This is a genomic window from Komagataeibacter xylinus (genome assembly GCF_009834365.1).
Classification (GTDB): Bacteria; Pseudomonadota; Alphaproteobacteria; order Acetobacterales; family Acetobacteraceae; genus Komagataeibacter; species Komagataeibacter xylinus_D.
Map to the genome: position 1 here is coordinate 2232631 of NZ_CP041348.1, position 56255 is coordinate 2288885.

General features: G+C 64.4%; 56 protein-coding genes, 2 tRNA genes and 1 pseudogene (2 of these 59 only partly in view). 43 read left to right on the forward strand and 16 right to left on the reverse strand.

Going from position 1 to position 56255, the window contains the following annotated elements:
• The 3 genes in view from FMA36_RS10610 to FMA36_RS10620 are tightly spaced (at most 51 nt apart) and all read right to left on the reverse strand, a layout consistent with a single transcriptional unit that may run on beyond the window.
• On the reverse strand, positions 1–362 hold the 5' portion of the coding sequence (locus FMA36_RS10610; protein WP_159262277.1) for a M3 family oligoendopeptidase. 1312 nt of this gene lie to the left of the window's left edge; the window shows 362 of its 1674 coding nt (coding positions 1–362); its start codon is at positions 360–362; the stop codon falls past the left edge of the window.
• A gap of 51 nt (positions 363–413) precedes the next feature.
• Positions 414–2333 (reverse strand): OPT family oligopeptide transporter, encoded by a 1920-nt coding sequence (locus FMA36_RS10615; protein ID WP_159263862.1) that lies wholly within the window; start codon positions 2331–2333, stop codon positions 414–416.
• Between the two features lie 30 nt (positions 2334–2363).
• Positions 2364–2942, reverse strand: a complete 579-nt coding sequence (locus FMA36_RS10620) for a hypothetical protein (protein ID WP_159262278.1) — start codon at positions 2940–2942, stop codon at positions 2364–2366.
• A 251-nt stretch (positions 2943–3193) separates the two neighbouring features.
• Between FMA36_RS10620 and ispH the strand changes: the two genes are divergently transcribed.
• From ispH to leuB, 18 genes are all read left to right on the forward strand, one after another.
• Positions 3194–4192 (forward strand): 4-hydroxy-3-methylbut-2-enyl diphosphate reductase, encoded by a 999-nt coding sequence (gene ispH / locus FMA36_RS10625; RefSeq protein WP_078524456.1) that lies wholly within the window; start codon positions 3194–3196, stop codon positions 4190–4192.
• 13 nt (positions 4193–4205) lie between these two features.
• Complete coding sequence (locus FMA36_RS10630; protein WP_159262279.1) at positions 4206–5177, forward strand: homoserine kinase; 972 nt, start codon at positions 4206–4208, stop codon at positions 5175–5177.
• Positions 5174–5674, forward strand: a complete 501-nt coding sequence (gene rnhA / locus FMA36_RS10635) for a ribonuclease HI (RefSeq protein WP_159262280.1) — start codon at positions 5174–5176, stop codon at positions 5672–5674. Before FMA36_RS10630 ends, rnhA begins: the two co-directional genes overlap by 4 nt.
• A complete protein-coding gene (locus FMA36_RS10640; protein ID WP_159262281.1) occupies positions 5671–6393 on the forward strand; it encodes an ABC transporter ATP-binding protein in 723 nt (240 codons plus the stop codon). Before rnhA ends, FMA36_RS10640 begins: the two co-directional genes overlap by 4 nt.
• Before the next feature lie 160 nt (positions 6394–6553).
• Positions 6554–7333, forward strand: a complete 780-nt coding sequence (locus FMA36_RS10645; RefSeq protein ID WP_159262282.1) for an ABC transporter permease — start codon at positions 6554–6556, stop codon at positions 7331–7333.
• Between the two features lie 204 nt (positions 7334–7537).
• Positions 7538–8446 (forward strand): nucleoside hydrolase, encoded by a 909-nt coding sequence (locus FMA36_RS10650; RefSeq protein WP_159262283.1) that lies wholly within the window; start codon positions 7538–7540, stop codon positions 8444–8446.
• Between the two features lie 182 nt (positions 8447–8628).
• Positions 8629–9591 (forward strand): phosphate ABC transporter permease subunit PstC, encoded by a 963-nt coding sequence (pstC, locus tag FMA36_RS10655; RefSeq protein ID WP_078527685.1) that lies wholly within the window; start codon positions 8629–8631, stop codon positions 9589–9591.
• A 1-nt stretch (position 9592) separates the two neighbouring features.
• The gene (pstA, locus tag FMA36_RS10660) at positions 9593–10501 is read left to right on the forward strand and encodes a phosphate ABC transporter permease PstA (RefSeq protein WP_159262284.1); all 909 of its coding nucleotides are present in this window, start codon (positions 9593–9595) and stop codon (positions 10499–10501) included.
• A complete protein-coding gene (pstB, locus tag FMA36_RS10665) occupies positions 10498–11283 on the forward strand; it encodes a phosphate ABC transporter ATP-binding protein PstB (RefSeq protein ID WP_159262285.1) in 786 nt (261 codons plus the stop codon). Before pstA ends, pstB begins: the two co-directional genes overlap by 4 nt.
• 147 nt (positions 11284–11430) lie before the next feature.
• Positions 11431–11964, forward strand: coding sequence for a Spy/CpxP family protein refolding chaperone (locus tag FMA36_RS10670; RefSeq protein WP_159262286.1), 534 nt, complete (start codon positions 11431–11433; stop codon positions 11962–11964).
• A 198-nt stretch (positions 11965–12162) separates the two neighbouring features.
• Positions 12163–13557 carry a signal recognition particle protein gene (ffh, locus tag FMA36_RS10675; RefSeq protein ID WP_078524448.1) on the forward strand — a complete coding sequence of 465 codons (1395 nt, stop codon included), beginning with the start codon at positions 12163–12165 and terminating at the stop codon, positions 13555–13557.
• A gap of 58 nt (positions 13558–13615) precedes the next feature.
• A complete protein-coding gene (rpsP, locus tag FMA36_RS10680) occupies positions 13616–13960 on the forward strand; it encodes a 30S ribosomal protein S16 (RefSeq protein WP_010506467.1) in 345 nt (114 codons plus the stop codon).
• Positions 13961–14000: 40 nt separating this feature from the next.
• Positions 14001–14552 carry a ribosome maturation factor RimM gene (rimM, locus tag FMA36_RS10685; protein ID WP_159262287.1) on the forward strand — a complete coding sequence of 184 codons (552 nt, stop codon included), beginning with the start codon at positions 14001–14003 and terminating at the stop codon, positions 14550–14552.
• A complete protein-coding gene (gene trmD / locus FMA36_RS10690; RefSeq protein WP_159262288.1) occupies positions 14549–15295 on the forward strand; it encodes a tRNA (guanosine(37)-N1)-methyltransferase TrmD in 747 nt (248 codons plus the stop codon). The genes rimM and trmD overlap by 4 nt, the downstream gene beginning before the upstream one ends.
• Before the next feature lie 31 nt (positions 15296–15326).
• Positions 15327–15722: a 50S ribosomal protein L19 gene (gene rplS, locus FMA36_RS10695; RefSeq protein ID WP_130730553.1), complete on the forward strand. Its 396-nt coding sequence runs from the start codon at positions 15327–15329 to the stop codon at positions 15720–15722.
• Between the two features lie 138 nt (positions 15723–15860).
• Positions 15861–17264, forward strand: a complete 1404-nt coding sequence (gene leuC, locus FMA36_RS10700; RefSeq protein ID WP_159262289.1) for a 3-isopropylmalate dehydratase large subunit — start codon at positions 15861–15863, stop codon at positions 17262–17264.
• Positions 17265–17266: 2 nt separating this feature from the next.
• Positions 17267–17890 carry a 3-isopropylmalate dehydratase small subunit gene (leuD, locus tag FMA36_RS10705; RefSeq protein ID WP_159262290.1) on the forward strand — a complete coding sequence of 208 codons (624 nt, stop codon included), beginning with the start codon at positions 17267–17269 and terminating at the stop codon, positions 17888–17890.
• A 71-nt stretch (positions 17891–17961) separates the two neighbouring features.
• Positions 17962–19080, forward strand: coding sequence for a 3-isopropylmalate dehydrogenase (gene leuB / locus FMA36_RS10710; RefSeq protein ID WP_159262291.1), 1119 nt, complete (start codon positions 17962–17964; stop codon positions 19078–19080).
• Between the two features lie 166 nt (positions 19081–19246).
• Here the strand turns inward: leuB and FMA36_RS10715 are convergent, their stop codons facing one another.
• The 4 genes from FMA36_RS10715 to def are packed head-to-tail and all read right to left on the reverse strand — an operon-like array spanning position 19247 to position 21696.
• Entirely contained in the window at positions 19247–19984 is a 738-nt protein-coding gene (locus FMA36_RS10715; RefSeq protein WP_159262292.1) for a response regulator, read from the reverse strand.
• Positions 19981–20529: a MarR family winged helix-turn-helix transcriptional regulator gene (locus FMA36_RS10720; RefSeq protein ID WP_240906331.1), complete on the reverse strand. Its 549-nt coding sequence runs from the start codon at positions 20527–20529 to the stop codon at positions 19981–19983. The genes FMA36_RS10715 and FMA36_RS10720 overlap by 4 nt, the downstream gene beginning before the upstream one ends.
• A gap of 16 nt (positions 20530–20545) precedes the next feature.
• Positions 20546–21169, reverse strand: coding sequence for a COQ9 family protein (locus FMA36_RS10725; RefSeq protein ID WP_159262293.1), 624 nt, complete (start codon positions 21167–21169; stop codon positions 20546–20548).
• Positions 21166–21696, reverse strand: coding sequence for a peptide deformylase (gene def / locus FMA36_RS10730; protein WP_159262294.1), 531 nt, complete (start codon positions 21694–21696; stop codon positions 21166–21168). The genes FMA36_RS10725 and def overlap by 4 nt, the downstream gene beginning before the upstream one ends.
• Before the next feature lie 239 nt (positions 21697–21935).
• Between def and rpsU the strand changes: the two genes are divergently transcribed.
• Together rpsU and FMA36_RS10740 are read left to right on the forward strand one after the other, a co-directional pair.
• Complete coding sequence (gene rpsU / locus FMA36_RS10735) at positions 21936–22139, forward strand: 30S ribosomal protein S21 (protein WP_010506446.1); 204 nt, start codon at positions 21936–21938, stop codon at positions 22137–22139.
• Positions 22140–22228: 89 nt separating this feature from the next.
• Positions 22229–23608, forward strand: a complete 1380-nt coding sequence (locus FMA36_RS10740) for a sensor histidine kinase (RefSeq protein ID WP_159262295.1) — start codon at positions 22229–22231, stop codon at positions 23606–23608.
• A 23-nt stretch (positions 23609–23631) separates the two neighbouring features.
• Here the strand turns inward: FMA36_RS10740 and FMA36_RS10745 are convergent, their stop codons facing one another.
• On the reverse strand, positions 23632–24201 hold the full coding sequence (locus FMA36_RS10745) for an outer membrane protein assembly factor BamE (RefSeq protein ID WP_159262296.1): 570 nt from the start codon (positions 24199–24201) through the stop codon (positions 23632–23634).
• Between the two features lie 184 nt (positions 24202–24385).
• On the opposite strand from FMA36_RS10745, the gene FMA36_RS10750 reads away from it, so the two are divergent.
• From FMA36_RS10750 to FMA36_RS10780, 7 genes are all read left to right on the forward strand, one after another.
• Positions 24386–24916 (forward strand): YceD family protein, encoded by a 531-nt coding sequence (locus FMA36_RS10750; protein ID WP_159262297.1) that lies wholly within the window; start codon positions 24386–24388, stop codon positions 24914–24916.
• Positions 24917–25086: 170 nt separating this feature from the next.
• Entirely contained in the window at positions 25087–25290 is a 204-nt protein-coding gene (gene rpmF, locus FMA36_RS10755; RefSeq protein ID WP_010506434.1) for a 50S ribosomal protein L32, read from the forward strand.
• A 166-nt stretch (positions 25291–25456) separates the two neighbouring features.
• Positions 25457–26545, forward strand: coding sequence for a phosphate acyltransferase PlsX (gene plsX, locus FMA36_RS10760; protein ID WP_159262298.1), 1089 nt, complete (start codon positions 25457–25459; stop codon positions 26543–26545).
• Between the two features lie 89 nt (positions 26546–26634).
• Positions 26635–27606 carry a beta-ketoacyl-ACP synthase III gene (locus tag FMA36_RS10765; RefSeq protein ID WP_159262299.1) on the forward strand — a complete coding sequence of 324 codons (972 nt, stop codon included), beginning with the start codon at positions 26635–26637 and terminating at the stop codon, positions 27604–27606.
• 99 nt (positions 27607–27705) lie between these two features.
• Positions 27706–28029: an integration host factor subunit alpha gene (locus FMA36_RS10770; RefSeq protein ID WP_159262300.1), complete on the forward strand. Its 324-nt coding sequence runs from the start codon at positions 27706–27708 to the stop codon at positions 28027–28029.
• Entirely contained in the window at positions 28026–28721 is a 696-nt protein-coding gene (locus FMA36_RS10775) for a MerR family transcriptional regulator (protein ID WP_159262301.1), read from the forward strand. The genes FMA36_RS10770 and FMA36_RS10775 overlap by 4 nt, the downstream gene beginning before the upstream one ends.
• A gap of 84 nt (positions 28722–28805) precedes the next feature.
• Positions 28806–28879: transfer RNA gene (locus FMA36_RS10780), tRNA-Pro, on the forward strand.
• Positions 28880–28974: 95 nt separating this feature from the next.
• Here FMA36_RS10780 and FMA36_RS10785 read toward each other — a convergent pair.
• The 3 genes from FMA36_RS10785 to FMA36_RS10795 form a co-directional block, all read right to left on the reverse strand.
• On the reverse strand, positions 28975–30120 hold the full coding sequence (locus FMA36_RS10785; protein WP_159262302.1) for an AI-2E family transporter: 1146 nt from the start codon (positions 30118–30120) through the stop codon (positions 28975–28977).
• 73 nt (positions 30121–30193) lie between these two features.
• On the reverse strand, positions 30194–32278 hold the full coding sequence (locus FMA36_RS10790; protein WP_159262303.1) for a S9 family peptidase: 2085 nt from the start codon (positions 32276–32278) through the stop codon (positions 30194–30196).
• A 25-nt stretch (positions 32279–32303) separates the two neighbouring features.
• Positions 32304–33155: an NUDIX hydrolase gene (locus tag FMA36_RS10795; RefSeq protein WP_159262304.1), complete on the reverse strand. Its 852-nt coding sequence runs from the start codon at positions 33153–33155 to the stop codon at positions 32304–32306.
• Between the two features lie 129 nt (positions 33156–33284).
• Here FMA36_RS10795 and FMA36_RS10800 point away from each other — a divergent pair, with 129 nt between their 5' ends.
• The 4 genes from FMA36_RS10800 (at position 33285) to fusA (ending at position 38250) form a co-directional block, all read left to right on the forward strand.
• On the forward strand, positions 33285–35108 hold the full coding sequence (locus tag FMA36_RS10800) for an ABCB family ABC transporter ATP-binding protein/permease (protein WP_206065081.1): 1824 nt from the start codon (positions 33285–33287) through the stop codon (positions 35106–35108).
• A 100-nt stretch (positions 35109–35208) separates the two neighbouring features.
• A complete protein-coding gene (locus FMA36_RS10805) occupies positions 35209–35475 on the forward strand; it encodes a hypothetical protein (RefSeq protein ID WP_110568853.1) in 267 nt (88 codons plus the stop codon).
• A gap of 181 nt (positions 35476–35656) precedes the next feature.
• Positions 35657–35956 (forward strand): 50S ribosomal protein L28, encoded by a 300-nt coding sequence (gene rpmB, locus FMA36_RS10810; protein WP_061272153.1) that lies wholly within the window; start codon positions 35657–35659, stop codon positions 35954–35956.
• A 206-nt stretch (positions 35957–36162) separates the two neighbouring features.
• Complete coding sequence (gene fusA / locus FMA36_RS10815) at positions 36163–38250, forward strand: elongation factor G (RefSeq protein WP_159262305.1); 2088 nt, start codon at positions 36163–36165, stop codon at positions 38248–38250.
• A 172-nt stretch (positions 38251–38422) separates the two neighbouring features.
• Here the strand turns inward: fusA and FMA36_RS10820 are convergent, their stop codons facing one another.
• On the reverse strand, positions 38423–39289 hold the full coding sequence (locus FMA36_RS10820) for an MBL fold metallo-hydrolase (protein WP_159262306.1): 867 nt from the start codon (positions 39287–39289) through the stop codon (positions 38423–38425).
• Entirely contained in the window at positions 39270–42074 is a 2805-nt protein-coding gene (locus tag FMA36_RS10825; RefSeq protein WP_159262307.1) for a phosphoenolpyruvate carboxylase, read from the reverse strand. Before FMA36_RS10825 ends, FMA36_RS10820 begins: the two co-directional genes overlap by 20 nt.
• A 157-nt stretch (positions 42075–42231) precedes the next feature.
• On the opposite strand from FMA36_RS10825, the gene FMA36_RS10830 reads away from it, so the two are divergent.
• The 9 genes and pseudogenes from FMA36_RS10830 (at position 42232) to FMA36_RS10870 (ending at position 50245) form a co-directional block, all read left to right on the forward strand.
• Positions 42232–43527 carry a DUF445 domain-containing protein gene (locus FMA36_RS10830; RefSeq protein ID WP_159262308.1) on the forward strand — a complete coding sequence of 432 codons (1296 nt, stop codon included), beginning with the start codon at positions 42232–42234 and terminating at the stop codon, positions 43525–43527.
• A gap of 121 nt (positions 43528–43648) precedes the next feature.
• Positions 43649–44117: pseudogene (locus FMA36_RS10835) on the forward strand (SUF system Fe-S cluster assembly regulator).
• A 19-nt stretch (positions 44118–44136) separates the two neighbouring features.
• A complete protein-coding gene (gene sufB, locus FMA36_RS10840) occupies positions 44137–45627 on the forward strand; it encodes a Fe-S cluster assembly protein SufB (protein ID WP_159262309.1) in 1491 nt (496 codons plus the stop codon).
• A 15-nt stretch (positions 45628–45642) separates the two neighbouring features.
• On the forward strand, positions 45643–46416 hold the full coding sequence (gene sufC / locus FMA36_RS10845) for a Fe-S cluster assembly ATPase SufC (RefSeq protein WP_159262310.1): 774 nt from the start codon (positions 45643–45645) through the stop codon (positions 46414–46416).
• Complete coding sequence (gene sufD / locus FMA36_RS10850; protein WP_159262311.1) at positions 46413–47687, forward strand: Fe-S cluster assembly protein SufD; 1275 nt, start codon at positions 46413–46415, stop codon at positions 47685–47687. The genes sufC and sufD overlap by 4 nt, the downstream gene beginning before the upstream one ends.
• Positions 47687–48937, forward strand: coding sequence for an aminotransferase class V-fold PLP-dependent enzyme (locus FMA36_RS10855; RefSeq protein WP_159262312.1), 1251 nt, complete (start codon positions 47687–47689; stop codon positions 48935–48937). The genes sufD and FMA36_RS10855 overlap by 1 nt, the downstream gene beginning before the upstream one ends.
• Before the next feature lie 9 nt (positions 48938–48946).
• Positions 48947–49375 (forward strand): Fe-S cluster assembly sulfur transfer protein SufU, encoded by a 429-nt coding sequence (sufU, locus tag FMA36_RS10860; RefSeq protein ID WP_159263868.1) that lies wholly within the window; start codon positions 48947–48949, stop codon positions 49373–49375.
• Positions 49376–49382: 7 nt separating this feature from the next.
• A complete protein-coding gene (locus tag FMA36_RS10865; protein ID WP_159262313.1) occupies positions 49383–49844 on the forward strand; it encodes an SUF system Fe-S cluster assembly protein in 462 nt (153 codons plus the stop codon).
• Positions 49845–49864: 20 nt separating this feature from the next.
• A complete protein-coding gene (locus tag FMA36_RS10870; protein WP_159262314.1) occupies positions 49865–50245 on the forward strand; it encodes a HesB/IscA family protein in 381 nt (126 codons plus the stop codon).
• A gap of 98 nt (positions 50246–50343) precedes the next feature.
• On the opposite strand, the gene FMA36_RS10875 is transcribed toward FMA36_RS10870, so the two are convergent.
• From FMA36_RS10875 to FMA36_RS10885, 3 genes are all read right to left on the reverse strand, one after another.
• Positions 50344–51618 (reverse strand): class I SAM-dependent RNA methyltransferase, encoded by a 1275-nt coding sequence (locus FMA36_RS10875; protein WP_159262315.1) that lies wholly within the window; start codon positions 51616–51618, stop codon positions 50344–50346.
• 11 nt (positions 51619–51629) lie between these two features.
• On the reverse strand, positions 51630–53198 hold the full coding sequence (locus tag FMA36_RS10880; RefSeq protein ID WP_159262316.1) for a DEAD/DEAH box helicase: 1569 nt from the start codon (positions 53196–53198) through the stop codon (positions 51630–51632).
• A 213-nt stretch (positions 53199–53411) separates the two neighbouring features.
• Positions 53412–53864 carry a CopD family protein gene (locus FMA36_RS10885; protein ID WP_159262317.1) on the reverse strand — a complete coding sequence of 151 codons (453 nt, stop codon included), beginning with the start codon at positions 53862–53864 and terminating at the stop codon, positions 53412–53414.
• Between the two features lie 155 nt (positions 53865–54019).
• On the opposite strand from FMA36_RS10885, the gene FMA36_RS10890 reads away from it, so the two are divergent.
• The 3 genes from FMA36_RS10890 to tig all read left to right on the forward strand — a co-directional run.
• A complete protein-coding gene (locus FMA36_RS10890) occupies positions 54020–55465 on the forward strand; it encodes an NAD(P)H-hydrate dehydratase (RefSeq protein WP_159263870.1) in 1446 nt (481 codons plus the stop codon).
• Between the two features lie 81 nt (positions 55466–55546).
• Positions 55547–55631 (forward strand) — tRNA-Leu (locus tag FMA36_RS10895).
• 97 nt (positions 55632–55728) lie between these two features.
• Positions 55729–56255 carry the beginning of a trigger factor gene (gene tig / locus FMA36_RS10900; RefSeq protein ID WP_159262318.1) on the forward strand. It continues 811 nt past the right edge of the window, so only the first 527 of its 1338 coding nucleotides appear in the window; its start codon is at positions 55729–55731; its stop codon lies off the right edge, out of view.

The window sequence follows — 56255 nt, forward strand, 5'->3', positions numbered from 1 at the left end:
AAGGTGGTGATGTCCGTGCGCCACAGTTCCAGCGTGTGGGGGGTAACGACCTGGGCCACCGCCGTAGGGTCGGGATATTCGAGCAGCCTGCGCTTGAGGGTGACTTCATGCGCGGTGACATACGGGCCCAGCCCATCGGCGTAGTCACGGTCGGCCTTGGCGCCGGGGCTGGTGGTGTCCTGTGCGAAGCGCAGGTCGACCAGGGCGGACCAGCTTTCATAATCGCGGCGGATCGTATCGAACAGGCCAGCAGCATCGGCCACGCGGTTCTGCTCAAGCAGGGTCGAGACCTGACCAAAGCGCAGGGCCAGCGCATCACGCGCGGGGCGGGGAAAGGCGAGGCTGTCAAAAGGGCGGGACATGCAGGCAGGGTGCCATGGAAAGCGGGCCTGCGTCCATGCCCCCTGATCCGGTTATCCGCCCGTGCCGCCCCGTTGTGCGCGACAGAACCACAGGCATAAGGCGCAGAAGGCCACAAGTCCCGCAAGTTCGGGCAGCGTGCCGCCCATGCCCGCGGGCAGCAGCGAAAGCGGCGCGTCACGCCCGCTTGCGGCGGACAGGCAGGCCAGCACCACCCCGGTCAGGCTCTCGCCCACGATCAGCCCCGAGGCAACCATTGTACCCTGATGGCGGCCAGTTCCCCTGGTCAGCCGGGCCATGACATGACCAAGCAGGGCGCCCACGGCCAGTGTCATGGAAATGCTCATGGGCAGGTAAATGCCAATGCCCACGGCCAGCGGCGGCAGCGCGCCGCGCCCGCTGCGGCGCAGGGCGCCATCAAGCGCAATCAGCCCGCACCCCGCAGCAACGCCCAGCCCCAGCATGCTCCAGTCAAGCTGATGGAGGAAAATGCCTGATGTAATCATGAGCAGCAGCGCAGGCTGCGGGGCGGCCAGCGCCTGCGTGGGGTCCATGCCTGCATGCGGCATGGACCCCACGAAGCCATAGGTCTGGTACAGCACGTTGAGCACCGGCGGAATGACCAGCGCTCCGGTCACGCAGCCGATCAGCAGCGCAATTTCCTGCCGCCATGGCGTGGCATTTACCATGCAGCCGGTTTTCAGGTCCTGCAGGTTGTCATTGGCAATGGCGGCGGAGGCGGTGATGGCGGTCAGCGCATACAGGCAGAACCCGATTGCGAAATGCTGCCCCTCCGCGCCTGCAAACAGCCCCACCGCGCGCAGCGCCACGAATACGCAGGCCAGGCACATCGCGGCAAGGATGATCACGCCCGATAGCGGCGAGGAGGATGACCCCACCAGTCCCGCCATGTAGCCGCACGCCGCCGCCACGAACAGCCCCACCCCCAGGCAGCATACAAGCCCGGCCAGCGCCGCCACCAGCGCCGATGCCAGCCCGACGGAGGTGGAAAAGACCACGAACATGCCGCCAATCGTCATGACCACAAGGGTGGCAATGCCCAGCATGGCGCGGGGTGAGAGGTCGGTATCGGTGCGCGCGGGCTGCCCCGCCGTGGCAGGCGGGCGCACCAGCAGTCCGCGCATGCTGCCCAGCAGCGGGCGCCCCATGCGCAGCACGGTCCAGATGGCGGCGACGCCAATTAGCCCCACGCCGATGAAACGGGCCTTGTCCTTCCATATCTGCGTGGCGAAATCACCCGCACTCAGCCCCGGAGGGTGCGGCAGCAGGTGCGCCATGACGGGAATGGCGATTTCCCACGTCAGCAGTGCGCCAAGCAGCATGGCAAGCCCGCCTTCCAGCCCCACGAGATAACCCGCGCCAAGAAGCGCTGGCGAAAAGCCGAGCGAGAACCGGAAGGCCGAAAGCCCGTAGGTGAGCGAGGCCGTAACCCCATCGCCAAGCAGCCGCAGCCCCGCCGAGGCGAAGGTGAAGCCGCTGGCAAGGATGCCGCCATGCACCAGCGCACGCAGGCCGCCGGGGCTTTCGCCATGGTTGCCCGCGCGCAGGATCTCGGCTGCCGCCACTCCTTCGGGGAAGGGCAGGGCAGGGTCGGCCAGCATGACCCGGCGCAGCGGGATGGTGAACAGCACGCCCGTCATGCCGCCTGCCGCCGTGAGCACGGCGGTCTGCAGAAAGGGGAAACGCTGCCAGAACCCGGCCATGACCAGCGCGGGCAGGCTTGCAAACACGCATGACAGCGTGCCCGCCGCCGAGGCCTGGGTCTGGACGAGATTGTTCTCGAGGATGGTACCCCCGCCCAGCACGCGCAGCACCGCCATGGAAATGACGGCGGCGGGGATGGAGGTCGCTACCGTCAGCCCCACCCGCAGGCCCAGATAGACATTGGACGCGGTGAAGACGACCGTGATCAGCGCGCCGATCACCACGCCGCGCCAGGTCAGTTCCTTCATGTCTGCTGCGCGGTCGGGCACGGGCTCGCCTTACATCTTGTGGAAGGTGGGCATGACAAGGTGCGCTCGGTTGAAGTCAAGCTGCGCCTTGGTGAGTTGGAAGCCGATCTCGATATGGTACTGGTCGCTGTGGATATGGCGCGACACCGGCAGCGTGATGGGAATGTTGCGGGTGTGGGTCAGGTCCTGCATGCGCCCGTCATCAAACGAGACATGGGCCACGAATTCCTTCTTGCTCTTGATCTCGCCATTGAACACCACCGCCACGAAATACGGGATGTTGACGAAATTGACGCTCGAGGCCGGGCCGCGCTCGACATGCAGGCCGATCTTCATGTTGGTCATGACCGTGCGGTGCTGGCCTTCCTCGCACGAGCCGACCACGCGCGTCAGGCTGGCGCGCGCCACGAGGTGGGTAATGTCGTGGTCATTGCCGGTGTACTGATAGTAATCCGCCGCCTCGCCCGGAATTTCCACCACCGGGCAGGCCGGGGCGAAATCGATCGAATCGGATTCGCCCTCGCACGCGCCCAGCAGGGACAGGCCCGCGACCGTGCAGATTTTCAGGGCATTGCGCCACAGGCGGGGCGACACAGGGGCAGGGATCATGCGGGTGTTCCGGCTAGGTCAGGTGTGGATGAAGCCCCACGGCGCGGGCATGGCGCGGGGCGCGATGTGCAGGTGGCTGGGCGAGGGGGGAGGACAGGCATGGCAGAATACGTTAGGATGAACGGGAAAATGGCTTGCGCCATTGCCGTGGTTTGCGTAGGGCCGGGTCCATCGCTCGGGATGCCGGCGCCGCAACTGTAGCAGATCGCGGCCCGTATCCTATACCGCCCGCCGGATGTTTGGGGAACACCATGCCCGACCAGATGATTCATACGCCCGATAATACCGCCGCCGATGCCCCGCCCCGCGTGCTCAAGGTGCTGCTCGCAGGGCCGCGCGGCTTCTGCGCCGGTGTCGATCGTGCCATCCGCGTGGTGGAGGAAGCGATCCGCCGTTATGGCGCGCCGGTCTATGTCCGCCACGAGATCGTGCATAACCGCACCGTGGTCGAGGCCCTCGAGGCCCAGGGCGCGATCTTTGTCGAGGAACTCGATGAAGTCCCCGCCGATGGCCAGGTCGTATTCTCGGCCCATGGCGTGCCCAAGACCGTGCCGGCCGAGGCCATGCGCCGCAACCTGCTCTACCTTGATGCCACCTGCCCGCTGGTCTCGAAAGTGCATCGCGAGGCCGAGCGCCACTTTGCCGATGGCGGGCCGGAAAGCCGCCATATTCTGATGATCGGCCACGCCGGTCACCCCGAAGTGGTGGGCACCATGGGCCAGCTGCCCGTGGGTGCTGTCACGCTGATCAACGATGCGGAGGAAGCCCGCACCGTCCAGCCTGCCGATCCCTCACGGCTGGCCTTCATTACCCAGACCACGCTCTCGGTTGATGATACGGCGGAGATCGTGGACATCCTGCGCGACCGCTTTCCGCTGATCGAAGGCCCCCGGCGCGAGGATATCTGCTACGCCACCACCAACCGGCAGGAAGCGGTCAAGGCCATTGCGCCGGGCTGTGACCTGGTGATCGTGATCGGCTCGCCCAACTCCTCGAACTCGCAGCGCCTGCGCGAGGTAGCCGAGCGCTCCGGCGCGCCGCGCGCCCTGCTGGTGCCGCGCCTGAACGCGCTGGACTGGTCAGCACTTGATGGTGTGTCCACGCTGGGCATCACCGCTGGTGCCTCCGCCCCGGAATCGCTGGTGCAGGAAATGGTCGCGGCCCTTGCCAAGCGTTTCACGCTCGAGATCGAGGAAATTACCGTGAAGGAAGAAAACGTGGCCTTCCGTCTGCCTGCGCCGCTGGGCTGATCCGTACCGTCACATGGCAGTCTATACCGAAGTGCCGGACGATGCGCTGGCTGCGTTTCTCGAAGGCTATGACATCGGCAGGTCCATCGCCTGCCACGGCATTGCGGAAGGGGTGGAGAACAGCAATTTCCTGCTGAAAACCACCAAGGACACCTTTATCCTGACGCTCTACGAGCGCCGGGTGAACCCCGAGGAACTGCCCTGGTTCCTCGGGCTGATGCAGTACCTCGCCGCACGCGGGCTGTCCTGCCCGCTGCCCGTGGCCGACCGCCAGGGCCGCACGTTGCGTGAGCTGTGCGGCAGGTTTGCTGCCATCACCACCTTCCTGCCCGGCAAGGGTGTTGCGGAGGTGGATGTGGATATGTGCGCGCAGGTGGGCACCGCCATGGCGCGGCTGCACCTCCTTGGCGAGGGGTTCGTGGCCGAGCGCCCCAACTCCATGGGGCCGCAGGCCTGGACCGGGCTGCTTGAGGCCTGCCGGGCGCGCGGTAATGAACTGCGCCCCGGTCTTGTGCGTGACATCGAGGCGGTTCTGGCCCGCGTGCTGCCCGCATGGCCGGGCACGGGGAATAACCCGAGCCTGCCGCGTGGGCAGATCCATGCCGACCTGTTCCCCGATAACGTGTTTTTTCGCGATGGCGCGCTCTCGGGCATCATCGACTTCTATTTCGCCTGCACCGACTGGTATGCCTACGATCTGGCCATTACCATCAATGCCTGGTGCTTTGATGCCAACCACCGCTTCGTGCCCGCGCGGGCGGCGGCCATGATCGCGGCCTACCGGCATGTGCGCCCGCTGGAAGAGGCGGAAGACACGGCCCTGATCACGCTGGCCACGGGGGCGGCCATCCGGTTTACGCTCACCCGGCTGTATGACTGGATCAACACCCCGCCCGATGCGCTGGTCACGCGCAAGAACCCGCTTGATTATCTGGCGCGCATGGAATTCTTTGCCGCCCATCTGGGTCAGGAATTCCCCGCATGAGTGAAGATACAGCCCCGGCTGAAGCAGCCCGGTCCGCAACCGACCTTGTGGAAATATGGACCGATGGCGGCTGCAAGCCCAATCCCGGCCCCGGTGGCTGGGGGGCGCTCCTGTGCTTTCGCGGGCAGGAGCGTGAACTTTCAGGCGGCGAGGCGGAGACCACCAACAACCGCATGGAACTTACCGCCGCCGCCGAGGCGCTCGAGGCCCTCACGCGCCCCTGCCGCGTCGTGCTGCATACCGATAGCGAATACGTGCGTAACGGCATAACCCGCTGGAGCACCGGCTGGGTGCGGCGCAAGTGGCGCAATGCGGCGGGCGACCCGGTCGCCAACATGGATCTGTGGCGGCGGTTGCTCGACATCAGCGCAAAGCATGAGATCGAGTGGAAATGGGTGCGCGGCCATTCGGGCGATGTGAATAACGAGCGCGTGGACCAGATGGCCACCGCCGCGCGTGACGCGCTGGGCATCGCCTACCCCAAACGTAAAAAATGACGCCGCCCCCCGGCATCCGGCTTGAAGGCGTCGGGCTGGACTATGGCAATGCGCCGCTGTTCCGCGGGCTGGACCTGCTTCTGGCCGCCGGGCACATGACCGTGCTGCTTGGCGCAAGCGGGGTGGGCAAGACCTCGCTGCTGCGCATGATCGGTGGCCTCGCCGCGCCGGATTACGGGCGCATCGTGGCCGATGATGGCTTGCCCCTTGCAGGCAGGGTGGCGTGGATGGGCCAGCAGGATCTGCTGCTGCCCTGGGCCAGTGTGCTTGATAACGTGACACTGGGCGCACGACTGCGTGGCGAGCGGCCTGACCTTGACCGCGCGCGCCTTCTGCTAGGCTGCGTGGGGCTGGCCGATCAGGCGGGAGTACTGCCTGCGGCCCTGTCGGGTGGCATGCGTCAGCGCGCGGCCCTTGCGCGGGTCCTGTATGAAGACCGCCCGGTGGTGCTGATGGATGAACCCTTTTCCGCGCTCGACAGCATTACGCGTGCCCGCATGCAGGATCTGGCCGGGGGCATGCTGGCTGAGCGCACCGTGGTGCTGATTACCCATGACCCGCTCGAGGCCTGCCGCCTGGCCGATACCATGCTGCTCATGGCAGGCAATCCCGTCACCCTTGCGCATCTGGACGTGCCCGAGGGGGCTGCGCCGCGCCCGGTCGATGCCCCGGCGGTGCTGCGCGCGCAGGCCAGCCTGCTGCGGCGGATGATGCAATGACACGGCGTATTTTCTGTTCGGTGGGGGCTGCAGGTGCAGTCACATCGACGGTGAGGGCAATGACAGGGGGCATCTCTCCTTGCGCCATGCGGGCATGGCACCCGGTTGCTGATGCGTCGGTGCCGCACGTGCCGTCATGCTGGTGGCGGGAGAGGGTATAATGACACGACCGACCTCCCGTAGCGGCATGGCGACGCTGCGCCCGGTGGTGACCTGTGCCGGGCTGGTGGTCCTGTGGGCGGCGATTGCGCGGTGGGGGCATGTGCCGCCCTATATGCTGCCCGCCCCCGATGCGGTGGCACGGGCATTGTGGTCGGGCCGTGCCCAGCTTGGGGCGGCGGCCGTGACCACGCTGGAGGAAACGCTGCTTGGCCTTGGCCTCGGCATCGGGGCAGGCAGCGCGCTTGCTATCGCCATGGCGCTGTGGGCGCCCCTGCGGCGGTGGGTCATGCCGATGGTGCTGCTCAGCCAGGCCGTGCCGGTTTTCGCGCTCGCGCCGCTGCTGGTGCTGTGGTTCGGATTCGGCATGGCGTCCAAGGTGGTGATGGCGGTGCTGGTCATCTTCTTTCCCGTCACATCGGCACTTGGCGATGGCCTGCGCCAGACCGGGGCGGGATGGATGGATCTGGCCCGCACCATGGGAGCCACGCGCTGGCGCGTGCTGGTGCATATACGCCTGCCTGCCGCCATGCCCGCCTTTGCCACCGGCGTACGCATGGCCACGGCCATCGCGCCCATCGGGGCGGTGGTGGGGGAGTGGGTGGGGGCCTCCTCCGGTCTCGGCTTTCTCATGCAGACGGCGAATACCCGCTTCCAGACCGACCTCATGTTTGCGGCCCTCGCGGTGCTGGCGGTCATGACCGTGCTGCTGTGGTGGGGCGTGGACAGGCTTCTGGCGCGGGCGCTGTACTGGCAACCACCCCATGCGGATATTGATTAAGTAACTGCGGGTGCCGGCTTTTTGCAAAAAAAAGCGGCGTTCTTTGAAGCTTTTTGAAAAAAGCTTCACCAAAAACTTCTTTATGTCTGCCGCATGTCTGCCGCACCGGCTTTTTACCCCGTCCGGCAGGCCATGGTTGACGGAACTGTTGTAACAGGCCACCACCATCCCCACACCGCGCAACCCATGCAGGACAGGATGCCCATGACACGCCCCATCATTCTTGATCTGACACCCGGCGCGCAGGCAGCGGCAACCCTGCTGGCCGCCCTCCAGCTTTCCGCGCATGTGCGGCTGGCAGGCGTGCTGTTCAGCGGTGCGGGCACGGAGGTCGGGGTCGCCATGGCCCATGCGCGCGACATGCTGGACCAGTACGGCCTGGTGGATGTGGGCGTTTACGCCGGCGCCCCCGGCCCGATGGTGCCGCTGCCCCATGGCGCGGGGCGCAGCCTGCCCGCGGGCAATGACGGGCTGGGGGTGGCCCATCTGGTGCAGGCCATACGCGCCTGCCCGCCCGATAGCGTGACGGTGTGCTGCAGCGGCCAGCTGAGCACGCTGGCCCTCGCCCTGGTGCAGGCCCCAGATATGGCTGGACATTTGCATGGCGTGGTCATGGCAGGCGGCGCCTTTCATGTGCCGGGCAATGTGACGACGGTGGCTGAGCGCAATATCGCAACTGACCCCGAGGCCGCATCCGTCGTGCTGGGGATGGACGTGCCGGTCACGCTTGTGCCGCTCGACTGCACGTCCCGTTTCGTGGCTGATGCGGTGTGGATGGAACAGCTTGCGGCCATGGGCCAGGATCCGGCCTCGGTCGCGGGCCGGGTGCATGCCGATCTGGTAGCCGCCCGCATGGGCCGGGGCGGCGGTAACGGGGTCGACCTTGCGCTGGCGGCGGCGGCCCCCCTGCTGGCGCTGGTGGCGCCCGCCCTGTTCAGCGGCCATCTGGCTCATGTGGCGGTGGAATGCTGCGGCACGTTCACCCGTGGCATGACCGTGATCCAGCTTCCCCAACTTTCAGGCGGGCAGCCCAATGCGCTTGTGCTCGAGCGCATGTCGGTTGATGCAGCGCGCGGCGTGCTGCGTGACCTGCTGCTGGCCGCGGTGAAATGACGCGGGACAAACGCCGCCGGAATTGCACAAAAATACAACGATCTGGCGCAAACTTCACCCTTGGGCGATCATGACGGTTGCAGAACCGCCTTCCGGTCCAGTATTGGTCCCGGCATTCCGGTGTGCCTGCGGGCGCGAATGTTGAGAACTTTGATGCGTGTGGCGGCACGGAGGTCTTCTGTATGGAGCGGTCTGCAACATCCCCTTCGGCCCTGACCGGGGCGGCAAAGGGAAACGGGGATGCCGTATTCGCCGCCATTGTCCGCTTTAGCGCAGCCCTGATCCTGCTGGGGCTGGGCGGCATGGTCGCCGTCATGGCCTGGGGCGCGCGCGGCGCGTTTGCCAGATTCGGGCCGGGCTTCGTGTTCGACAAGGCGTGGAATCCCGTCACCCAGCATTTCGGGGCAGCCGCCCCCATGTTCGGCACGGTCATTACCGCACTGCTGGCCATCCTCCTTGCCGTGCCGCTGGCCTTCGGCATTGCGGTGTGGCTGACCGAGATCGCCTCGGCGCGGATCGCGGGCGTGATCGGAACCCTCATTCAGCTTCTGGCTGCCGTGCCGTCCATCATCTTCGGCATGTGGGGCTTTGCGGTGCTGGTGCCGTTCATGGCGCATTATGTCGAGCCGCTGGCCAGCCACACGCTGGGCCGGGTGCCGGGCATCGGCACGCTGTTCCGTGGCGCGCCATACGGCACCGGCTTCCTGACCGGCGGCATGATCCTTGCGGTCATGATCACGCCCTTCATCTGTGCGGTGATGCGCGATGTGTTCCTGTCCATACCTGCCGTGCTGAAGGAAAGCGCCTACGGGCTGGGCATGACCCGGTGGGAGGTGGTGCGCCGCATCATCCTGCCGTGGTCGCGCTCCTCGGTGGTGGGGGGCGTGATGCTGGGGCTGGGCCGCGCGCTGGGCGAGACGATGGCCATCACCTTCGTTATCGGCAACGCCAACCATATTGGCTGGTCGCTGTTCTCGCCGGGCAATACCATCGCCTCGCTCATCGCCCTCGAATTTCCCGAAAGTGCCGTGGGCAGCCTCAAATTTTCCTCCCTCATGGCGGCAGGGTTCCTGCTCATGCTCATCTCCCTTGGCACGCTGGTCTGTTCGCGGCTTCTGCTGCGCACCAAAGCGGCGGGCCGGTAACATGACCACGCATCCGACTGCTCCCGCCGTGCAGGCAGCCCCCTGTATGAGCGCGCGCTGGCAGGGCAACAGCGTGTCCGACATCCGCCGCCGCATGGTGGACCGCGTGGCCACCGGCCTGTGCTGGGCGGCGACCGTGCTGGTGCTGCTCATGCTGTTTTCCATCCTGTTCGTGCTGGTACGCAACGGGGTGGGCGGCCTGCGCTGGGTCACGTTCGTGCATGTGACCCTGCCGCCGGGGCAGGCGGGGGGGCTTGCCAATGCCATTATGGGTAGCCTGATCCAGACCGGACTGGCCGTGCTGATCGGGGCGCCCGTGGGGCTGCTGGTGGGTATCTACCTTGCCGAGTTCACGGCCACCGACGGGAAGCTGATCAATTTTGTCCGCTTCGTATCCGACCTGCTGCTTTCGGCCCCGTCCATTCTGGTGGGGCTGTTCATCTACATGATCGTGGTGGTGCCGAGCGGGCATTTTTCCGGCATCGCGGGGGCGCTGGCGCTGTCCATGCTGGTGGTGCCCGTGGTGGTGCGCACCACCGAGGACATGCTGCGCCTCGTGCCGCTCGCCATGCGCGAGGCGGCGATTGCGCTGGGCGCGCCAAGGTGGCGGATGATCCTGTTCGTGTGCCTGCGCGCTGCGCGCGAGGGGGTGGCGACGGGCATCCTGCTGGCGCTGGCCCGCGTATCGGGCGAGACGGCGCCGCTTTTGTTCACCTCGCTGGGTAACATGAACTGGTCGGTCGCCCCCGGCAAACCCATGGCCAGCCTGCCGGTCACCATCTACCAGTATGCGGGTGCTGCCTATGCGGACTGGACCGCGCTGGCCTGGACCGGCGCGCTGCTGATTACGGCAGGCATCCTGATGATCAACATAACCGTGCGGCTGGGGCTGGGACGTAACAGGAAATGAACATGACAGTCGCGCAAAACGATGCCGTGCCCGCAGCGATCTCGGTGCGGAACCTCGATTTCTATTACGGCGCGCATCATGCGCTCAAGGATATCTCCATCGACTTCCCGCAAGGCCAGGTCACGGGCATGATCGGGCCTTCGGGCTGCGGCAAGTCCACGCTGCTGCGCGTGCTCAACCGCATGTACGACCTCTATCCCGGCCAGCGCGCCACGGGCGAGGTGATCTTTGATGGCTGCAACATCATCGGCCCGAAGGTGAACCTCAACGTGCTGCGCTCGCGCGTGGGCATGGTGTTCCAGAAGCCTACGCCATTCCCCATGTCGATCTATGACAACATCGCCTTTGGCGTGCGCCTGCATGAGCGGCTCGACCGCGCGGCGATGGAGGCGCGGGTGGAAGACGTGCTCAGGCGCGTGGCCCTGTGGCCCGAGGTGCGTGACCGGCTGCGCGATTCGGCAGCCGCCCTGTCCGGCGGGCAGCAGCAGCGCCTGTGCATTGCGCGCACAATCGCCACCCGCCCCGAGGTGGTGCTGCTCGATGAGCCGACCAGCGCGCTCGACCCGGTCTCGACCGCGCGCATCGAGGAACTGCTTGATGAACTGAAGGCCGATTTCACCATCGCCATCGTCACCCACAACCTGCAGCAGGCCGCACGCTGCGCCGACCAGGTGGCATTTTTCTATATGGGCGAGGTGGTGGAGGTGGACAGCGCCGACCGCATGTTCACCACCCCGCGTGAAAAGCGCACGCAGGACTACATTACCGGGCGTTTTGGCTAGCCGCGCGCCCTGACCTTACATTTTGTAGCAAGTTTGCCCCTATTGAACCGGACAGGGTGATGTAGCGTTGCGTTTACAGGCCTTGTATCAGCCGCTGGCTGCATGCAGGGTATGAAGCAGGTTATAACAGGAGTAGACTTGGTTCCCATGATGAAGAAACTGATTCTCGCTGCCACGATCGTCGGCGGTATGGCAACCGGCCTTTCCGGTCAGGCTTTCGCCAAGCATCACCATGGCCCGCCGCCGCCGGGTGGTGGCTGCGGCATGATGGCAGGCCCGATGGGCGGCCCGGGTGGCGGTGGCTACGGCATGCCGTTCCTTGGCAACGTGCAGCTGACCTCGGCCCAGCACAAGCAGCTGCAGGCGATCCTGAAGGACAGCCACCCCGATTTCCACGCCGACATGGAGCAGGAGCATGGGCTGCACAAGCAGATCCAGAACCTGCTGGTGGCACCGGGCAAGGTTGATGAATCCCAGATCGTTGGCCTGCAGCAGCAGATCACGGCCATCCACCAGCGCCATGAAGCCGCCCGCCTGCAGACGGCCATCCGCATCCACGATATCCTGACGGCCGACCAGCTGAACCAGATCCGTGCGACGCAGGACAAGATCGACAGCCTGCACGAGCAGCTGCGTGCGCTGACAGCGCCCCCGCAGCCGCCCGAAGACGGCAAGAAGTAAGACCCGCCTGCCTGCCCCGCGCAGGTAAAGGTGGAAAAAGAGCGGCTGCCCGGCCCAGTGCCTGGCAGCCGTTTTTTGTTGCGGAGTCTCCGCAATGCTTGACATGCAGGGGCGGGGCGCGATACATCCGCCCGACTAATCAGGCACGTCACTTCGCGAGGGTTCGCGCAGTGGCGCGTCTTCTTTTGGGGAAATACGTTGTTCGAGACGCTGTCAGGCAAGCTTTCCGGTGTGTTCGATGGTCTTGCCAAGCGCGGGGCCCTGTCGGAAGCAGACGTTACGGAAGCAATGCGCGAAGTGCGTCTGGCCATGCTCGACGCCGACGTGGCGCTGCCTGTCGTCAAGGATTTCGTCAACAAGGTGCGTGAACGCGCCGTGGGCCATGAGGTGCTTGACAGCATCTCGCCGGGTCAGGCCGTTGCCAAGATCGTCAATGATGCGCTGATCGATGCCCTTGGCGGCGCGGGTGCGGTTCCCCTCAACCTGAACGCCGCCCCGCCGGTGCCGATCCTGATGGTCGGCCTGCAGGGCTCGGGCAAGACCACCACATCGGGCAAGATCGCCCGCCGCCTAGCCCAGCGCGAGCGCAAGAAGGTGCTGCTCGCCAGCCTCGATACCCAGCGCCCCGCAGCGCAGCTGCAGCTTGCCCAGCTTGCCGAGCGTGCGGGTGTGACCTCGCTGCCCATCATCGCGGGCCAGACGCCGGTGCAGATTGCCGAGCGCGCCATGGATACGGGGCGGCGTGAGGGGTATGACATCGTCATCCTCGATACCGCCGGCCGTCTGTCCATTGATGAAGCGCTGATGGATGAGGTCCGCACCATCCGGGCCGCGACTGATCCTGCGGAAACGCTGCTCGTCGTCGATGCCATGACCGGGCAGGACGCGGTCAACACCGCCAAGGCGTTCAACGAGGCCGTTGGCGTGACCGGCGTGGTCATGACCCGCATGGATGGCGATGCCCGTGGCGGTGCCGCCCTGTCCATGCGCGCGATCACGGGTGCGCCGATCAAGCTGACCGGTTCGGGCGAGAAGCTTGACGCGCTCGAGGAATTCCACCCCGAGCGTGTGGCTGGCCGTATCCTTGGCCTTGGCGACATCGCCGGCCTGGTGGAAAAGGCCGCCGATACCCTTGATCATGAGGAAAGCGAGAAGCTTGCCCTCAAGATGATGCAGGGCAAGTTCGATCTGGATGACTACGCCGCCCAGATCCGACAGATCAACAAGATGGGGTCCATTTCCGGCATTCTGGGCATGCTGCCGGGTATGGGCAAGCTGAAGGATGCGCTGGGCGACAAGGAGCTTGATACCTCCGTGCTCAAGCGCCATCAGGCCATCATTTCATCCATGACCCGCAAGGAGCGGCGCACGCCCTCCATCATCAAGGCCTCGCGCAAGAAGCGCATTGCCAGCGGGTCCGGTACGACCGTGCAGGAGATCAACCGTCTGCTCAAGCAGTATGACGCGATGGCCTCCATGATGAAGCGGTTCAGCAAGTTGGGCGTGAAGGGACTGATGCGTCAGGGTCTGTCCGCACTCATGCCAAACGGGGGTCGCCCCCCGGGCGGCGGCGGGCGGCCACCTTTCGGCTGAGCCTGAGCGTCGTTTCCGTTTTTTCTTTTTGTCTTTCTACTGTCTGGAGAAATCTTAAATGAGCCTCAAGATCCGTCTCGCCCGCGCAGGCGCCAAGAAGCGCCCCTACTACCACATTGTCGTGGCTGACAGCCGCTCCCCGCGTGATGGCCGCTTCATCGAGCGCGTGGGTTCCTACAACCCGATGCTGCCGTCCGACCACGCTGACCGCGTGCGCCTGGTTGCCGAGCGCATCACGCACTGGCTGTCCAACGGCGCGCTGCCGACCGACCGCGTGGCCCGCTTCCTGGGCAATGCCGGCCTGGCGCCGAAGCCGACCTGGAACGAGCAGCCCAAGAAGTCCGCGCCCAAGAAGCGCGCGCAGGAGCGTGCCGCTGCCGCTGCCGAAGCAGCCGCAGCGTAACTGACGCGATAGACAGGCAGGAAAGGCAGGCAGTCATCCCATGAACCGCGATCAGGTCCTGATGGGTGTGGTGGGTCGTCCGCATGGCGTGCGGGGGCTTGTGCACGTGCACAGCTACACCGCCGTGGCGGAAGATCTGGCCACCTATGACGGACTGGTCGATGATCTGGGCCGCCCGTGGCGGCTGACATGGCATGGTAATGGCATTGCCCGGCTGCATGATGCGGCGGGGCATGCCATCGACAGCCGTGAGGCCGCGCAGCAGATGGTCAACCGCAAGCTGTACGTGCCACGCACCAGCCTGCCCGAACCCGATGCGGATGAATTCTACTTCGCCGATCTGGTCGGGCTGGAGGCGCGCGAGCAGGGCAGCAACCGGGTGATCGGCCGCGTGGCCGCCGTGCATGACTATGGCGCTGGCACCAGCCTTGAAATCGATGGGGCAGGGGGCAACCTCCTGCTGCCGTTCACCGAAGGCTGCGTGCCGGTGGTGAATGTGCGCGCAGGCCGGATTGAAGTCTGCCTGCCCGACGAGATCGAGGTTCCGGTCGAATGCTTTCCCGGCACGGCCGGCGCGGATGATGCGCCATGACGTGGCAGGCAACGGCATTGACGCTGTTCCCCGCCATGTTCCCCGGCACGCTGGGGCAGTCACTGGCCGGGCGCGCGCTCGAGCGTGGCATCTGGTCAATGGAGGCGCGCGACATGCGTGACTACGGGCTGGGGCGGCACAGGGTTGTGGATGACACACCGTTCGGGGGTGGGGCCGGTATGGTCATGCGCCCGGACGTGGTAGCCGCGGCCATTGCCGATATCGACCGCGCCGGTCGCCCGCTGGTGTATCCCACACCGCGTGGTCGCCCGCTGGCGCAGGCCGATATCCGCCGTTATGCGGCGGGGCCGGGCGTTGTTATGCTGTGTGGCCGCTACGAAGGGGTGGATGAGCGCGTGCTCGAAGCCTCGGGCGCTGAACAGGTCTCGATCGGGGATTACATCCTCTCGGGCGGGGAAGTGGCGGCAACGGTGCTGCTTGATGCCTGCGTGCGGCTGCTGCCGGGCGTGATGGGATCGGGCGAGAGCGCGGTTGAGGAAAGCTTTGCCGACGGCCTGCTTGAATATCCGCTTTATACCAAGCCGGCGCAATGGGACGGGCGCGACGTGCCCGAGGTCCTGCTGTCCGGTCATCATGCCGCGATCGCCCGGTGGCGGCACGCGGCATCCGAGACGGTGACGCAGGCGCGTCGGCCGGACCTGTGGGCGGCCTATCAGGCCCGCACGGGTCAAGACACTCCCCGGACTACAGGCCCCCGTGCCGATGTGGACCGGCTGAACTGAACATGAAATCCTATCGAACGAGGACCGGATCATGAACGTTATCCAGAAGTACGAGGCGGAAGAGATCGCCCGCCTGACCGCCATCCGCGCGGTGCCTGAATTCGCACCGGGTGACACCGTGCGCGTTGGTGTGGAAGTGGTTGAAGGCACCCGCAAGCGCGTGCAGAACTACGAAGGCGTGGTCATTGCCCGCTCCAACAAGGGTCTGAACAGCAACTTCACCGTGCGCAAGATTTCCAACGGTGAAGGCGTGGAGCGTGTGTTCCCGCTGTATTCCCCCACCATTGCCGAGATCGCCGTGGTGCGTCGTGGTGTTGTCCGCCGTGCGAAGCTGTATTACCTGCGTGGTCGTCGCGGCAAGTCCGCCCGTATTGCCGAGCGCAAGCGCGAAGTGGCAGCACCTGCCGCGACCGCAGCCGCCGAGTAATACGCCTGCCTTTCGCCCGTTTCCCGCCATCATGGCGGAAACGGGCGAACCGTTTCATGCAAGATTTTCTGGCTGCCTGTTGCGTGCGTCGCCTGCGCGTGATGGCGGCCTGTTTCCGTCCGGGAGAGGAAAAACAAGATGGCCCCGCGCACATTGTTCGACAAGATATGGGACAGCCATGTGGTCGAGACCCTTCCGGACAAGACGGCCATCCTCTACATCGACCGTCATCTCGTGCATGAGGTCACGAGCCCGCAGGCGTTTGAAGGCCTGCGCCTGAGCGGCCGCCGCCTGCGCCACCCGGATGCGACGATTGCGGTCGTGGACCACAACGTGCCCACATCCGACCGCACCCAGCCCATCGAGGAGGCGGAAAGCCGCAACCAGATCGAGACGCTCGAGCGCAACGTGAAGGAATTCGGCGTGCCGTATTTCCCGCTGCTCTCGGCGCGGCAGGGCATCGTGCATGTGGTGGGCCCCGAGCAGGGCATTTCGCTGCCGGGCATGACCATTGTGTGCGGCGACAGCCACACCTCCACCCATGGCGCAATGGGCGCCCTGGCATTCGGCATCGGCACGTCCGAGGTCGAGCATGTGATGGCGACCCAGACCATCCTGCAAAAGCCCGCCAAGAACATGAAGGTCGTGGTCGAAGGGCAGGTTGGCCCTGGCGTGACCGCCAAGGACATCATGCTCGCCATCATCGGCCATATCGGCACGGCGGGCGGCACGGGGCATGTGATCGAATTCGCGGGATCGGCCATCCGTGAGCTCGACATGGCGGGGCGCATGACACTGTGCAACATGTCCATCGAGGCCGGTGCCCGCGCGGGGCTGGTCGCCCCTGACGAAACCACGTTCGAATACGTGCGCGGCCGTCCGTTTGCACCAAAGGGCGAGGCGTTTGACGAGGCCGTGGCCTACTGGAAAACGTTGGCATCGGATGAGGGTGCCCACTACGACCGCGTGGTCGAACTCCGCGCCGAGGACATCACCCCCGTGCTGACCTGGGGCACGAGCCCCGAGACGGTCATCCCCGTTACCGGCACCGTGCCTGACCCGGCTGGCGAGGCAGACCCCGGCAAACGCGCGCAGATGCAGCGCATGCTGGACTATATGGGGCTGGAAGCGGGCCAGAAGATTGCGGGCACGCCGGTTGATGTCGTGTTCATCGGCTCATGCACCAACAGCCGTATCGAGGATCTGCGCGCTGCTGCCGCCATTGCAGCAGGTCGTAAGGTGGCTGCAGGCGTGCGGGCGATGATCGTGCCCGGATCGGGCATCGTGAAGGCGCAGGCGGAAGAGGAAGGGCTGGACAAGGTTTTCCTGGATGCCGGGTTTGAATGGCGCGAGGCCGGGTGCTCCATGTGCCTTGGCATGAACCCCGACCGGCTGACACCGGGGCAGCGCTGTGCCTCCACGTCCAATCGTAATTTTGAGGGCAGGCAGGGCCCCGGCGGGCGCACGCATCTGCTTTCGCCCGCCATGGCGGCGGCGGCTGCCGTGACCGGATGCCTGACCGATGTGCGGGAGTTGATCTGAAAATGGATAAATTTACTGTTCTGTCGGCCGTGGCTGCCCCGCTGCCTGAAGAAAACATCGACACCGACAAGATTATCCCCGCGCGCTTTCTCAAGACCACCAAGCGCACCGGCCTTGGGGTGCATGCGTTTGACAGCATGCGCTACCGCGAGGACGGATCGGAGAACCCGGATTTCGTGCTGAATCAGGAACCTTACCGCAAGGCGGAAATCCTGATCACGTATGACAATCTTGGCTGCGGTTCCTCGCGCGAGCATGCGCCATGGGCACTGCTGGATTTTGGCATCCGCTGCGTGATTGCGCCGTCTTTTGCCGATATCTTCCACAACAACTGCTTCAAGAACGGCATCCTGCCCATCGTGCTGCCGCATGATGTGTGCACGCAGTTGATGGAAGATGCCCGCATGGGCGGCAATGCGCGCCTGACCATCGACCTGCCCCGGCAGGTGGTGGTGCGGCCCGATGGCACCGAGGTGCCGTTCAATGTCGACCCGCTGCGCAAGAAGCTGCTGCTCGAAGGGCTGGACGATATTGGCCAGACGCTGCAGCACGAGAAGGAAATCACCACTTTCGAGGAACGCCGCGCCAAGGCGCAGCCGTGGATTCCGCGTATCGTGCTCGATTGAGCGGGCAGGGCGGCTCATGCTGCCTGACCAAAGAGCATTTAACAAACCGATTGAACCGGATGGGAAACGTCATGTCCGCACCCAAGAAGCTCCTGATCCTGCCTGGCGATGGCATTGGCCCCGAGATCATGAACGAAGTCCGCCGCATCATGGACTGGATGGCGCAGGCGCGCGGCATCCGCTTTGATGTGAGTGATGACCTTGTTGGCGGCGCGTCGCTTGCGGTGCATGGCCAGCCCATTACGCAGGAAGTGATCGATGCGGCGCGGGCGGCGGATGCGGTGCTGTTCGGCTCGGTGGGTGACCCGAAATGGGCTTCTGCCGGGTTTGACCGCCGGCCAGAGATCGCGATTCTCAAGCTGCGGCAGGAGCTTGGCCTGTTCGCCAACCTGCGCCCGGCCAAGGTGTTCGATTCGCTGGCCGATGCCAGCACCCTCAAGCCCGATGTGGTGCGCGGCCTCGACATCATGATCGTGCGCGAGACGGTGGGCGGCATCTATTTCGGCAACCCGCGCGGCATCGAGACCCTGGCCGATGGCACGCGTCGGGGCATCAATACCGAGGTTTACACCACGCCGGAAATCGAGCGCGTGGCCCGTGTGGCATTTGAACTGGCCCGCAAGCGCGATAACCGCGTCTGCTCGGTCGAGAAATGCAACGTGATGGAAAGCGGGCTGTTGTGGAAAGAGGTCGTGACCGACCTGCACGCGCGCGAATACCCCGATGTGCAGCTGACCCACATGCTGGCCGATAACTGCGCCATGCAACTCGTGCGCAACCCTCGCCAGTTTGATGTGATCGTGACCGGCAACCTGTTTGGTGATCTGCTGTCCGATCTGGCCTCGATGCTGACCGGCAGCCTTGGCATGCTGCCTTCGGCCACGCTGGGCGCGAAGGGCGAGGATGGCCGCATGCCTGCGCTGTATGAGCCGATTCATGGCAGCGCGCCCGACATTGCGGGGCAGGGCAAGGCCAACCCGCTGGCGCAGATCCTCTCATTTGCCATGCTGCTGCGCTATTCGTTCGACATGCAGGAAGATGCTGCGCTGATCGAACAGGCAGTTTCGAACGTGCTGGACCGTGGCCTGCGCACGCCCGACATCATGAGCGCGGGCAAGACGGAAGTGAACACGGCAGGCATGGGGGCGGCCGTGGTGGAAGAACTCGCACGGCTGAACAAGGCGGGCTGATCCACGTCCTTTACTGAAAAAAAAGCCCGGCATGGTTTTCATGCCGGGCTTTTTTTTGTGGCCGATGTCATAGATGAAAAAAGAAGTTTTTGAGTGCCGCTTTTTTTAGAAAAGCGGTGTTCTTTGAAGCTTTTTGAAAAAAGCTTCACCAAAAACTTTTGTCTTTTCAGAGACCCGGCTTGAGCACATAGCCCTTGCCGCGCACGGTCTGCAAAAAGCGTGGCTCCTTGGGGTCAGGCTCGATGCGGCGGCGCAGGCGGGTCACCTGCACATCCACTGCGCGCTCGCCAATTTCCTCCATGTCCAGCGTAGTGGCGATGGCGGTGCGTGACAGGATCTCGTTGGGGTGGCGGGCCAGCACCGAGAGCAGCGCCGATTCGCCGCCTGTCAGATGCACGATTCCCTCTGCATTCGACAACAACCCCCGTACGGGGTCGAACTCCAGCTCTCCCAGCCGCACGATGCGCAGGTTGCTGCTCGGCGCAGGCGGCACGAAGCGGCGCAGATGCGCCTTGAGCCGCAGCAGCAGTTCGCGCGGCTCGAACGGTTTGGCCAGATAGTCATCTGCCCCTGCTTCGAGGCCGATGATCCGGTCTTCAGGCTCACCGCGCGCAGTCAGCAGCAGGATGGGAAAATTCAGGTTGTCGCGCCGCAGTTCGCGGGTCAGTTCCAGCCCGTTTTCTCCCGGCATGGTAATGTCGAGCACCAGCGCATCGGGCTGCATGAAGCCCAGCACCTGCCGCGCCTCCTGCGCCGAGCATGCAGCGCTGACCCGAAAGCCCTGCTCGCTCAGGTAACGGTGCAGCAGGCGGCGCAGGCGCGGGTCATCGTCCACTACAACGACATGGGCATCCATGATCATGCTGTCGCGGGGGAGGGCGGAATCGCAGGCCGTCTGGATCATGAAGAACTCCGGTCGGGAGGGTGAAAGGCATCGGTGGATACGCCGGGCATGACCGATTCGTCTATCAGGCCGCGCATGACACGACGAAAACCGTCAACTGCCCGGCCCCCCGCGTTGCGATACACCCGTAACAGCACTTCACGTTGCAGCGAAAAGAGCCGGTTTTCAATCTCCGCCCCGCGCGTGCTCAGGTGCAGACAGCGCCGCCTGCGGTCCTGGGGCGTGGTTTCGTGGCGCAGCAGGCCTTGATCCACCAGTTCGCCCAGCGTGCGGCTCATGCTCTGTTTGGTAATGCCCAGCACATCAAGCAATGCGCCCACGGCAATGCCCGGCTGCAGCGCCACGGTCTGCATGATGCGGTAATGGGCGTGGCCCAGCCCGTATTCCTGCAGGGCCGGGTCGATTACGTTGCCAAAGGCGCGGCAGGCCAGCAGGAGCAGTTCCTGCGCCTGGCGCATGTCCTCATCACGCAGGAACAGAAGTTCCACGCCCGCGCCCGCAACAGAGGCAGGGCGCGCGGCAGGAGGCCGGGGCGGGGTGGTCATGGCAGGCGGATACGCGTCAGGCGATGCGGCCGGTCAGCCGGTTGCGCAGGCGGGTGATGCGCCCGATCTCGGCAAGCCTGCGGTCAAGGAATTCCTCCACCGAGGCCGGGTTGCCCCCCCGCGTGAGCCAGAACAGCAGGGTCGCGACGTAGACTCCGCTCAGGCTCAGCCGCTTGGTCATGTAGGTGAAGCCGGTGGAGTTATCACCCGCCGCCTCCCATATCGCATTGACGCTGCGGCCCAGTACATGGGCCAGGCGGCGGGCGTGTGTGGGCACCAGCAGCACCGCCAGCGCCTGCCTTATGGCTGCGCGGTGGGGGGCTGCGCGTTCCAGCCGGAACAGGATGGCCGCGCGCACCCGGCGGCTGATCTTGCGGCTGCGGAAGGTATGGGCATGGCCCAGCATGTCGCGGTCCATCAGGTCGAAGCAGGCCGCGGCCAGTTCCGCCATGCCACCGGGAAAGAGCAGGTCCGAATCCGGTCCGGCGCATTGCCGCAGCAGTTGTTGAGTCCAGGCATGGCTGCCTGCGCGCGAATCGGCCAGGAAATGGCGGAGCAGCGCATCACCTTGTGGTGAGTGCTGCATTGCGGGCGGATGCAGGCACGATGCCGCGCGCGCGACCAGGGCGGAAGGATTCATGGGCGCTCTCCATAACGGGCCATTTCGCTGTCAAAGCCCATGCGGCCAAGATTGGTCATGCGCATGGGGTAGAGAATTCCGTTCAGGTGGTCGTATTCATGCTGCAATACATTGGCAAGAAAGCCCGATGCAACGCCCTGTACGGCGTGCCCGTGCGCGTCCAGCCCCCTGTAGGCCACGCAGGCATGGCGCGGCACCCAGCCCCGCAGGCCGGGAATGGACAGGCAGCCCTCCAGCCGGTCCACCATCTCATCGCCCACGGGCTCCAGCACGGGGTTGATCAGGGCGGAAGGCGGGCGCGGCGGGTCATCCTCGCCCGTGCTGCGGGCCAGCGGTACATGATAGACGAACAGCGCCAGCCCGTGATGCACCTGCGGTGCTGCGAGTCCAGCGCCGCCTGCGTCGAGCATCGTCTCGATCATGTCGGCCACCAGCGTGCGGATGGCGGGAGCCTGCGTATCGGCCACCGGCCGGGCTGGTTGCAGCAGCACCGGATGGCCCATGCGGGCGATCTTGAGCAGCGTCATGCAGCGAAAGGCCTTCCTGTTTTGGGGAACATGTATATGACAGCGTTGGCGCGCAAAGCGCAGCACCAAAATTCATGCGCCCCGATATGCGGGAATGATTTGTGTTGCGCGGCGCGAGTGTGATATAGGTGCGGCCCGTTTGGGAATCGCACGAAGGGAATGGCCTCGGGCGGACGTTCCCCAAGTTTCAGTTTCATGGATCATCCATACCGGATGGCAGATCAGGAGTTGACGACCCAGTGCAGGTTCTCGTTCGTGACAACAATGTTGATCAGGCCCTCAAGGCCCTCAAGAAAAAAATGCAGCGTGAAGGCATCTTCCGCGAAATGAAGCTGCGTCGCCACTATGAAAAGCCGTCCGAGCGCAAGGCGCGCGAGGCAGCCGAGGCCGTGCGCCGCGCCCGCAAGATGGAGCGCAAGCGCCTCGAGCGTGAAGGCTTCTGATCCTTCGCGTATCGGAATACGGGTCATGACCCACAAAAAACCGGCTTCTGCAAGGAAGCCGGTTTTTTTGTGTCTGGAGAGGGAAAGCCATGGGCACGGAAACCGCATCTGAAGCCACGACCGGCTGGCGGTGGTGGCGGGCGCGGCTGGCGCGTCGCATCCTGCCGCGCTCGCTGCTGGGGCGGATGCTGCTGATCGGGTTCATCCCGCTGCTGGCCACGCAGGCCATCTCGCTCGAACTGTTTTATGGCAATTACCTGCAGATTGTCTCGCGCCGCCTGTCAGGCGATATGGCCACCACCATCTCCATGACGCTGGACATGCTCGAGCGCTATCCTTCCGCCACCGATCGCAAGTGGATCCTGGAGGATGCAGGCCGCAGGGCGGGGCTGGTCATGACCCTGCATGAGGGGGAGAGCCTGCAGAGGCGTGGCTCGAACCACGTGCTCGGCCCCATTGACGAGGATCTGGCGCGTGACCTGCAGGCCAGTGTGCGCTGGCCCACCTTTGTTGACTGGAAAAAGGCCCACCGTCGCGTCGTGATCCTGGTGCAGACACCCATTGGCGTGCTGCAGGTCGTGGCGCTGCGCAAACGGCTGGACGTGGCACCTGTATGGCTGTTCGTGGCATGGGCCTCGGGCAGCGCGCTGCTTCTGTTCCTGATCGCAGCCCTGTTCATGCGCAATCAGGTGCGTGCCATCCGCAGGCTGGCGCGGGCGGCGGAACTGTTCGGGCTGGGGCGTGACACGGTTCCCATCGTGCCTGAAGGCGCGCAGGAAATCCGCAAGGCTGCCGTCGCCTTCAACCGCATGCGCGACCGCATCAACCGCTTTGTGGAGCAGCGGACCACCGTGCTGGCCGGAGTCTCGCATGACCTGCGCACGCCGCTCACCCGCCTGCGGCTTTCACTGGCCATGTTTCCGCGCACCGGCATGATCCGGGCCGAGGATCTCCAGTCCGATATTACCGACATGATCGGTGATATCGTGGAGATGGAGCATATGATTGAGGGCTATCTGTCGTTTGCGCGCGGGGAAGGGGCTGAAACGCCCACGGTCATCCGGGTGGAGGACCTGTTTGAGGAGAGTGTGGCCGCCCTGCGCCGCGTAGGGGCGCAGGCGAGCATCGGGTTCATCACCCCGCCAGAGCTCAGCATCACTGGTCGTGGCAATGCCCTGCGGCGCGTGCTGAACAACGTGGTGGAAAACGCGCGACACCACGCCACTCGTATCGAGCTTTCAGCCGAGCGCGGGCGCAAGCAGGTGTTCATGTATATCGATGATAACGGCTGCGGGGTGGAGGAAGCCCGGCGTGAGAGCGTGTTCCGCGCCTTCGAGAGCGGCAAGGAAGGGGGCACGGGGCTTGGCCTGGCCATTGCGCGTGACATTGTTCACGCCCATGGCGGCCATATCGGGCTGGAGGCCGGGCCGCTCGGTGGTGCGCGGGTCACGATAGAACTGCCTGCCTGAGCATGGCCCGGGCAGGCGGGGCATCAGGGCAGGGTGTTGCCCGCGCCACCATGGCCGGGGCCGCCGTTCATGCTGTTCATGGGCCCCGTGCTGCCGCCATAGGTGCTGCTCATCTGGCTGAGCGGGTTGTAGCGGCCCACATTGCCCAGGATCTGCTGCATGATGTTGATCTTGGTGCCCGGCGTGGGGGTCTTGCCCGGCATCATGGTCACGTAGCGGGCGTCGTCCTTGTGCAGCGTGCGCAGGTTGCGCAGCACGCCGTCCTGGTCAAAGGTCAGCACCACCACTTCCTGTTTCTGCACCTGCGGGAAGCTGATGGGCGCGAGCACCTGCTTCATGGAAACGTAGAGCCAGGTATTGTCATCAAACGTGGCATGGCCGGTGGGCGAGCCGAGCGCGTCCATTACGTCCGAGCGTGAGGTCTCGCCGATCTTGAGCTTGTTGTAGTCATCCGCCTCGACCAGCGAGCCGCGCTGCATCGTGCTTGGCTTGAAAATGCTACATCCGGACAGCGCAATCCCCGCCCCGATGACAGCGCACGAAAACACGCGTAATGAACGGGAGCGGGGCTGGTTATCCTTGGGTGACCTCATGGTCGGGAAAATATCCTGAAATAGGGCAGGGCGCATATGCGGTTCGTCTTTCCGGTGCCCCATCGGGTAAATGAAGTCAATCACAGATCGCCCTGGTGGTGGAAAAACACCCCGCCAGCCCCATATTTTTACCATCATCGCAACACGGGCGCCCCCCGTGGTCACATGTGCAGGAGTTAACGAGATGGATGCAGAATTTTCCCGCCCGCTTGCCGTGGGCCGCATCCCGGTCCAGGGCATGGAAACGGTGATCGAGGCCAGGGACACCGAATGCCGCGCGCTGGCCCGCCGCTTCGGCATTCCTGGCCTGCGCAATCTGTCATGCCGTTACCGGCTCAAGCCGGGGCAGGACGGGGAGGTGCTTGCCGAGGGCTGGCTGACCGCCCATGTCACGCAGGAATGCGTGGTCAGCCTCGAGCCGTTCGAGGATGTCATGGCAGAATCGTTCACCGTGCGCTGCATCCCTGCCGCGCGTTTTCGGGAGGACGATGAGGTCGACCCGTTCTCGATCGATGAAGTGCCCTATGAGCGCGATACCATCGACCTTGGCGAACTCGCGGCGGAAGAAGTTTCGCTTGCCCTCGATCCCTATCCGCACAAGCCCGGCTGCGCGATTCCGGCCGAATTTGCGGGCACGGAAGAGGCCGCTCCCGAAGAAACCACGCGCAGGCAGCCTTTTTCCGCTCTGGCCGAGTTGAAAAAAAAGCAGAACTGACGCAAAGGAGAGGCGCGAGCGGGGTGTCTCGCCATGAGTCGTGCACATAATCCCTTGTGCAAGTGCAAATGGTCTGCTAGAGCGCCCCCCTCAATTATTGATAACTGACCGGTGTATCGCCACGAGGGTGTGCCTGCCGGTTGTGATCCAGATCGGAGGGGCCCGGGCCCATGGCTGTACCCAAGAGAAAAACCTCGCCGTCCCGTCGTGGCATGCGTCGCAGCCACGCTGCGCTGAGTGTTCCGGCGCATGCGGAATGCTCCAACTGTGGCGAACTCAAGCGCCCGCATCATGTCTGCAGCCACTGCGGGCACTATGATGGCCGCGAAGTCGCTTCCGCCGGCAAGGCGCTGAAGACGGCAGTTCGCGCCTGATAATACGACGCCACAGGCGTCATTACCCGGTAACGGCGCGGCCCTGTTTGGTCGCGCCGGCGGGCTGGCCTCGGGCCGTCCTGTCCGGGTCGCGCGGGGAATGTAATCTTTTCAAAGTGTATTCCCCGATCTTGCGCGTTCCTTTCTTACCCGGCACAAGACGAGCATGAGCGAGACAGGTTCCTCCTTTTCCGAGACTGGGCCTTACACCCTTGCCATTGATGGCATGGGCGGGGATGGTGGTCCGGAAGTTGTAGTGGCCGGACTGGCGATTGCGGCAGACCGACATCCTTCAGCCAGGATTCTTCTGGTTGGTGATGAGGCGACGTTGTCCGGCCTTCTGGCCCGCCATCCGAGCGCGGCCGCCATCTGCACGATCCGTCCGGCCAGTTCGGCCATTCCCATGGACATGAAGCCCACCGCAGCCCTGCGCGTGCGCGATTCTTCCATGCGGCTGGCCATGGATGCGGTATCACAGGGCGAGGCGCAGGGTGTCGTTTCCGCTGGCAACAGTGGTGCGATGCTGGCTCTGGCCAAGATCGTGGTCAAAACCCTTCCCGGCATTACCCGCCCGGCCATGGCCGCCATCAGCCCGACCACGCGGGGTGATGTGGTCATGCTCGACCTTGGCGCCAACGTCTCGTGCGACTGGCGCAATCTGGTCGAGTTCGCCATCATGGGCGAAGCTTTCGCCAAGGCGGTGCTCGGTCTGCCCGCGCCCACCATCGGGTTGCTCAATGTCGGCTCCGAGGAACTCAAGGGCGATGAGCGCCTGCGCCAGGCGGCGGAAGTGCTGCGCAACAGTTCACTCGCCCGGCAGTTCCACGGCTTTGTGGAAGGCCACGACATCACCGCTGGCACGACCGACGTGGTGGTGACCGATGGCTTTACCGGTAATGTCGCGCTGAAAACGGGCGAGGGCGCCCTGAAAATGGCGTTCACGCTGCTGCGGCAGGTCTTCACCTCCAGCCTGCTCGGCCGGATCGGCTACCTGCTGGTGCGTCCGGGCCTTGAGCGGATGAAGGAATGGCTCGACCCGCGCCGCTATAATGGCGCGGTGTTCGTGGGGCTGAACGGTGTTGTGGTCAAGTCGCATGGCGGCACGGACGCTGAAGGCTTTGCCGCAGCGGTTGACGTGGCGATGGACATGGTCACCCACCGCTTTACCGACAGCATCCGCGAGCGCCTGGGCCACATGGAAAGCCTCACCGCCGTCAAGGCGTCCGACCCGTCGCAGACGGTTCCTGCATCCTGATGCGGCAATAACAGCCGGCGTGGGGTCAGCAGGCGGAACCTGCCTGCGCCCACCCGTGCATATGAAATGATAGTGGTGGAAAAACAGGCATGACGGCGAAACGCTCGCTTCTGTCCGGTTTTGGCGGTTACCTGCCCGAGCGGATCGTTACCAACGATGAACTGGCCACCTGGCTCGATACATCGGATGAATGGATTCGCGCCCGCACGGGAATTGCCCAGCGCCACATGGCGGGCGAGGGTGATACCGCCGTTTCCATGGCGGCACAGGCCGCCCGGCAGGCGCTGGACTATGCGGGCGCCACGCCCGATGATGTCGATGCCGTCATTGTCGCGACCAGCACGCCCGACCAGGCATTTCCCTCTACCGCCGTGCGGGTGCAGGCCGAACTGGGCATGACCGGTGGCTTCGGCTTTGACCTTGCCGCCGCGTGCTCGGGCTTCATCTATGCGCTGTCCATGGCCGATTCGCTCATTCGCAGCGGGCAGGCGCGCTCGGCGCTGGTCATTGGCAGCGAAGTCTATTCCCGCATTCTCGACAAATCGGACCGGGGCACCTACGTGCTGTTCGGCGATGGGGCCGGGGCAGCATTCCTGACCAGCACGGATGATGCGACGGGGGAGGCGGGCATCCTGTCCACCCACCTCCATTCCGATGGCCGGTATGGCGACCTGCTTTTTGTCGATGGCGCGACGGGCCAGCATGACAAACCGGCCCACCTGCGCATGAACGGGCGCGAGGTGTTCCGTCATGCGGTGGGCAAGCTCTCTTCCTCGGTGGATGAAGCGCTGGCCGCCAATGGCCTGACCCATGCGGATGTGAACTGGCTGGTACCGCACCAGGCCAACCTGCGCATTATTGATGGCGTGGCCCGCAAGCTGGCCCTGCCGCCCGAGCGCGTGGTGGTGACGGTGGACCGGCACGCCAATACCTCTGCCGCCTCCATTCCGCTGGCCCTGAACGAGGCCGTGCGTGACGGGCGCATCAAAAAGGGCGATCTGGTGCTGATGGAAGCGCTGGGCGGTGGCCTGACATGGGGTTCAGCACTGGCGCGACTGTAATGTCGTTTCGGTACCACATTGAAACGGGTGCGAAATAAACCGCCCGCAGGCCTGCGACATTCAATTGACGATACGCACGCGCATGCATAGCATTTACGCATGAGCACCGTCACGCGCGCCACACTGGCAGAACACATATACGATCAGGTCGGCCTGTCCCGCCATGAATCCGCCGATATTCTGGAAGATATCCTTGAACGGATGGCACGGACCCTTGAGGCTGGCGATACCCTCAAAATAAGCGGGTTTGGCACGTTTTCTGTCCGGCAGAAGGGGCAGCGCACGGGCCGTAACCCCAAAACCGGCGTGGAAGTGCCGATTCTGCCACGCTCCGTTCTGGTGTTTCGCCCCAGTCAGTTGCTTCGTGCCCATGTCAACGGACAGTCCGACGGGCAGGCCCCGCCGGAAGGAGACGATGAATGACCACGGAGCACTTTCCGAGCAGCACGGTCGAGCCAGGCACGGACTGCCTGCCAATCTATGAGGTCGCGCGCGAGCTTGGCCTTGCGCAGCATGTCATGCGTATGTGGGAGGCCAGCTTTCCGCAGCTCCAGCCGCTGCGCGGGCCGGTGGGGCGGCGCTACTACCGCCCGCAGGACATAACCGTGCTGCGCGAGATTGCCGATCTGCTGTACGTGCGCAAGCTGTCGGTGGCGCAGGCGCAGGCCGAACTCGCACGTGAGGCGCTGGCCGCACCCGACTCCGAAGGCGAGACCGTAACGCCGCCCACCGAATCACCCGTTCCGCAGGATGAACCGGTTGCTAAAGCGCCGCCCGCCGAGACCGCGCCGCCTGCCATGCAGGTGACGGTTATCGAGGAGGAAGTGGTGGAAACCGTGGTAGCCTGCGAAGAGGCGCCCACGGTCGCCCCGGTCGAGCCTGAAGCACCTCGGGCAGTAGAAGCCGTCGTAACCGAAGCGGATGCCGCGGCAGAGCCGGAAAGCGTGGCGGAAACGGCAGCACAGGAGCCTGTGGACGAGCCGGAGCAACTGCCGCTTGAACAGATTGTCATGATCGAGCTTGAGCGCCTGCAGGCGGAAAATACGGTGCTGCGCGACAGCCTGCGTGGCGTGCTGGTCGAGTTGCAGGCCCTGCGGCAGATGGTGCCGGTCTGAGCCGGACATTTTTTTTCGTTTTGGTTCATTACATGGGTTGCGGTCCCCCCGACCGGCTGCTACACCCTGCGCATCGCAGACAGGCGGGCAGTAGCGCAGCCTGGTAGCGCATCAGTCTGGGGGACTGGGGGTCGTGGGTTCGAATCCCGCCTGCCCGATATCCCTGTCTGCGATAAGAATACCAAGCAAGCAAGGCATCCTGAAAAGGGTGCTTTTTTTGTATCCGGGCCCTGGCCTGTGGCCGTCTGCCGGGTCAGTAGCGGGCCCGGCTCCAGTTCAGCCACAGCATGTGCAGCACCGCCATGATGGCAGGCCCCATGAACAGCCCGAGCAGGCTCCAGCTTTCCGCCCCGCCCAGTATGCCCGCCAGCACCCACAGGAAGGGGAGCTGCGTCGAGCCGCCAATCAGGGCCGGGCGCACGAGGTGGTCGGCCAGAAAGATCACGGCCATGCCCAGCAGGATGATGGCCATGGCGCCGAACAGCGCGCCGGTCTTGATGAGCAGCATGAGGGCGACGGCGCTGATGGCGATGAAGGCGCAGAACGGAATCATGGCGGCGATGGCCGTCACCACCCCGAACAGGAAGGGATGTGGCGCGCCGGCTACCAGATAGGCCACGGCCATCAGCATGCCCTCGCCAATGCCCACGAGCACCAGCCCTGATACCGAGCCATGCACCGAGGCGATCATCTGCAAGGCAATCCGCTCGCCCCGCTTGCCAAAGGCCCGGCGCGAGACATTGAGCGACTGGCGAATGACGGAATCGCCATCCTTGAGCAGGAAAAACAGCGTGAGAATGGCAAAGGCGAACAGTAGTACCCGGTGCAGTACCTGCGAGCCAAGCTGCTGCGTAACCTTGACGCTCTGCCCGATATTCATCGAGCCAAGCAGGGCGGACACATCCGCCGGGTTTTTCAGGTGCTCGTTCCACCACGCGGTGATGGCCTGCTGCCCGTAGGGCAGGTGGCTGATCCAGTCCGGCACGGGAATGCCTGAGTGGCGGGCTTCGTTGAGGAAGCGCAGCATGCCTTCCGCCTCGCGCCCTGCCTCCAGCCCGAACAGTGCAAGCGGCCCGATGAAGATGAAGGCGATGGCCAGCGTAAACAGCAGCGGCAGCAGCGTTTTGTGCGCCCGCCCGTTCCATCGCCGCCGCGCGCGCGCATAAAGCGGCCAGGAGGCGATGGCGAACACGCAGCCCCATATCAGCGAGGGCAGGAACCCGCGCACCGTGTAAAGCCCCAGCAGCACGAAAAACAGCGCCAGCACCGCGCGCGCAATGCGTTGCGTGCGCTGGGTCTCGCGGAATGAACGGAAGGTTCGCATCGTGGAGGGATCGACCTCGCGCCCCGTCATGGGGGCGGGAAAGCCATCCTGATCCGCGTTGTGGGGATCCGTCATTCTTGTTCCTCTGGGATGTGCTGGCTCTGCTGTAAGGGCTACTTATGCTAACGCGCCCGTGTGCGGAAAGACTTTAATCCTGCCTCGCAGGCGCGGTTTCAATCGCCCACAGGGCAAAGGCGTGGATCAGGGCCGCTTCCTTGAGAGAGTCGAAGCGCCCCGTCGCCCCCCGGTGCCCGGCCTCCATGTTGGTGCGGAGCATGATGGGCCGGGGCGCGCGGTTATGCGCACGCAGGCGGGCCACCCATTTGGCGGGCTCCCAGTAGGTCACGCGCGGGTCGGTCAGGCCGCCCATGGCCAGTATGGCAGGGTAGGCGCGGGGTTCTATCTGCTCATAGGCGGCGTAGCTGGCAATCAGGTCATAGGCTGCCACATCTTCCAAAGGGTTGCCCCATTCGGGCCATTCCGGCGGTGTCAGCGGCAGCGACGCGTCGGACATGGTGTTGAGTTCATCCACAAACGGCACCACGGCCACGATTCCTGCAAACAGGTCGGGGCGCATGTTGGCGATGGCCCCCATTACCATTCCGCCAGCGGAACGTCCATCAGCCACGATGCGGCCTGCGCTGCCAAAGCCTTCGGCCACGAGGGTTTCGGCACAGGCGATGAAATCGCTGAATGTGTTGGGCTTGTTGCGCCCGCGCCCGCCAAGGAACCAGTTCCAGCCCTTTTCCGAGCCGCCGCGCACATGGGCAATGGCGTAGAACCAGCCCCGGTCGACAAGGCTGAGCGTGCGGGTGGAAAACACCGGGTCGATGGCGTGCCCATAGGCGCCGTAGCCATAGAGCAGCAGCGGGGCCGAGCCATCAATGGGCGTGTCGTGGCGGCCCAGCACGGTTACGGGCACCTGCTCGCCATCGGGGGCGCAGGCCATGAGCCGCCAGCAGCGATACTGCGCCGGGTCGTGGCCAGATGGCACTTCCTGCTGCTTGAGCACGGTCTCGGTCCCGCTCACCATGTCACGCGCATGCCACGCGCGCGGGGTGGTGGGGGACTGGTAGATGTAGCGCAACTCGGTGGTGTCGTATTCATATCCGCCCACCAGCGTCAGGTCATAGGCGGCTTCATCGGGCTCGAGGGCCTCGGTCGTGCCATCCACGCTGCGGATGAGGATGCGCGTATTGGCGTCGCGTCGCTCGCGCCAGGCCAGGTGGGCCGACCAGACCATGCAGTCCGTGATGTAGCGGCCCGGCTCATGGGGCACGAGGTCGCGCCAGTTGGCGCGGGCAGGGGCCGTATCGGGCGTGGTCATGAGCTTGAAGTCATACGCGCCATCGGCATTGGTCAGGATGATGAAATCCGTGCCCTGATGGTACAGCCCGTACATCAGCCCCGTCTCGCGCGGGCTTGCGCAGCGTGGCGCGGCCTGCGGGTCATGGCCGGGAATGAGCCAGGACTCGGAGGTATCATGATTGCCGCTGGAGATGATGATCCACCTGCCCGAGCGCGTGGCCTCCACGCCCACGAAAAAGCCGGGATCGGCTTCCTCATACACCAGCGTGTCGTGGTCCTCGCCAATGCGGCGGCGATAGACGCGGGCGGGGCGGCCATGGCTGTCGCGCCAGACCCAGAACAGGAAAGCGCTGTCGGGCGAAAACACAAACGCCCCGCTACAGTTCTCGACCAGAGGCAGGGGAGCAGCGTCACCGGTCAGCCTGCGGATGTGGATGCGATAGATTTCCGAGCCCTGCGTATCCTCCGCATGGGCGAACAGGCTGTGGTCGGGGCTGTGGGCGGCAGCGGCCACGGCGTAATATTCATGCCCCTTTGCCGCTTCATTTACGTCAAGCAGCACTTCTTCCGTCGCCGGAGTGGCGGTAGGGTAGCGTTTATAGACCGGGTACTGCGCGCCTGCCGTGTAGCTGGTCTGGTAGCAGTAGGGGCCATGCGGGGTGGGCGGATAGGTATCATCCGCCTGCATGCGGCCCTTCATCTCGGCCACCAGCGCGGCCTGCAGGTCTTCCGTGCCGGACAGGACGGATTGCGTATAGGCGTTTTCCGCCCGCAGGTGATCGGCAATGTCGGGGCGCAGGAGCGTGGGGTCGCGCAGCACCTCCTGCCAGTTATCGTCCTTCATCCACGCATATTCATCGTGCCGGGTGCGGCCAAGCTGCGTGATCGTGTGGGGGATCTGGCGGGCAATGGGGGGCGTGGTCATCGCATGGTCCTCGGGTCGCAGGGGTTCAGGCGGAGCGGGGGGCGTGCCAGCCGGTCAGGCCCTGGCGCAGGCGCTGGCCTTCGGGGCTGGCGGCATCAATCAGGCCGGTGCGCAGGAACAGGTCGATCAGCACGAGGTTGACGTTGAACTTGAACGCATCCGTGTCACGCACCAGCGTATAGGCTTCCTCGATCGGGATCAGGCGGAATTCTTCCACTTCCCCGTCGGCAGGGGTGGGTACGAAGTCGGGCGGCAGTTCCAGCTCGAAGCAGTGCAGCACGTCGCGCCGCAGCCCCTCGGGCCGGTCGAGCGCGTAGCGGATATCGGCGGTGGGGCGGGCGCGCTGCACCAGTTCTGCGGGCAGGCTGGCTTCTTCCGCCGCTTCCTTGAACAGGGCCTGTTGTGCGGTATGGCCTGCCGGTATGCCGCCCGCCACGAGGTGGTCGAGCTTGCTGGGATCGAGGCGCTTGGTCATGGAGCGCCGCGCAATCCACAGATGCAGCCCCTCGGGCAGGCGCACGAGGCCATTGAGGTGCACGCCCGCCGCCATCAGCCCAAACAGCGGCAGCGCGCCACGGTCAATGCGGGCTACGGGGGGCTGGGCCATGTCGGTCCAGACATCGAACAGTTCGTGGTGCGAGCGGTAGATGCCTGCCTGCGCCATGGCCTCGCCAATGGCTTCGAGGCGGGTGGGGTCGGCCAGGGTTACGGTGTTGCCTTCATGGGTCATGCCGTGTTCAAGCAGCACCGGCAGCAGGTCGGGCTGCACCCAGCCTGCGGGGGCCGTGCCGAGCTGGAACTCCAGCCGCCCGCCGGGCAGCACTGCCGTGTTGCAGGCGGCGATATGACGAAAGAAACCTTCGAGGCTGCGTGACATGTTCCATCCCTGTCCTTCGGGTTGAGGCTGGCATAACGGCTGCCCTCCGGCCTGACAATGCCAGCCAGCCCCGCGCCGGTGTGGGAATATGGGTTGCAAAACAAGCGGCGTGTGTCACATGCGATAGGTATGGCTGTTTCCCCCACGGCCCGGCCCGATATGCCGGAGCGCTCCGCCGCCGCCACCCTGCGCGGTCTGTTGCCCTATCTGTGGCCGCGGCATGACCCGCGCACCCGCCTGCGCGTGGTTGGCGTGTGCCTGCTGCTGGTTGCGGCCAAGGTGGCTACCATTGGCGTGCCCTATGCCTATAGCCGCGTGATCGATGCGCTCCAGCCGCATGCGGGGGGCGTTGCCATGATGCCGCTCCTGCTGATCGTGGGCTACGGCCTACTGCGCATGGCAGCCGCGGGCCTGGCTGAACTACGTGATGCCCTTTTCGCCCCGCTGCGCTACCGCATAAGCCGGATTGCCGCCATGCAGAGCTTTACGCACATGCATCAGCTTTCGCTGCGCTTTCACCTCAACCGCCAGTCGGGTGGGGTGACGCGGGCCATCGCGCGCGGCACGGAAGCCATCGAGACGCTGCTGCGCGTAGGCGTGTTCAACGTGGCGCCCACGCTGATCGAGGCGCTGATGGTCATCATCGTGATCTGGCGTCTGTTTGACTGGCGTTATGCTGTGGTGATGCTGGTGGCGGTGACGGCGTACGGGGTGTTCACCATCAAGTTCACCTCATGGCGCATCGGCCTGCGCCGCCAGATGAACGAGATCAACAGCGAGGCCAGCTGGAAGGCGCTCGACAGCCTGCTCAATTACGAGACCGTCAAATATTTTGGCAACGAGGATCACGAGCGCCAGCGCTACGAGGATGCCCAGGCCCGCTACGAGCATGCCGCCATCCGCACCCAGATCTCGCTCAACGGGCTGAATTTCGGGCAGGCGGCGATCATTGCCACAGCCCTGATCGCGGTCATGCTCATGGCCGGGCGCGATGTTGAGGCAGGCCGCATGACGGTGGGGCACTTCGTGCTGGTCAATACCTACCTCATGCAGCTTTACCTGCCGCTCAACTTTCTGGGCAGCGTGTATACCTCGCTGCGCAATTCACTCGTTGACCTTGAGCACATGTTCGGCCTGATGGGTGAACAGGCCGACATTACCGATTCTGCCCATGCCCTGAGCCTGCCCGCACGGCTCGACGAGGCCCCGGCCGCCGATATCCGCTTCGAGGACGTGCATTTCAGCTACCGCCCCGACCGCGAGATCCTGCGTGGCGTCAGCTTTCATGTGCCCGCGGGCCACCGGGTGGCCATCGTGGGGCCGACGGGGGCGGGCAAGTCAACCATCAGCCGCCTGCTGTTCCGCTTCTATGACGTAACGGCAGGGCGCATCATGGTCGATGGGCATGACATCCGCGACTACACGCAGGCCGCCCTGCGCGGGGCCATTGGCGTGGTGCCGCAGGATACCATCCTGTTCAACGACACCATCGGCTACAACATCGGCTATGGCCGCCTTGGCGCCACGCAGGCGGAGGTGGAGCAGGCGGCCAGACTGGCCTGCATCCATGATTTCATCCTGAGCCTGCCCGAAGGCTACGCCACAAGGGTGGGCGAGCGGGGGCTCAAGCTCTCGGGGGGCGAGAAGCAGCGCGTGGCCATTGCCCGCACCATCCTCAAGAATCCGCGCGTGCTGCTGCTTGATGAAGCGACAAGCGCGCTCGACACCGGCACCGAGCACGAAATCCAGACCGCCCTGCGCGCCGTTGCGGCCAACCGTACCACGCTCATCATCGCCCACAGGCTCTCCACCATCGTGGATGTGGATGAAATCCTCGTGATGGGGCACGGCCAGATCCTTGAGCGTGGCACGCATCGCGCCCTGCTTGAACGTGGCGGCCTGTATGCCGGGATGTGGGCTGCACAGGCGGAGGAGGACGCCGAGCGGGGATGAAGCCCTTGCGCGGGCTTGTGACCCCTTTCATGCCCGCCCCGCACTGGTCAGGGGCGGCAAGGCGGTACATATCAGGGATAACGCGAAAAGGAGCCGTGACATGACGGACAAGACCAACCCGCCCCCCGAAGGCGACGCCATTCCCCCCGAACTGAGCCATTGCGGCGCGGTGGTGGACAAGGCCATCGAATACATGCTGGGCGAGAACCTGCCCCCCATGGCCATTGCCTCCGCCCTGCTGGGCGGCTCGCTGGGCCTGCTGTCGCGCACCATGGGGCGCGAGGCCATGCAGGGCCTGCTTGAAAACGCGCTGCACAGCGTGCAGGCGGGCGAACTGCACCCCGACCATGAAGGCGGGGCGGCCTGAGGTCCAGGGGCCGCGAAAGGGCTGGAACGGGGTCGTTCCAGCCCTTTCGCATACAAAATATGCCGAATCATGCTTATGCATCTTGACGGATGGCGGTGGTTTGGCGATAAGCCGCGCCTAATCTAGACGATCCTTGCCGGGCATTTATGCCTCGGCCAAAGTTATATCCGAGGATGATAAAATGTCTCGCCGCTGCCAGATCACAGGCAAGGGCGTGCTGACGGGTAACAACGTCAGCCACGCCAACAACAAGTCCCGCCGTCGCTTCCTGCCCAACCTGCAGGAAACCTCGCTGCTGTCCGATATTCTCGGCACGGCCGTTCCCCTGCGCATGACCACCAATGGCCTGCGCACGGTCGAGCACAATGGCGGGCTGGACTCGTTCCTGCTGTCCACCCCGAACCGCAAGCTGACGCCGGAAGCCATGACGGTGAAGCGCCGCATCCTGCGCGTTCAGGAAAAGAAGGCCGCCGTGGCCTGACACGCCTTGGGCCACCTGCCTGCAATCGCGGGCAGGCGGCCTGATGCTGTCAAAAAGCCTGACTGAAGTCTGGCGCATTGTTCCGCTGTGCCGGTCTGCGTCGTCCAGGTTGAAAGAGACTGAGGGCGGAAGCAGCTTACGGTTCCGGCAGGCGCGAAAGGGAAAGGTTCCCCTTCGCGCCCGTGTTGTCTTGTGGAGGTTCTCCCGTGTCCGCCAAGTCTGATCTGTCCCTGATTCGCAATATCGGTATTACCGCGCACATCGATGCCGGCAAGACCACCACCACCGAGCGTATCCTGTATTACACCGGTGTGTCCCACAAGATCGGTGAGGTGCACGAAGGCAACACCACCACCGACTACATGGCGCAGGAGCGTGAGCGTGGCATCACGATCACCTCGGCTGCCGTGACGTGTGAGTGGGAAGGCCACCGCATCAACATCATCGACACCCCGGGCCACATTGACTTCAACATCGAAGTCAACCGCTCGCTGCGCGTGCTCGATGGCGCGATCTTCATCATCGAAGGCGTTGCTGGCGTGCAGCCGCAGTCCGAGACCAACTGGCGTCTGGCTGACCGGTACAACGTGCCGCGCATCATCTTCATCAACAAGCTCGACCGCACGGGCGCCAACTTCTACAACGCGTTCGACACGCTGAAGGAGAAGCTGGACATCGTGGCGATTCCGCTGCAGCTGCCCATCGGCGCGGAAGAGAACTTCGTCGGCGTGGTCGACCTGATCGAGATGCGCGCCATCGTGTGGGAAGGCGGCGAACTCGGTGCGAAGTTCCACTACGAGGAAATTCCCGCCGACCTGAAGGAAAAGGCCGAAGAGGCCCGCCAGAACCTTCTCGATACCGCGCTGTCCGTTGATGACGCCGCGATGGAAGAATACTTCGACAAGGGCGACGTGGACGTTGCAACGCTCAAGCGCTGCATCAAGAAGGGCACCATCGCCGGTGACTTCCGCCCCGTCCTGTGCGGCACCGCCTTCAAGAACAAGGGCGTGCAGCCCCTGCTCGATGCCGTGATCGACTTCCTGCCCGCGCCGAACGACGTGGAAGGCATCCGCATCGCTCCGCCGGAAGACGAGGAAGTTGACGAGAACAAGCTGCCGATCATCCCGGTTGACCCCGATGGCAAGTTTGCGGGCCTCGCCTTCAAGATCATCAACGACAAATACGGCACGCTGACCTTCGTGCGTGTTTACCGTGGCGTGCTCAAGACCGGTGATACGGTGCTGAACACGACCAAGGGCCACAAGGAGCGTATCGGCCGCATCTACCAGATGCATGCCGACAAGCGCGAGGAACTGTCTGAAGTGCATGCGGGCGACATTGCCGCCTTCGTGGGCCTGAAGGACAGCCAGACCGGTGACACGCTTGCCGATCCGACCGACCCCGTGGTGCTCGAGCGCATGACCTTCCCGATCCCGGTCATCGACATCTCGGTCGAGCCGAAGACGAAGGACGGCGTGGAAAAGATGACGCTGGCGCTGCAGAAGCTGTCTGGCGAAGATCCTTCCCTGCGCCTGAAGACCGACCAGGAAACCGGCCAGACCATCCTGTCCGGCATGGGCGAGCTGCATCTCGACATCATCATCGACCGCCTGCGCCGCGAATATGGCGTGGATGCGAACATCGGCGCGCCGCAGGTGGCGTATCGTGAAACGATCACCAAGCCGCATACCGAGACCTACACCCACAAGAAGCAGTCGGGTGGTTCGGGCCAGTTCGCGGAAGTGAAGATCGAGTTCGCGCCGGTCGAGCGTAACGAAGGCATCTCGTTCGAGAACAAGGTTGTCGGCGGCACGGTGCCCAAGGAATACATCCCGGCGGTGGACAAGGGCATCCAGGCCCAGGCCACGACCGGCGTGCTCGCGGGCTTCCCCACGGTGGACTTCAAGTTCACGCTGCTCGACGGCAAGTACCATGATGTCGACTCCTCGGCGCTGGCGTTCGAAATCGCGGCCAAGGCCTGCTTCCGTGAAGGCATGAAGAAGGCCGGTCCGGTCATTCTCGAGCCGATCATGGATGTGGAAGTGACCACGCCGAATGATCACGTGGGTGACGTTGTGGGTGACCTCAACCGCCGCCGTGGCATGATCCAGAGCCAGGAAACCGCAGGGTCCACCGTTATGGTCCGCGCTTCGGTGCCGCTGAAGGAAATGTTCGGCTACATCTCGCACCTGCGCTCCATGACCAAGGGCCGTGCGTCCTTCACCATGCAGTTCCACCACTACGATCCGGTGCCCCGCAACGTTGCGGAAGAGATCATGGCGCAGTCCGCCTGATCTTTCTCGAAAGAGAGCATCAAAAAAGAAACCGGCTCCCGAAAGGGGGCCGGTTTTTTTGTATTGTAAGGCGGCGGGCGTAAGGCACTGCCAACAATCAGAAGTTTCTGGTGAAGCGTTTTTCAAAACGCTTCAAAAAAATGCGGCATCCAGAAAGTCTTATTGCTTCCTGTCAGGCGACTGTTTTTGCCCATTGGTCGCCGTGCAACCGGACCTTCCCGTCCTCAAGCAGCTTTTCAAGATGGGCGTGCAGGTTCAGCCGTGCCGCCCGGCGCAGGCCGGGGCGCAGGTTGTGGTACAGGCTGTCCACAATTTCATCGAGCGTGCTCGGGCGTGTCGGCAGCAGCGCCATGATGCTGTCCTCGCGCGCCACGCGGTGGGCGACGAGACCGTCAATGCAGGCTTCCACGTGCGTTATGGCGGGGCCGTGCGCAGGCAGCAGCAGGCTGGCCTTGCGGGCACGCAGGATATCCATGCTGCGCAGGAACTGCCGTACCGAGCCATAGGGTGCGGGCGGGATCATGGTGGTTGACCAGCCCATGACATGGTCTCCGGTAAAGATGATGCCATCCGCCGTTTCAAGGCAGATATGGTCGCTGGCATGGCCGGGCGTGTGCAGTACCTGCAGGCCAGCAACCCGGTCACCATCGCGCAGGCCGATATCAGGGGTAAAATCCGGGTCTTCGCTGGCATGGAACCCACAGACCGGAATTCCCAGAAGCCGCCCGAGCGGGCGGGCGCCATCAAGGTGGTCATGATGGGTATGGGTCAGGATGATGTGGGTCAGTGGCCGCTCGCCTGCCGCCGCCACAAGGGCGTCGAGATGCGCAGGCTCCGCACTGCCGGGGTCGATGATGATGCAGCCGCTCTCATGCTCCACCAGCCAGCTATTGGTACCATTGCCGGTCATGGGGCCGGGATTATGGGCCACCACCCGCCTTATGGCGGGTGTCTGGGGCAGGGGCACCTCATAGGGCGGGGGCGGTTCACTGACCCGCCACCCGTTGCGCAGGGCAGGCTTAGCCAAACGCGCCAACATGGTGCATCACGCCAGTGCTGATTTCACGCACCATCTGGAACAGGCGCTGCATCGGCTCGAACACTTCGGTGTATTCGCGGCTGTAGGTGCCTTCCTGCCGGGGGCCATGAGGCTCGTGGAAATCGAGGTCGAAACTGCCATCGGAGCGGTAGGGGAAGATCTGCTCCAGTTCCTTGAGCACGGTGGGCACTTCAAGGCAGAGCACCTTCAGCGTCATGACATCACGTGAGAAGGCATGCCGAGGCGAGAAGTAGGGCACGCGGGTGGAGAGCATCCAGATCTGCTCGATCAGCGCGATGCGGATGCCGTGCAGCAGCAGTTCATCGGGCTGCATGCGCGGGGCTTCGGGCCAGGCGCGGCGCAGGGCGAGGTGGTCTGACTGGATGCGGCGGAACATGGCCTGCGTGGAGGCCCAGAAATCAAGCTGTTCCAGTCCGTGCATCAGGCTCAGGCAGGCTTCCTGCGCCCCCGGGTCGCGCTGGGCGGTGGCGCGTTCAAGCCACATGTCGGGGTCGAGCAGGCGGATCACGCCGCGCAGCACCCCGTGGTCGGAATGGGCCAGGCCATGGGCCGCGAAATCCATCGCGCGGCGGAAGCGCGGGCTCTCGGCCAGGTATTTCTCGAACGTTTCGGGGTGGCGGGCTGCTGCCGTGCCCAGCCCCTGCAACGTGTTCGCGCACCAGGCAAGCTGTTGCAGGATGGCGTTGTTGGGAATGGCGCGGAGCTGGCTCGGGTGCTTGATGCGCGTGACCGTGGAGGCGGCATCGCTCTGTCGCGCCGAGGGGCGCGAGCCGGTCTTGTCGATCAGCGAGGGGCCGAACGCGCCGAGCAGGGCGGCATAGCCGGGGTCTTCCACCAGTCCGGTCATGCCATTGGCGATGGTGGAGAAGAAATCGGCCGAGAAATCCGGCTCGTCATAAACCGGGTCGCGGTCAAGCGCGCTTGTGGCAAAGGCGTGCTCGGCAATGATGCTGACCGTGGCATCGGCCAGTGTCTGGGTGCCGAACAGCAGGTAGCCATCCCCGCCCTGAAAGGCGGTTTCCTCGCGCAGCTGGATGCCGGCGCGGGTAAAGCGGGCGCGGGCATGTGGCGGGGAGAGATAGTCAAAGCGGTCCGCCAGCCGGTAGGGGTGCGCGCCGCGGCCGATGCTCTCGCCGTGGGTGTCGAACAGGATCACCTCGACAAAGGCGAGATCCCACTTGCGCAGAAGGTCGCATACCTTGATGCGCAGCCGCTCGATCAGGTAGGTCGCGGCCAGCTGTCCCACATACCGCCCGGAATCGGAGAAGCCGAACTGCAGGCTCAGTTTGCGCGTGCGCTGCAGGTAGGCCCGCCAATGCGGTGAGCGCAGGGCCTCCTCGATGATCTGCTCGCCGTTCTCCAGCGCGTCCTGCGTCTCGAACAGGGGCGAGATCTCGATCATGTCCTCCACGCCATACAGCCGCGCCAGCCACAGCGCAGTGAGCAGGGTGTAGCCGGTCTCGGTCTCGGCAATGAGGAAGCGGATGGGGCTGGTGCGGTCGATATGGCGCAGGATCTGGCGCACCGTCATCATCAGTCGGCCCGCGCTGGCCTGCTCCATCAGCAGCGAGCCGAAATCGATCTCGACCGGCTCCACCGTGTCCAGCGCCTCGTTCATGCGGCTGATCAGCGCGCGGCGCTGGGCGGGAATGTCGGGGCTGTCGGTAATGTTGAGCCGCTGGCGGGCGATGTTGTGCAGCTGTGTCGCATTGAGGCGCGTATGCGTGTGCGCGGCGGAAAGCCCGTGCGCCATGAAGCCCGCCTGCGCCACCGCCAGGGCCATTTTATCATCGGGGGCGGCGGCGTCGATTGCCTCGCTGAAGGTCGCGCGCAGGTCGTTGCTGCTGGTCAGGGCCTCCGTGCTGCGGTTGATCAGCACATCGGCAAAGCGCGACACGCCTTCGGGCTCGGGGCCGGTGGGGCAGGCGGCGATCTGGGCGGTCACGGCCTCAAGGGCTGTCGCCACGCGAGCCTGCAGGTCATTGGCGCAGGAGGCAACGGGCTCAAGCTGGGCCTGCAGGCGGCTCAGTTGCAACTGCTTCATGCGCAGGCGCAGGCGCAGCGTGTCCCACCAGCCGATATCGGTGCGGCCATCGGTGTCGTAGCCCACCCAGCTTGTCATGATGATGGGGCGCGGCACCAGCGTGGACCATAGCTGCGGCCAGTGGGTGCGTGCCTCTGACAGCAGGATGGTGTTGAGCCGGTCGAGCGCGTTACGCCCGCGCAGGATGGCCTGGGTGGCGAGGGTAAACTCCTCATCCAGCGTGGGCGGTCCCACACGGCGATGTGTAAGAAAGGCGGGAACGTGCTCGGGCGCCCTGTCAGGGTTGGTGGAGGCCATCTCGGCCAGCGCCTCATAAACCGGGTTGGCCAGCGCGAAGGTGGGGTGCGCGGTAAACACGGCGGCAAAGCGGCTGCGCTCGATGGCGGCGCGGAAACGCGCGATGGGCACCGGACTGTCAGTGGGGTCGGGCTGCACGATGCGGCGGGCGACGGTGCGCATGCGTTCCGTCACGGCCTGTTCATCCGGCCCGTCGAGATAGGTGGCGATATGGTGGGCGCGGCCGGCAAAGGCGCGGTCGCGCAGCAGGCGCACGATGTCCTCCACCGCGTTCATTGGCAGGGCGCCGCTGGCCATCTGCCTGCCAATCTGGCGGGCAAGCGCCATGACGGGACTGCCCGATGCGGTCTCATCGTGGCTTGCGATCAGTTGCCGGGCCTGCTGGAGCAGGTCGGACACATTTCGCGCGGCGGCTTTGGTCATCGGGTTGTCCTGTCATGAATGGTCGTCATGGTTCAGCCCTCCAAATCCCATGTTCGGCGGCGGGCTGCAATGTCCTGCGTGGCTTATTCATGCCAATTTGAGGCGTTATATCGAGTGTTGCTTGGGCTGGCGGGGAGACAATGGTATCAGTGACTTCATGAATGGTATTCCACAAACGGACCAGGATGCGCGGCGCACCCTGCTGCGCTACAAGCGGTCGGCCACGGGCCTGCTGGCCGCCATGGCGGGGCTGACGGTGGCAGGTTACGCCCTGCCGCAGATGGGCTGGCTGGCCGATCGCCCCTGGCTCGAGATCCTGCGCTCGGGCACCAAGGCGGGCGTGGTGGGTGGCCTTGCGGACTGGTTTGCCGTGACCGCCCTGTTCCGCAGGCCCATGGGGCTGCCGATTCCGCACACCGCCATCCTGCCCGCCCAGAAAGAGCGGCTGGCGCAGGCGCTCGGGCGTTTCGTCTCGAACAACGTGTTTACGGAAAAGGAAGTGGGGGCCGCGTTCAGCCGCATCGACCTGCCTTCGCTCATTGGCAATATTCTCCAGGAGCCTGAAACGGCGGAGATGGTCAATCGCGCCGTACTCGGCTCCGTGCCCCACGTGCTTGACCGGCTGGAGGATGGCCGCGCGAGTTCCGCCATAGCCAGCCTGCTGCCCACCCTGCTGGGCGGGGAGGAAATCGCACCCATCGTGACCCGCAGCCTGCGCGCGATGGTGGAGGGCGACTGCCACCAGGAGGTGCTGTCTTTCCTGCTTTCAAGGCTGAAGGAAGGGATCAAGGCCAAGGAACCCGCCCTGCGCATGATGATCGAGGACCGCGTGCGCGAGCAGGGCGGCCGCGTCCTGGGCTGGGCCATTGGGGGGTCGATCGCCACCAAGGTGCTGCTTGCGGCCAGCCAGGAACTCGACCGCATCGACCCGCAGAACTCCGAGCTGCGTGAAGGCTTCACCACCTGGGTGCGCACCGAGATCGACCGGATCGAACTCGACCCCGTGCGGCGTGGCGAGATCACGAATGCCGTGATGGGCGTGCTGACACATGACAGCGTGCGCGGCTGGAGCAGTGATGTGTGGCACCGCCTGCGCGGCGTGATTGAAGATGACATGCGCAAGGGCGAGACCAGTTGGGTCGCCACCCTGGTGCGTGACGCCCTGCAGCGCCTGGCCGACCAGATGTACAATGATGCCGCCATGCGCAAGCGCGTGGAAGATGCTGCACGCAACATGATCGTGAGCAGCCTGCCTTTCCTGCGGGATCGCATGTCGCGTTTTATTTACTCGGTCGTGAACGGCTGGGATGCAGAAAGCCTGAGCGATCGGCTGGAACTGCGTGTGGGCAAGGATCTACAGTATATCCGCCTTAACGGCACGCTGGTCGGTTTTCTGGCGGGGTGTGGCCTGTCCGTGTTATTGCAGCTGATATTCGGAACCGGGATCGGCTAGGGCATGCCTGCTTTACGATTGGACTTGACGGCGCCCGGCTGGTAGCCCATCTGAAACTTCAGGAAACAGTACTGTTCTGGTCCAATTATGGATACAGGCTCAGGACGTACGGGAGAGCGGAATGCTGAAACTGTCGAAACTGACCGATTACGCCGTGGTGGCTCTGGTCCGGCTGGGGCAGAAGAGCGAGGTCACCACCTCGCCTGTCCTGTCGCGTTCGACCGGCATTCCCGAACCCACGGTGGCGAAGGTGCTCAAGATTCTGGCAACCCAGGGCATCGTGACCTCGCAGCGCGGCGCGCGCGGCGGCTACAGGCTGGCCCAGCCGCTTGAGGATATCTCGATCGCAGCCGTGATCCAGGCCATTGACGGCCCCATATCGCTCACCACCTGCGTTGATGGCGGTGATTGCGACGCACGCTCCACCTGCGGGCTGGGCGGGCAGTGGGATATGGTCAATGCCGCCATCCGCCATCCGCCATGCGCTTTCAGCCATTACGCTGGCCGACATGAAGAACCATACAGTAACTGACAGATTAGGCGGCCTGCACGCGCCGCCCATGCCCGACGGGCCCGAGGCCACGGCCTGAAACAGGGGAGGAAAGACACATGCCGGCAGTAGCCGAAACCCGCAAGACGGTCGAAACCCTGGGCCAGAACACCTATAAATGGGGGTTCGAGACCGATATCGAGATGGATATCGCCCCCAAGGGCCTGAACGAGGATACGATCCGCCTCATCTCCAGCCGCAAGAACGAGCCGGAATGGCTGCTGGAATGGCGGCTGAAGGCGTATCGTTCCTGGCTGGAAATGCGCGAGCCGACCTGGGCCAAGGTCCATTACCCGCCCATCGACTACCAGGACGTGCATTACTACGCGGCACCGCGCAAGAAGCCCAGCCCCAAGTCGCTTGAAGAAGTCGACCCCGAGCTGCTGCGCACCTACGAAAAGCTGGGCATTCCGCTGCACGAGCAGGCGATGCTTGCAGGCGTGGAACTGCCCGAAGGCGAGGAAGCCCGCCCGCCGGTAGCCGTTGATGCGGTGTTTGACAGCGTGTCCGTCGCCACCACCTTCCGCAAGACATTGCAGGAAGCCGGCGTGATCTTCTGCCCGATTTCGGAGGCGGTGCAGGAGCACCCCGAACTCGTGCGCAAATATCTCGGCTCCGTGGTGCCGGTGACGGATAATTTCTACGCCGCGCTGAACGCCGCCGTGTTTACCGATGGCTCCTTCGTGTTCGTGCCCAAGGGCGTGCGCTGCCCGATGGAACTCTCGACCTATTTCCGCATCAATGCCCGTAACACCGGGCAGTTCGAGCGCACGCTGATCATTGTGGAGGACGGGGCTTCCGTCTCCTACCTTGAGGGCTGCACCGCGCCGATGCGTGACGAGAACCAGCTTCATGCCGCCGTGGTCGAGCTCGTGGCGATGGAAGATGCCTCCATCAAGTATTCCACCGTGCAGAACTGGTACCCTGGCGATGAAAACGGCAAGGGCGGCATCTACAACTTCGTGACCAAGCGCGGGGCGTGCCGTGGCGCGCGCTCCAAGATTTCATGGACACAGGTTGAAACCGGCTCGGCCATTACGTGGAAGTATCCGTCGTGCATCCTGCAGGGCGAGGGCTCGGTGGGCGAGTTCTACTCGGTGGCCGTGACCAACAACCACCAGCAGGCCGATACCGGCACCAAGATGATCCATATCGGGCGCAACACGCGCTCGACCATCATCGCCAAGACCATCAGCGCGGGCCAGTCAGACAGTACCTATCGCGGGCTGGTGCGGATGATGCCCAAGGCCTCGGGCAGCCGCAACTTCACCCAGTGCGACAGCCTGCTGATCGGCGATCGCTGCGGGGCGCATACCGTGCCCTATATCGAGAACCGCAACATGTCCGCGCGCGTGGAGCATGAGGCGACAACCTCCAAGATATCGGAAGACCAGCTGTTCTACTGCCGCCAGCGCGGCCTGTCGGAAGAAGATGCGGTGGGGCTGATTGTAAACGGGTTCTGCAAGGACGTTCTGAAGGAACTGCCGATGGAATTCGCCGTGGAAGCCCAGAAGCTTCTGCAGATCAGCCTAGAAGGCAGCGTGGGCTAACAGGGATTCAAAGACGTGAGCAAGCAATTCGTAAGCATCAATGGCCTGTGCGCCCGCATCGATGATGGGGAAGCCCACAAGGAAATCCTGCGCGGGGTCGATCTCGAGATCCCGGCAGGCGAGGTTCATGCCATCATGGGGCCGAACGGCTCGGGCAAGTCCACCCTGTCCTATGTGCTCGCCGGGCGCGAGGATTATGAGGTGACCGGCGGCTCCGCCACCTTCAAGGGGCAGGATCTGCTGGCTCTTGAACCCGAAGAGCGCGCGGCCCTTGGCCTGTTCCTCGCGTTCCAGACGCCGGTGGAACTGCCGGGCGTGAACAACGCCAACTTCCTGCGCACCGCCGTCAATGCCGTGCGCCGGGCACGCGGGATGGATGAACTCGATGCCGTGGCCTTCCTCAAGGCCGTGCGCAAGGAGACCAAGCATCTGTCCATGTCCGACGAGATGCTCAAGCGCAACGTGAATGTCGGTTTCTCGGGTGGTGAGAAGAAGCGCAACGAGGTGCTGCAGATGCGCATGCTCCAGCCTTCCTTCGCCATTCTTGACGAGACCGATAGCGGGCTGGACATCGATGCGCTGCGCATCGTGGCCGAGGGCGTGAACTCGCTGCGTTCGCCCGATTTCTCGGCGCTGGTCATCACCCACCACCAGCGCCTGCTGGACTATATCGTGCCGGACCGCATCCATGTCATGGCCAGAGGCCGCATCATCCACAGCGGCGGTCCGGAACTGGCCAGGCAGCTTGAGGCGCAGGGTTATGCCCAGTTCCTCTCGGAGGCGGCGTGAACGCCATTGCACCGGTCGGGATCAGTCCCTCAGCCTTTCTTGACCGGGGTGATGTAAAGGGGAATGCCGCACGGCTCAAAGCCGCCGATTACCTGCGCACGGTGGGCCTACCGCGCGCGGGCGTGGAGGCGTGGAAATACACCTCGCTGCGCGCTCTGGCCGATGTGCCGTTTGCCGAGGCGCCGCGTGATGTCGATGCAGGCGCAGTCGATACGCTGCTGGCCGAGGTCGAGACCATCTCGGGACTTGGGGCCGGGGCCAATCGCGCCGTGTTCGTCAATGGCCGTTTCGACGCCGGGCGCTCGCGCCTGCCGGAAGGGGTAAAGGTTTCCGCCTTTGACCCGGCAAGCGAAGTGCGTGACGGAATCGACCCTGCAGGCGACGTGACCACAGCACTCAATACCGTGCTGGCCCATGACGGGCTGGCTCTCATCGTGCCCGCAGGGGTTGATGCAGGCTGCCTGCTGCTGGTCAGCATTGGCCTTGCAGGCGAGGATGCGCCGGTTTCCTTCCACCCGCAACACCGCATCAAGGTGGAAGAGGGCGGCAGGCTGGCCATGCTCGATGCCGCCGTGGGCAGGGGCTATTACCTGCATAACCCGCTCTATGACATTACGGTGGAAGAGGGCGGCTATCTGTCGCATGCCCGCATTCAGGCGGAGGGTAAAAAGGCGCTGCATCTTGCGGTCAGCCATGCCCGCGTTGCCAGCCGTGGGGTATATGACAGCTTTACGCTCACGCTTGGCGCCAGCCTGTCGCGCCATGAGGTGCATGCGGGGCTGAATGCGGCGGGTGCCAGCGTGCACGTGAATGGCGCGCAGCTTCTGGCGGGTCATCAGCATGGCGACCTGACCAGCGTGATCACGCACGCAGCACCCGACTGCATCTCGCGCCAGACGGTCAAGAACGTGCTGGCCGATCATGCGCGAGGCGTGTTTCAGGGCAAGATCCATGTCGAGCGGATTGCCCAGAAGACCGACGGCTACCAGATGAACCAGGCGCTGCTGCTGTCGGACACGGCCGAGATCGACGCCAAGCCCGAACTCGAAATTTACGCCGATGACGTCAAGTGCAGCCATGGTGCGACCGTGGGCGCGCTGGATGATGATCAGCTTTTCTATCTGCGCAGCCGTGGCATCCCTAACGAGGCAGCCCGCTCCATCCTGATCCGTGCCTTTTTGCATGATGTTGTGGATCAGATCGATGATGCCCGGCTCAAGGACAGCCTGAACCTTGCGGTGGAAGCCTGGTGGAAGCGGGAGGTCGCCTGATGGACCAGAGCGTCATCACGCCCACGGATATGGCCGATAGCCTGCGCCATGTCCGCGCCGACTTCCCCATCCTGAGCCAGAAGGTGCATGGCAAGGATCTGGTGTTCCTTGACAGCGCCGCCTCGGCCCAGAAGCCCCGGCAGGTGATCGACTGCATGGCCGACACCATGCGCACCCAGTACGCCAACATCCATCGTGGCCTGTACTGGATGAGTGAGCGCACCACCGAGGCGTATGAGGCCGTGCGCGATCAGGTGGCACGCTTCCTGGGTGCCGCCGCGCGTGAGGAAATCGTCTTCACCCGCAACAGTACCGAGGCCATCAACCTCGTGGCCCATTCCTATGGTGGCCTGCTGAAGCCGGGGCAGGCGGTGCTGGTATCCGAGATGGAACACCACGCCAACCTCGTGCCCTGGCAGATGCTGCGCGACCGCATGGGCATTGAACTGCGCGTCACCCCCATTACCGATGACGGGGCGCTGGACATGGAAGCGCTGGCCGCCAACCTGGCCGATGGCAAGGTGGCACTGGTGGCGATCACCCACATGTCCAACGTGCTGGGCACCATTACCGATGCCCGCGCCATTATCGACATGGCGCATGCGGCAGGGGCGAAGGTGCTGCTTGATGGCAGCCAGCTTGCCGTGCACCGCCGCGTGAATGTGCAGGAACTGGGCGCTGATTTCTATGTCGTGACCGGGCACAAGCTGTATGGCCCCACCGGCATTGGCGTGCTGTGGGCGCGGCGTGAACTGCTGGAGGCGATGCCGCCTTTCCTTGGTGGTGGCGACATGATTTCCACCGTGTCGTTCGAGCGCGCGACCTGGGCGAATGTGCCGCATAAATTCGAGGCGGGCACGCCTGCCATCATCGAGACCATTGGATTGGGCGCGGCCCTTGCCTATATCGAGTCCATCGGGTTCGAGGCGATCGGCGCGCATGAGGATGCGCTGACGGCTTACGCGCTTGAGGCGCTGGGCAATGTCAGCGGGCTGAAGGTGATCGGCACGGCGCCGCAGCGTGGCGGGGTGATCTCGTTTACCATGAAGGATGTTCACCCGCATGATATCGCCACCCTGCTTGACCGCAACGGCATTGCCGTGCGGGCGGGCCATCACTGTGCCGAGCCGCTCATGCGCAGGCTGGGGGTGACGGCCACGGCGCGGGCGAGCTTCGGCATCTATACCACGCCGGAGGAAATCGACCTGCTGGCTGCAACGCTGGAACAGATCCGGGGCTTTTTTGTCTGATGGCAGATGATGGCGCAGGATGATCTGTACCGCACGGTGGTGCTGGAGCGTGCGAAGGCACCACGACATGCCGGGCCACTGCCCACAGCCACGCTAAACGGGCAGGGGGCCAACCCGCTGTGCGGCGACCGGGTGCAGTTGCATGCGGTGCTGGACGGGCAGGGGCGGATCGAGACGATCCGGCATGAAACGCGGGGCTGCGCCATCTGTGCGGCCTCCGCCGACCTCATGGCCGGGCGGGTGACAGGCCAGGATCGCGTGCATGTGGGTAGGCTGCACGCGGAACTGGTCGAGGCGGTTGAAACCGGCACGGCGCCAGCGGGTCTGGGCGAGCTTGCGGCCTTTGCGCCCCTGCACCAGCACCGCTCGCGCAGGCGCTGCGCCCTGCTGCCGTGGTCGGCACTGACTGATATGCTCAATGATGATAAAAACAGGTGAAAGTCTCATGGACGAGAAAAATCAGGTAGAGCCTGCCATGGGCATGGCGGAAGAGACCGGGCATTTTTCCCTTGAGGCCAGCGATGCGCCTGCCGCTAAAGCGGCCCCCGTATCGGCCTGGACACCAGATGGCGAGCAGCCCGCTGCCCTCGCAGGCAAGGCGGCCATGCCCGATGAGGAAGCGGTGATCGAGGCGATCGCCACGGTGTATGACCCCGAAATTCCGGTCAATATTTACGAACTTGGCCTGATTTACGCCATCGACCTGCATGAGGATGGATCGGTCAAGGTCGAGATGACGCTCACGGCTCCCAACTGCCCCAGCGCGCAGGAACTGCCCGCGCAGGTAAAGGAAGCCGTTGAAAAGATTGAGACGGTGACCTCCGCCACGGTCGAGATCGTGTGGGAGCCGCCATGGGACATGTCGCGCATGAGCGAAGATGCCCGCCTTGCCCTGAACATGTTCTGAACCCTCAAGGGGAATGTGCCATGACCGAACACCAGACAGCCACACCCGCAAAAGCCCCCGCCCGCCGCGCCCTGCCGCCGCTCATGACGCTGACGGACCGCGCAGCCGCCCGGCTGGAAAAACTCTACCAGACCAAGAACGCGGGCCACCTGCTGCGCATTGCGGTTTCAACCAAGGGGTGTTCGGGCCATGCCTATGACATGAGCTTTGTAGAAAAAGCCGGCCCTGGTGATGAAGTGGTGGTGGACAAGGGCGTGACCCTGCTCGTTGACCGCAAGGCGACGCTGTTCCTGATCGGCTCGGTGATGGATTACGAGGTCAGGCAGCTTGAATCCGGCTTTACCTTCACCAACCCCAATGAGAAGGGCCGCTGCGGCTGTGGGGAAAGCTTCCACGTCTGATTGCGATAAAGATAAAAGTTTTTGGGTGCCGCCTTTTTTCAAAAAGGCGGCGTTCTTTTAAGCTTTTGCAAAAAGCTTTACCAAAATTTTTCTCTGTTTTAGCGCCGGTGGTTTTTGCCCGTGCCCGGCAGCTTCAGCACGCACACGGCCTCGACCTCGGTTGACCACAGGAACTGGTCGATCACTGTCAGGCGCTCGAGCCGGTAGCCCAACTGTTGCAGCGGGGTCAGGTCGCGTTGCAGGGCAGCCGGGTTGCAACTGACATAAATGACATGGCGCGGCTTGCCTGCCACGATCTGTGCCATCTGGGCACCTGCACCCGAATGCGGCGGATCAAGCACAATGGCAGCAGCTTTTGCGACTTCCACCGCCATGACCGGCTGGCGGTTCAGGTCACGCAGCGCGGGCAGCACGCGGGTGCCGCCACTGGCCTGCTTGAGGCAGGCCAGCGCTGCCCGGTCCCCTTCATAGGCCAGCACCTTGGCATGGGCAGCAAGCGCAAAGGACAGCGTGCCACAGCCTGCATAAAGCTCGATAATGCCTGCCTTCAGCCCCTTGGTGGGGAGTGCAGCCAGCACGGCAGCCCTGATGGCATCCTCGCCGCTGCGTGCAGGTTGCAGGAAGGCACCAGGCGGCGGGGTGACGCGCACGCCATCAAAATGATGAAAGACCGGCCCGTTCAGTGCCAGCGTTTCAGGTGGCGTGCCGCCCAGCGAGATGCGCGGTATGCCATGCGCCTTGCTGAACTGGGCGAGGATGCGCCGGTCATTGGCATCCGGCGTGCCATCCATCGTAATCAGCAGGTCCGGCCCGCTATCGAGCAGGTTGATCTGCAGGTCACCACCCGCATGCACGCCGGGCAGCGAATGCAGCATCTCGCGCAGCGGGGCCAGCAGGGCAAACAGGGCAGGGTCGAGCAGGGTACACGCGGTCATGTCCACCACATCACCCCGGCGACGATGCAGGCCGAGCACGATATGCCGACCTTCGCGGCGGAAGGCCAGGTCAACGCGCCGCCGCCCCTGGGGGGCGACCTGCACGGTGGCAGGCGTGGGGATGGTGTCAAAACCTGCGCGGTGCAGCGCCTCGGTTACGCGGCCCGTCTTCCATGTCATCAGGGCAGGCAGCGCCACCTGCTGCAGGCGGCAGCCGCCGCACTGGCCAAAAAGGGCGCAGGGCGGCGTAATCCGGTCCGGGCCGGGGGTGATGACGCGCTCGAGTGCGGCGTGGGTGCCCTGTATCGTTCCAAGCTGCACCACATCACCCGGCACGGCGCCGGGCACGAATATCCGTCCTGCCGGGGTCTCGGCTATGCCATCCCCGTCATTGCCAAGCGCCACCACATCGGTGGCGCTGGCCATGTCCTGTTCCATGCCGGTTCTGTTTATTCGTCAGCCGGGACGACGGGCTTTTCCCGGCGCGGCAACTGCATGAAGGCCGGGATATCATCGCCAAACCCGGTAATGGCATGATCGGGAGCGGCCGGAAGCAGGCCCTGATCGCGGCGTCCCCCGCCCGTGGCGGGCGTAGAACGGCTGCGCGAGGGCTTGGGCGCGGGGGCGGCTGCTTCGTCAACCGGTGCCGCCGGGGCGGGGGCAGGAGTGGCTGCGTTGCTCTTGCGGCGCGAACCGCTCTCGGCACGGGATTTGCGACGACCGCCCGCGGGGCGCGGCTCATCCGACCATTCCAGGTTATCCACGCCTTTGACCTCAATTCGGGGTATGGGTTTGCCCGTCAGTTTCTCGATGGCCTGGGCAAGGCCTTCCTCGTCAGGCGTGGCGAGGCTGTATGCGTGCCCTGTGCGGCCCGCACGGCCGGTACGGCCGATTCGGTGCACATAATCCTCGGCATGGAACGGCAGGTCGAAGTTGAACACATGCGACAGGCCGCCAATGTCGATTCCACGTGCAGCAATGTCGGAGCAGACGAGGATTTTCAGTTCGCCTGACTTGAACGCCTCAAGGGTCGAGAACCGCACCGACTGCGGCAGGTCGCCATGCAGCGCGCCAGCCGAAAAGCCGTGCTTGATGAGGGATTTGCACAGCACATCCACATCACGCTTGCGGTTGCAGAACACGATGGCGTTCTGCATGTCCGCCTCACGCAGCAGCTTGCGCAGCGCGCGGCGCTTGTCAGCGCCATCGACAATGGCAAGGCCGGTCTCGATGGTGGAGGCCACCGAGGAGGGACGGCTGACCGTGATCTCCTTGGGGTTGCTCAGGAAGGCATCGGCCAGACGGCGGATTTCAGGCGCCATGGTGGCCGAGAAGAACAGCGTCTGGCGCAGCGGCGAGAGCATGCCCACGATCTTCTCGATATCGGGGATGAACCCCATGTCGAGCATGCGGTCGGCTTCATCGATCACCAGCAGTTTGGTCTGGGTCAGCAGCAGGCCACCGCGCTCGAACAGGTCGATCAGGCGGCCCGGCGTTGCAATCAGCACATCCACGCCGCGGTTGAGCACTTCCTTCTGCTCGGCCATGCTTTCGCCGCCAATCAGCAGCGCATGGGTCAGCTTGAGGTGCTTGCCGTAATTGACGAAATTCTCGGCAACCTGCAGGGCCAGTTCGCGCGTGGGCTCAAGGATCAGCGAACGCGGCATGCGCGCCCGGGCGCGTGAACCCTGAAGGATCTCGAGCATGGGCAGGGTAAATGAGGCCGTCTTGCCCGTGCCGGTCTGGGCCACGCCCAGCACGTCGCGGCCCATCAGCACATAGGGAATGGCCTGCGCCTGAATGGGGGTGGGATGACGGTATCCCATTTCATCAATGGCGCGCTGGATGGGCTCGGACAGGCCGAGTTCCGAAAACAGGGGCAGCGCCTCTTCCTGCGCCGGGGCGGCCTGTTCTGGCGCGTCAGGCGGCAGGGCCGCTTCCGTGCTGGCGGCGGGGGCCGGGGCAACCGCCTTCTTAGCGGAACGGGTCGGGGCGGGGGACGTTTTTTTGGCGCTCAAATTACTCTCGAACGTATCAGCAGATGAATATGGCCCCGTCCGATTGCCACCGTGTCGCGCTGTATCAGGCTGCCGTCCCTGATGTACCTGCAGCAATGCAGGGAAGGGGAGTGTGACACGCGACGGGGTTAAACCCCTCAGAGCGCCACATTCCCCGTGCCTATCTAGATTTGCAATGGAAATCAAGGGGGCGTGAGGTTACGCCTCATATTTTCAGAAAGGATGGGCCAGACAGGCGGTAATGATGGTCAGGATGCCGATGCCGGTGTTGAGCAGAACCAGCGAGCGGATCGAGTCGAACTGTCCCGGCTGCGGGCGCATGGCGCGGCGGGCCTTCTGGTAGGGGCCGAAATAGATGCGGGCGAATATGCCTGCCATGATCAGGCCGAACAGCTGCATGAGGTTGATCTGCCACGGCACGACCGCAAACCCGCCCTCATGATAGATCATGAGCCAGCCGCTTACGAGCACCATGGGCATGGTGTGCCACACGATGCGGAAGAAGCGGTTCAGCGTCTGCAGATGCACCGAGGCACGCTGCGTGGCATCAAGCAGGTTCAGGCTGGGCTTGAGCACGAAGGCCGCATACATCATGCCGCCAACCCAGGCCGCCATGCCTGTAATATGGAGTGCGAGCACAAGGCTCCAGACAATGGAAAGGGACATGAAGCCTCCTTGCGGGGGGTAAGGAATAAGGAAAACGCTCACCTGCCATAAAGCAGGATACGGGACGCTTGTTTCCTCATTCCTGTATCATGTGCAAGGCCAGTGCGGCAGCCAATTGCCGGGAAAGGGAAAAGAACATGCCCGCGAACGAACAGATGCAAGCCCCTCAGGCTACCCGCCTGGAGCTGCCCACGCCTGCGCAGATGGGGCAGATCGATGCCGCTGCCGCCCGCAGCGTGCCGGTGTCGGTGCTGATGGAAAACGCGGGCCGCGCCGTAGCCCGCGCCATACGCCAGCACATGCGCCCGTGCCGGGTGCTGGTGCTGTGCGGGCCGGGCAACAATGGCGGCGATGGCTATGTGGCCGCTCGCAGGCTGGCCGAGCAGGGCTGGCCGGTTTCGGTAGCAGCCCTTGCAGCCCCGCGCCCCGGCGGGGATGAGGCAGCTGCCGCTGCCCTGTGGCACGGGCCAATGGTGCCGTTTACGCCAAAAAGTGCCGCAGCCTTCGATCTGGTGGTCGATGCGGTGTTCGGCGCGGGGCTGAGCCGCGATGTGGCGCCCGATGTGGTGGCCGTGCTCAAGGCCGCGCGGCGCATCGTGGCCATCGACATGCCCAGCGGCGTGGATGGGGCGACGGGTGCCGTGCGCGGTGGTGCCATGCAGGCCGAGATGACCGTGACCTTCTGCCGCCTCAAGCCCGGCCACCTGCTGCTGCCCGGTCGCACCCTGTGCGGGCGCACGGTGCTGGCTGATATCGGCATTCCCGAATCCGCGCTCGAAGATGTTGCGATTCGTGCCTGGCGCAATGAACCCGGCCTGTGGCGCACGCCGGCCTGCACGGTCAGTTCCTATAAATACAGTCGCGGCGTGGTCAGCATCTGTGGCGGGCGCGAGATGCCGGGGGCAGCCCGGCTTTCCGCCGCGGGCGCGCGGGCGGCGGGGGCAGGGCTGGTGCGGCTGGCCGTGGGTGATAGCGCCGAGGTCTACCGCATGACCGCGCCTGCGGGCCTGATCGTGGATTCCGATCCGCTGGAAACCCTGCTGGAGGATCAGCGCCGTCATGTATGGGTGTGTGGCCCCGGCCTTTCGGTGGCGGAGGTGGCGGCAGTTCTGCCTGCCCTGGTGGCGGCAGGGCGCGCGGTGATTGCCGATGCCGGGGCCTTCAGTATGGCGGCAGGCCATCCCGGGCGGCTGAAGGGGGCTTCCATCATTACGCCACATATCGGCGAGTTCTCGCGTGTGTTCGGCAAGCCGGGTGCTGACCGGGTGGAAGCCGCGCGTGCGGCAGCCGTGTGCACGGGGGCCGTGACGGTGCTCAAGGGGCCGGATACCATCATCGCAGCACCTGATGGCCGCGTGGCGATCAATGAGCACGCTACCCCCATGCTGGGTACGGCGGGCTCGGGCGATACGCTGACCGGAATCATCGCCGCCATGCTCGCAGCCGGCATGCCCGCGTGGGAGGCGGCCTGTGCCGGGGTCTGGCTGCATGGTGATGCAGCATTGCATGCGGGCGAATGGCCGCTGGCCGAGGATTTCGACTGCCATATCGGCGCCGCCCGCCACCGGGCGGAGGGGCTGGCAAAAAAAGTTTTCGGCTGAAAAGCCCAATCCTTTTCCCTTCGCATCTTGCCCCATGGCCTGTGGTGCGCTAAAGCCGCGCGCTTACAGGCTGGGCACTGTGCGGGCGTGGTGGAATTGGTAGACACGCCAGATTTAGGTTCTGGTGGCGCAAGCCGTGGGGGTTCAAGTCCCTCCGCCCGTACCAATGATCCCGGCAAGTCGCGTTATGCGAGCAGACGTGGTGGCCCCAACCGGCTTCTTGCGTTCTTTGACACGTTCTGACCGAGAGGATGGCCTGGCAGATGCAGGTTACTGAAACGCTTTCCGATGGCCTGAAGCGCGGTTTCACCGTTACGGTGCCCGCAGCAGAAATCGAGAGCAAGCGCACCGCGCGCCTGAAAGAAGTTGGACAGTCCATGAAGCTGCCGGGTTTCCGCCCGGGCAAGGTGCCGATGAGCATCCTGCAGCAGCGTTTTGGCGAATCCGTGCAGGGTGAGGTGATGGAGCAGGTCGTAAGCGACGCGACCCGCACCCTGCTTGACGAGCGCGGCCTGCGCCCTGCCATGCAGCCGAAGGTTGACCTCGTTTCCGGCAGCGAGCCGGGCAGCAAGGAAGACCTGAAGTTCACGGTCGAATTCGAGATCCTGCCCGAGATCACCATTCCCGACCTGTCCACCCTGTCGCTCGTGCGCCTCAAGTCCGAGGTGAATGCCGAGACGGTGGACAAGGCGCTCAAGGAAATCGCAAGCCGCCAGCGCGAGTTCGAGAAGGTCGAGGAAGACCGCCCCGCCGCCGATGGCGACGTGGTGACGGTGGACTTCGTGGGCAA

Coding starts and splice junctions, on each gene's coding strand:
- FMA36_RS10615 (WP_159263862.1), bottom strand. CDS start 2,333: ATGAAGGAACTGACCTGGCGCGGCGTGGTGATCGGCGCGCTGATCACG.
- FMA36_RS10620 (WP_159262278.1), bottom strand. CDS start 2,942: ATGATCCCTGCCCCTGTGTCGCCCCGCCTGTGGCGCAATGCCCTGAAA.
- ispH (WP_078524456.1), top strand. CDS start 3,194: ATGCCCGACCAGATGATTCATACGCCCGATAATACCGCCGCCGATGCC.
- FMA36_RS10630 (WP_159262279.1), top strand. CDS start 4,206: ATGGCAGTCTATACCGAAGTGCCGGACGATGCGCTGGCTGCGTTTCTC.
- rnhA (WP_159262280.1), top strand. CDS start 5,174: ATGAGTGAAGATACAGCCCCGGCTGAAGCAGCCCGGTCCGCAACCGAC.
- FMA36_RS10640 (WP_159262281.1), top strand. CDS start 5,671: ATGACGCCGCCCCCCGGCATCCGGCTTGAAGGCGTCGGGCTGGACTAT.
- FMA36_RS10645 (WP_159262282.1), top strand. CDS start 6,554: ATGACACGACCGACCTCCCGTAGCGGCATGGCGACGCTGCGCCCGGTG.
- FMA36_RS10650 (WP_159262283.1), top strand. CDS start 7,538: ATGACACGCCCCATCATTCTTGATCTGACACCCGGCGCGCAGGCAGCG.
- pstC (WP_078527685.1), top strand. CDS start 8,629: ATGGAGCGGTCTGCAACATCCCCTTCGGCCCTGACCGGGGCGGCAAAG.
- pstA (WP_159262284.1), top strand. CDS start 9,593: ATGACCACGCATCCGACTGCTCCCGCCGTGCAGGCAGCCCCCTGTATG.
- pstB (WP_159262285.1), top strand. CDS start 10,498: ATGAACATGACAGTCGCGCAAAACGATGCCGTGCCCGCAGCGATCTCG.
- FMA36_RS10670 (WP_159262286.1), top strand. CDS start 11,431: ATGATGAAGAAACTGATTCTCGCTGCCACGATCGTCGGCGGTATGGCA.
- rpsP (WP_010506467.1), top strand. CDS start 13,616: ATGAGCCTCAAGATCCGTCTCGCCCGCGCAGGCGCCAAGAAGCGCCCC.
- rimM (WP_159262287.1), top strand. CDS start 14,001: ATGAACCGCGATCAGGTCCTGATGGGTGTGGTGGGTCGTCCGCATGGC.
- trmD (WP_159262288.1), top strand. CDS start 14,549: ATGACGTGGCAGGCAACGGCATTGACGCTGTTCCCCGCCATGTTCCCC.
- rplS (WP_130730553.1), top strand. CDS start 15,327: ATGAACGTTATCCAGAAGTACGAGGCGGAAGAGATCGCCCGCCTGACC.
- leuC (WP_159262289.1), top strand. CDS start 15,861: ATGGCCCCGCGCACATTGTTCGACAAGATATGGGACAGCCATGTGGTC.
- leuD (WP_159262290.1), top strand. CDS start 17,267: ATGGATAAATTTACTGTTCTGTCGGCCGTGGCTGCCCCGCTGCCTGAA.
- leuB (WP_159262291.1), top strand. CDS start 17,962: ATGTCCGCACCCAAGAAGCTCCTGATCCTGCCTGGCGATGGCATTGGC.
- FMA36_RS10715 (WP_159262292.1), bottom strand. CDS start 19,984: ATGATCCAGACGGCCTGCGATTCCGCCCTCCCCCGCGACAGCATGATC.
- FMA36_RS10720 (WP_240906331.1), bottom strand. CDS start 20,529: ATGACCACCCCGCCCCGGCCTCCTGCCGCGCGCCCTGCCTCTGTTGCG.
- FMA36_RS10725 (WP_159262293.1), bottom strand. CDS start 21,169: ATGAATCCTTCCGCCCTGGTCGCGCGCGCGGCATCGTGCCTGCATCCG.
- def (WP_159262294.1), bottom strand. CDS start 21,696: ATGACGCTGCTCAAGATCGCCCGCATGGGCCATCCGGTGCTGCTGCAA.
- FMA36_RS10740 (WP_159262295.1), top strand. CDS start 22,229: ATGGGCACGGAAACCGCATCTGAAGCCACGACCGGCTGGCGGTGGTGG.
- FMA36_RS10745 (WP_159262296.1), bottom strand. CDS start 24,201: ATGAGGTCACCCAAGGATAACCAGCCCCGCTCCCGTTCATTACGCGTG.
- FMA36_RS10750 (WP_159262297.1), top strand. CDS start 24,386: ATGGATGCAGAATTTTCCCGCCCGCTTGCCGTGGGCCGCATCCCGGTC.
- rpmF (WP_010506434.1), top strand. CDS start 25,087: ATGGCTGTACCCAAGAGAAAAACCTCGCCGTCCCGTCGTGGCATGCGT.
- plsX (WP_159262298.1), top strand. CDS start 25,457: ATGAGCGAGACAGGTTCCTCCTTTTCCGAGACTGGGCCTTACACCCTT.
- FMA36_RS10765 (WP_159262299.1), top strand. CDS start 26,635: ATGACGGCGAAACGCTCGCTTCTGTCCGGTTTTGGCGGTTACCTGCCC.
- FMA36_RS10770 (WP_159262300.1), top strand. CDS start 27,706: ATGAGCACCGTCACGCGCGCCACACTGGCAGAACACATATACGATCAG.
- FMA36_RS10775 (WP_159262301.1), top strand. CDS start 28,026: ATGACCACGGAGCACTTTCCGAGCAGCACGGTCGAGCCAGGCACGGAC.
- FMA36_RS10785 (WP_159262302.1), bottom strand. CDS start 30,120: ATGACGGATCCCCACAACGCGGATCAGGATGGCTTTCCCGCCCCCATG.
- FMA36_RS10790 (WP_159262303.1), bottom strand. CDS start 32,278: ATGACCACGCCCCCCATTGCCCGCCAGATCCCCCACACGATCACGCAG.
- FMA36_RS10795 (WP_159262304.1), bottom strand. CDS start 33,155: ATGTCACGCAGCCTCGAAGGTTTCTTTCGTCATATCGCCGCCTGCAAC.
- FMA36_RS10800 (WP_206065081.1), top strand. CDS start 33,285: ATGGCTGTTTCCCCCACGGCCCGGCCCGATATGCCGGAGCGCTCCGCC.
- FMA36_RS10805 (WP_110568853.1), top strand. CDS start 35,209: ATGACGGACAAGACCAACCCGCCCCCCGAAGGCGACGCCATTCCCCCC.
- rpmB (WP_061272153.1), top strand. CDS start 35,657: ATGTCTCGCCGCTGCCAGATCACAGGCAAGGGCGTGCTGACGGGTAAC.
- FMA36_RS10820 (WP_159262306.1), bottom strand. CDS start 39,289: ATGTTGGCGCGTTTGGCTAAGCCTGCCCTGCGCAACGGGTGGCGGGTC.
- FMA36_RS10825 (WP_159262307.1), bottom strand. CDS start 42,074: ATGACCAAAGCCGCCGCGCGAAATGTGTCCGACCTGCTCCAGCAGGCC.
- FMA36_RS10830 (WP_159262308.1), top strand. CDS start 42,232: ATGAATGGTATTCCACAAACGGACCAGGATGCGCGGCGCACCCTGCTG.
- sufB (WP_159262309.1), top strand. CDS start 44,137: ATGCCGGCAGTAGCCGAAACCCGCAAGACGGTCGAAACCCTGGGCCAG.
- FMA36_RS10855 (WP_159262312.1), top strand. CDS start 47,687: ATGGACCAGAGCGTCATCACGCCCACGGATATGGCCGATAGCCTGCGC.
- sufU (WP_159263868.1), top strand. CDS start 48,947: ATGGCGCAGGATGATCTGTACCGCACGGTGGTGCTGGAGCGTGCGAAG.
- FMA36_RS10865 (WP_159262313.1), top strand. CDS start 49,383: ATGGACGAGAAAAATCAGGTAGAGCCTGCCATGGGCATGGCGGAAGAG.
- FMA36_RS10870 (WP_159262314.1), top strand. CDS start 49,865: ATGACCGAACACCAGACAGCCACACCCGCAAAAGCCCCCGCCCGCCGC.
- FMA36_RS10875 (WP_159262315.1), bottom strand. CDS start 51,618: ATGGAACAGGACATGGCCAGCGCCACCGATGTGGTGGCGCTTGGCAAT.
- FMA36_RS10885 (WP_159262317.1), bottom strand. CDS start 53,864: ATGTCCCTTTCCATTGTCTGGAGCCTTGTGCTCGCACTCCATATTACA.
- FMA36_RS10890 (WP_159263870.1), top strand. CDS start 54,020: ATGCAAGCCCCTCAGGCTACCCGCCTGGAGCTGCCCACGCCTGCGCAG.